This is a genomic window from Bariatricus sp. SGI.019, assembly GCF_050315235.1.
Taxonomy (GTDB): Bacteria; Bacillota; Clostridia; order Lachnospirales; family Lachnospiraceae; genus JAFBIX01.
In genome coordinates this window covers 1-57,671 of sequence record NZ_JBNPOQ010000005.1, presented here as the reverse complement: position 1 = coordinate 57,671, position 57,671 = coordinate 1, and the positions used below count along the sequence as shown (strand labels likewise).

Genomic DNA, 57,671 nt, shown 5'->3' with positions numbered 1-57,671 from the left:
GAGCAGATAATAGCCAAATGGAATAATAATACTAAGTATCAAAGTTGCAATGAGTAATAATTTTACTGTTAATGTCATGATTGATATCCTCCTTATGTTTGGATTATTAATGTTCTTTACTATGATTATTAAACGGTTTGAATTCCCGTCCGTTTCCTTTATAGAACCGGCTGAACATCTCGTAGTATTCCAGACGAAGTACCTGGATTCCAACGACCAGTCCCTCCAGTCCACATACCAGAATATTGCCCAGCACAAATACGATCCAGTTCGTACTTCCCTCAGATGCACCGGACAGCATAAGTACAACTTCCATCATTGCCGCATGACTGACTGCAAATGCGCCGATTCGCACATAAGATATGGTGTTGGAAAAGTAACTCAGCATTGTTTCGAACAATTCAAAAAATGCCTGCACAAAGAACATGACTTTTCCTTCTTCCATCTTCTTATGTCGCTTCTGAACCAGATTGGCAAGAGGTTCTTTGAACACGAACATCAAAATCGGAACTCCCAGGAAGATAACCATCATAATATTTCCCGGAACTTTATGTCCTGTCATATACAAGACGATCGTAAGAACGAGAAAGCCATAGAACACAAGTCCTGCCACTCCGTTATTCGAAAACAGCCCGTTTTCCAGATCATGTGACTTTATAGCGTTAACCACATTGAAGATCATCACCAGCAGATTCAGCGCCATACCAAATGCAATTGCCACAACAAATACGGTATTCAGCTGACCGATAAACGGAAGATTCGTCATTGCTTCCACCGGCCTTAACCAATGTGCTTCAATAATATTCTCAAATCCAAATATACTGCCGAACATATATCCAAAAAATGTCGAGAAAAGACCGGCGATGGATATGATTCCCGCCAGATCGATCTTCTTGATCAGATAGAGCAGACCGCCGATAACAAACAGGCACAGTCCCTGCCCCATATCTCCAAACATGGCACCAAAAATAAATGTATACGTCAGTGCCACGAACATCGTCGGATCCATCTCGTCATGAGCCGGAAGCCCATACATACGGATAAACATCTCAAAAGGCTTAAAGAATCGAGGATTCTTTAACTTCGTCGGAGGATCTCCAAAGAACTTTTCCTTATCCTCTTCTACCACGATGAACACTTTGTCATCGTGTTCTGCTTCTTTTACAAATGCCTCAACATCTTTTTCTCCCATCCAGCCGCAGAGGATATAATAATCTTCTTTATTATCTCCTACATCTGTCCTTGCCGCCATCTTTCGTACATCGAAGTTATTCGATAACTCTTCCAGCCTTCTTCTTGCACCAAGAAGCTGTGACGCATGCTTTGTCATGAGTTCTTCGATTTTAGTATCAATTTCCTTCATCTGTTCTGCAGCATCATTAATTTCTTTCTGGATATCCTGGCATGCCAGTTCCGGTGTCCCAACATAATCCCTGGATAGCGAGATTCTTTCAAAATGAAGAGAATTGAATACCGAGTCCACTTTACTTGCCTCTGCATTCGAGACAAAATAGCAGCCATAGACATAATTCTCATTCCGGACACCTTCCAGGAATATTGCATTCAGATCACTAAACAGATATCTCTCCAGTCTCTTATAATAATCGACTTCAATTCTTCCGAAACGAACCTTCATATACTTATATCTCATGACTTTGTAGAGATCCAGCTCCAGTGGTCTGAACGGCTCCAGTACATTCAGGTTATCCTTTATGCCATCTGCTTTCTTCTTTAAAAGTTCTTTCTTTTCTACCAGTTCCAGATAATTATGATTAATATTCCGAATCAATGTAATCATCTCGTCTTCCGTCATGGAAGCGTCCACATGAACATTTCCATCCGGTATCAAAGCCGCAAACTGTTCTGCCTTTGCTAATGGTTCCTTATACGGATTCACCTCTACAAAAGGCATGAGATTGTCTGTCGTCTTTAATTCAGTAAGGGCGTTCTCAAGCTGCATCTCATATTTTGACAGATATACATCACATACACGGTCAATATCTGTTCTTGGTCCGCTAATGCTCAAAAACTTCATTTTTACAATCATTCAATCACACCTCCTAGGTATCCTAACGTTTCTCTTGAAGATAAGCCGTAACGGATACATTCAAGGGCTGTAGTTAGTTTATATATTTCTTCTTCTTTTAAAAATAAATACGTATTGACCGTTGCTATAGAATATGGATTCTTTCTCCGGTCACTCAGATATAATCGCTTCAGACATTCTTTATAGATATGCTCCAGTTTCTTTCCCTCAAAACCAACAAGTTTCTTTGCATAATAAGTCGTCCCAAGCTGCCGTTCGAATTCTTCCAGTGTAGGTGCCTCGACCAGCATTTTAAATTCCTCAACACTGATTCGATAATGAATCGGAATAGTAAGGGAATAGATATCTGGTGGAAGCATATGATAATACTTCTTAGCACGATAGATCCACTGGATATTCAAAAGATCTATCTTCGTTCCACAGTCCCTGGTATAAAGTTCCAGTTCCTTCCCTTTCAGAAGCCGCTTATTCTTTTTCCACATACTGGAAAAATAATACAGATCCAATGCCAGATCATAATCAAAGAGATTCGCATCCTCTGCATCTCTTAGCTTCTGGAGAGGAGCATAATACTCCGTTCCCCGCAGGTTATCTACCAATTCTACAATATTTCTTGATGTGATCAACTTATCAATGGATATCTGGGAATACTTATCGAAGAATTCTTTCTTATATTCTAGATCAAACGGTTTATCGTAATGATTAAATATGATACGCAGACAATAATTAATCAGATCAATCTCATACCTCTTCCTGTATATCTTCAGGAACTTCTTCTGTTCCATTCCCGCAAACCGGAAAATTCTTGTGTAATCATCAAACAACGACTGATACAGCACTTTTTCCACATTGCCGCGGTGATACAACGAGACATCCATCCGATTAACATAATCTGCATAAGCCGGCTTTTCTTTCAGATAATCTATAGCTTCCGGTACGCTTTTCAGATTCGCAATATTCTCAAAATCTTTTTCTGTAAGGAGCTTTGCCTGCATCGCACGGACCTTTGTAACAATTCCGCTGTATGACATAACATTTCCCATGTTTTACACCTCTATTATATGCTTCAAAATCTCCTGGGCATATGCGCTGTGATTTTTCTCAAATTCTTTTCTCAGATTATCAATCGTCGACTGATTCTTCTCTCTCTGATCCGCCAGAATCCGTTCCATCTCCCTGTCGGCTTCTGCTTTAATCTGATCCAGTTGTACCTGCGTCTCACTTTCCAAATTCTCATCAAACTGGTCTCGCTTCCTCTGAATCTCTTTCTCAATCTCTTTTTTCTGAGCCTCGGCATGCTCCACAATTGCTTCCGCAGTCATCTCTATATCCGCTAATTTTTCAACAACAGATTCCATAGGCGCCTCCATTTTCCTATAATTACACTCATGTTATAATAATACTCTTATTTTTTCAAATTTCCATAGTCAATATTACCAAAAAATTACAGCCTTGTTACTTATTTAACACATTCGTGTAGAATTGACTTTTCTTTGCTCAGGAGATAAACTAAAAGATATGCTAAAACGCTTGAAAATAGGGAGGAATCGCGTATGCGTCTTAGAAATATACCACGTGCAGAAGGTGTATTGAACGACTGTAAAGAAGTTGTTAAAAATGGAACTGATTTTAAAGGAAATTGGCAAAATGTATTTAATAATACCAATCCCATACATATAGAAATCGGAATGGGAAAAGGAAAGTTTCTCCTCTCCCTTGCTCAGTGTAATCCAGATATCAATTACATTGGCATCGAAAGATATTCCAGTGTCCTTCTTCGTGCAGTGGAAAAATTCCAGGAAACGGAAACTGCTCCATCTAATATTCGCTTCATCTGTATGGATGCCGCTGATATCGCAGAAGTATTCGCTCCTGACGAAGTCTCCCGTATATATCTGAATTTCTCAGATCCATGGCCAAAGGCTCGTCATGCCCGCAGACGCCTGACTTCTGCTGAATTCTTTGCACAATATGACCGGATACTCACTCAGGACGGGACTGTTGAATTCAAGACAGATAACAGGCCCCTCTTTGATTTTTCCGTAGAACAACTAAAAGAATCTTCCACATTTGAACTTGCCGCCTGTACCTACGACTTACATAACACACCAGATATGAACCAGGGCAATATTATGACAGAGTATGAAGAAAAGTTCTCTTCCATGGGTGACCCCATCTGCAAATTAATTGCTCACAGGAAATCTTGATAATATCTCTTTGTGCCAAAGTCTTGTACATCTGCATATATTAATATAGAAGAATTTATATCTGGATGTAAGCATATGGGACGCAGACGAAAAAAAGGAATCAAACAAAAGATCTGTGAATTAACTTACCGACAAAAAGGATTACACAACAAATTACTCTGTTTAAGGCACTCTATGGATGAAGTATATCGCATATTGAATCCCAGATGCTAGAAGATGAAAAAAAGAAAGGTTGAATAATATGTTACACTTAACAGCCAAAAATTTTGCGGCTGAGGCGAAACACAGCCAACTCCCGGTTGTTGTCATGTTCTATGCAATATGGTGCGGCAAATGCGCTATGATGAAGCCGGTTGTCGAGGAAATCGAGAAAAAATATGAAGGCCAGATTAAATTCTGCGAAGTAGAAGTTGACGAATCGGCCGTACTCGCCGCCAACTACGAAGCAAATATCGTTCCGACATTCGTATTCTTTCAGAACGGCGAATTGCTTGGAAGTATGCAAGGTGTCATAGACGAAGAGCTATTTGATCAACGTCTACAGAAAATCTTCAGAAATAGTTAATGCATATTTTATTTGCAAAAATAGCGGAATATGGTATATTAGGGTAGAATCATGAAGTCTCCGTGTGGCAGTCGACGAAGCTATAGCCATTTTGCTTGCGTCGGCTGTCGCCGCAAAAGAACAAAAAGGAGGTATGGTGTTTACACCAGACATTATGAAAAAGATAAAACGAACATTACCATTAATCATGGCTGCAGTACTTACCTGCTCCAGCCTGCCTCTGGTAGCTCAGGCTGACAGCTCAAAGGTTGTAACTCTTGGCGCCAATCTTACAGAGGAACAGAAAACCTCCATGTACGAATATTTCGGAACTTCTGCTGATGAAGTGGATACCATCGAAGTAACCAATGCGGATGAAAGAAAATACATGGAAGGAATCGCTTCTGAGGAACAGATTGGAACTCGTACATATAGCTGTTCCTATGTGGAACCAACCAGCAGTGGCGGTGTACAGGTAAAAGTTGCAAACCTGACTTATGTAACCAGTTCTATGATTGCAAGTACATTATTAACTTCCGGTGTTGAGAACTGCAATGTTGTTGCTGCCTCTCCAATCGAAGTATCCGGTACCGGGGCATTGACCGGAATCATGATGGCTTATGAACAGGCAAGCGGTGAAGCCCTGGACGAAGGACAGAAGGAAGCTGCCACTCAGGAACTGATAACTACCGGAGAACTTGCCGATACCATCGGTCAGGAACAGGCAAGCGACCTGATGAACGAAGTAAAAGAAGACGTCATCGATAACAACTTAACAGATGAAGGCGAGATTCAGGATGCAGTCAACAATGCCGCAGATAAATATAACATCACCCTTTCCGAAGGACAGATGGCTCAGATCGTATCCCTGATGCAGACAATCTCTCAATACGATTATGACACAAAAGCATTGAAGAAGACACTGGACAACTTGAACGGAGAAAGCGGCGGATTCTTCTCCAACCTCTGGAGTTCTGTCAAAGGATTCTTTACCGGCGATTCTAACGACGGCGGAATCATCAACGATACTCAGGACGATGTCCTCGGAGCAGATGCCATCATTGACAGTACACTGGATGCAGTTGTCGGCGAAGAAAAAGAAAGCTTCTGGGATAAAATAGTTGGATTCTTCAAAGATCTCTTCGGCGGAGAGGATGAAGATACCAACGAAGATACAGAAGAAGTAGACGAAGACGCTGACACCGACGAAGAAGAAGACAACACCGATGATACAGATATCACAGACGATTCCGATCTCGATGGAAGTGATTCCACAGATGATGCTGCAATCGACGATTCCACCGCAGACGGAACCGATACAGACACCTCCGGTGACACCGGATTAGTCATCGATGATGGCACAACCGATTCCAGCGAGAGTGTTCAGTAGGAATTTTGATGGGTAAGTTTTGTGATTGAGGAGTGCACGACGCAAGGGAGTTGGATCGGTTGGTCTGTATCCGGTATCCTTCGCTGAGAATCCATAACAGAAAAAAGAATTGCAATTTCGTGACCGGACTGATTCACCGAGAAATTTGGATAATTTCTCGATTCAGCAGTCCTTTCGAATTTGGTCTGTAACCAAATTCTCACACGGAATTGCAGTTCTTTTTTCTGTAACGGATTCTAGTGCTTGGATAAACGGATACAGACCAACCGATCCAACTCCCTTGCGCCTGACATTCTCAATCACGGAACGAACTCATCTAGGGGAATTCCTAGCGTGAAGCGTAATGAGGTACGATATTCTTATACTATTCATTATTATTTTGATGGAAATATTGGTTAGTTATTCTGTCAAACTATTGCCAATATCTTTCCCTTTTCGTCATACGCAGGAATCCTCGCAGATGAGGAAGTTTCGGACTTGGGAATGACAGGCGAGAGGATGAATGAGATGGTTGACATTCGTTGGACAAGCGTTAGAAGCCGTTACAGAAAAAGGAACAGACATTTTGCGCGAAGATCTGGCCTCAAGCCAGATCTAAGAAGGCTGCTGAGCCTCGAAATCATCAAGATTTCGGGGTGAATCAGCCTGGTCACAAAATATCTGCTCCTTTTCCTGTTATGGCTTCTCAGCGAAGGACTCCGCAATGCCAACCATCCCATTCATCCTTGCGCCGTACACTCTCAATTACCAACTCACTCATCTAAATTCCCACTTAAAACTCAAATATAGCAACTCCATATGCTGGCAATTTATATTCGAAGGAATATGGTCTTCCATCGCATTCTTCCTTCTTAGCCTTATAAACAAGTGGTCTTTCTTCTCCTTTTCCACCATATTTCGGATCATCACTATTCATGATCAGCTTATACTGTTTCTTTCTCGGTACACCAACACGATAATCTTCTCTCTCCACTGGTGTAAAGTTACATACGAACAGGAGGTTCTTTTTATTTCCTTTGGAATGTCTGATAAAGCTGAAGATACTTCTGTCAGCATCGTCTGCGTTGACCCACTCGAAGCCATCCCAGCTGTCATCCTGCTCATACATTGCTTTATTCTTCTTATACAGATGGAGCAGATCTCTTACCCAGTTTTGCATCTGCAGATGTTCCTCTTCTGCCAGAAGATACCAGTCTAACTCTCGTTCTTCACTCCACTCACGAAGCTGGGCAAATTCCTGTCCCATGAACAGAAGCTTCTTTCCGGCATGTCCCATCATAAAGGCATACCCGACTTTTAGATTCGCATATTTGTCGAACCCAAGGCCCGGCATCTTGTTCAGCATAGAACACTTCAAGTGAACAACTTCATCATGTGATAATACCAGAATAAAGTTCTCGCTATGTGCATAACTCATAGCAAATGTCATCTGATTGTGATTATATTTTCTGAAGTATGGATCCAGTTTCATATATTCTATAAAATCATGCATCCATCCCATATTCCATTTCAGGCTGAAACCAAGGCCATCGTCTTCAACATCTCCGGTAACCTTCGGCCAAGCTGTAGATTCCTCTGCAATCATTAATGCACCTGGATTACGTTTTTTTACAATGGAATTCAGATGTTTGAAGAAATCAATTGCTTCAAGATTCTGATTTCCGCCATATTTATTAGAAATCCACTGACCAGTCTGTTTTCCATAGTCAAGATAAAGCATGGATGCAACCGCATCTACTCGCAGACCATCTACATGGAAATATTCAATCCAGAACAAAGCATTAGAAATCAAAAAGTTACGCACTTCATTTTTTCCATAATCAAAAATCTTGGTTCCCCAATCTGGATGTTCTCCCTTTTTTGGATCTGCATATTCATATGTAGGGGTTCCATCAAAATTAGCCAATCCGTGTATATCTCTCGGGAAATGAGCCGGTACCCAGTCCAGGATAACTCCGATTTTATTCTTATGAAGATAATTAATCATCCACGCGAAATCTTCTGGTGTTCCATAACGAGAAGTCGGTGCAAAGTATCCCGTCACCTGATATCCCCAGGAACCGTCAAACGGATGTTCCGCAATTCCCATCAATTCAACGTGAGTATATCCCATATCTTTTACGTACTTTACAATTTCCTTTGCAAACTCACGATAATTATAGAATCCCGTACCTTCCGTTCCAAGATGCCGCTTCCAGGAACCAATATGTACTTCATAGATAGACATTGGTTCTTTCATATGATTCCACTGTTCACGCTTCTCCATCCAGACAGAATCTGTCCACTTAAGCTGGGAAATATCCGTCACTCTTGATGCTGTACCCGGTCTTAGCTCTGCATAATTCGCATATGGATCAGACTTAAAAACATATTCTCCTGTATATGTCTCCACACAGTACTTATATAAAGCTCCCTCTTCAACACCCGGAATAAAACATGTGTATATTCCCAATGGTTCTTCCCTCTCCATTGGATTAGCTTCCATGCTCCACTCATTGAAATCGCCCACTACAGACACAGAACGCGCATGCGGTGCCCATACTGCAAAATATACGCCCTCTTTTTTCCCTTTTTTCACTCTATGAGCTCCCATTTTTTTGTAAATCTCATAGTGTGTTCCCTGTCCAAAAAGGTACTGGTCCAGTTCGCCGATTTCATATGGTTTTTTCTTTTTCTCTGCCATATAACTATCCCTCACATTCTGTTGCGATATATTATTATTATACTTTAGACCACCATAAAAAGAAAGGGTTTTGGCAAATCTTACTCACCAAAACCCTACTTTTATTCATCTCTTATATTTTGAAATCTTCCTCTTTCAAAATAATTCTGTCAGACTCATCTGTACTTCTTCCAAACACTCTTCTTGCCAAATGCTTTACATTTGCCTTCTGAGAATGTTCAATTGCTTCATCCATGATTTCCTTAACCTCTGCAACAGATACCGCATGATCTTCTCTCTGCATCACATCAATTCTGCTGTATAATGCAAGAATTCCCATTTCATCCAGCTTATAACCATTCTCCTTCGCATATGTCTGTCCAAACGTTACCAATTCATCATTTATAAATACCGGAAGTTCCAGTCTTGAAGTAAACTTCTTCTTAAAATCTGGATTGGCTGTCATCAGACGCTCCAGTGGTTTTCTCTGATCTTCCAGCACAAAAAGAAGTTCTCCTGTCTTCTTTTCCATCAGATAATTTAACTCTTTAATTGTTCTGGAATTCAGTTTGCCTGCCTTTTCGATAATAATTGCACCACCACGAAGCTTCTGAATAATATTCGTCAATTCCTTCTTATTCAATGATTCTCCTGTTACAATCGCTACCTTTCCTTGCTTCAGGTTCCTCTGCTTCTGAATTGCCTTTACAATATCTACTGCAAGTACCGTCTTACCAGAACCTTTACGTCCGATTACCAGAAGGTTTCCTGTCTTTGAGGTTCCTTCTCTCTGTGCTCTCCGGTCATTATCAAGAACTTCCACGATCTGTTCACTCATTCCTCTTACCGGAACAAAATAAGAGAACAATTTTTTCTGTTCTTCGGTAAGTCCAGCTTTTAGACCAATCTCACTAGTTGCGCTCAGATCATAACGTCCGGTCACAACAAATCCTGTATCAAACGGAACTCCACCGCCTTTTGACTTTTTAATTCTTTTCTGAATCTCTTCTTCAGATGGCTCCTCAATTTCAAGAGTCTCTGTTACCGGTTCAGGCTCTGCCTTTTCAAGTTCCTCCTCTTCGAAATCTTCCTCCTCAAAGTCTTCTTCCTCAAGTTCTTCTTCCTCAAGTTCTTCTTCCTCGAAGTCATCTTCCTCAAAGTCTTCCTCGCCGAAATCTTCCTCCTCAAAGTCTTCTTCTCCAAAGTCTTCTTCTTCGAAATCTTCCTCTCCGAAGTCTTCTTCCTCAAAATCTTCCTCTGCAAAGTCTTCTTCTCCGAAATCTTCCCCGAAGTCTTCCTCGTCAAAGTCTTCTTCTTCGAAATCCTCTTCTCCAAAGTCTTCCTCGTCAAAGTCTTCTTCAAACTCCTCTGCAAAGTCTTCTTCGAAATCGCCGATAAAATCTTCTATATCAAAATCTTCTTCCTGATCTTCTACTTCCTCTGTTTCAAAGGTATCTTCCAGCGCATCGGCCTCGAAATTATCTTCTTCTACATCATTCTCCATTTCTTCCATCAATTTTACAATATCATCTGGAATTCTCTGTGTCTTTCCCTGAATGATCGTATCTGCTTCCTCAGCTGCTTTTTTAGCTGCTTCTTCCTCCGCTGCTTTTTTAGCTGCTTCTTCCTCTGCTGCTTTTCTGGCCGCCTCTTCCGCCGCTTTTCTGGCTGCTTCTTCTTCCGCCGCTTTTCTAGCTGCTTCTTCTTCCGCCGCTTTTCTGGCTGCTTCTTCCTCCGCTGCCTTTCTGGCTGCTTCTTCCTCCGCTGCTTTTCTGGCCGCCTCTTCCGCCGCTTTTCTAGCTGCTTCTTCTTCCGCCGCTTTTCTGGCTGCCTCTTCGGCTGCTTTTCTGGCTGCTTCTTCTTCCGCTGCTTTTCTAGCTGCTTCTTCTTCCGCCGCTTTTCTGGCTGCCTCTTCGGCTGCTTTTCTGGCTGCCTCTTCGGCTGCTTTTCTGGCTGCTTCTTCCTCCGCTGCTTTTCTGGCTTCTTCCTCGGCTGCCTTTCTAGCTGCCTCCTCAGCTGCTTTTCTGGCTGCTTCTTCTTCGGCTGCCTTTCTAGCCGCCTCCTCAGCTGCCTTTCTAGCCGCTTCTTCCTCGGCTGCTTTTCGGGCTGCTTCTTCTTCCGCCGCTTTTCGGGCCGCTTCTTCTTCCGCCGCTTTTCGGGCCGCCTCAGCTGCCTTTCTCTCTACTTCTAAGCGTTCTGCTTCTTTTCGACGTTCTGCCGCTTCCCGCTCTTTTCTAATTCTCTCGCGGTCTTCCTGCTTCTTCTTTTCGATTACTTCTGCATTCGCCTTCTGCTTTGCTTCCCACTCCTGAAGGATTTCTTCAATGCGCATCTGTCCAGTAACTCTTAACGCTTCCTCTTTCTCCTTCATTGCTTTCTCTTCTATATTGATTCCACTGGCGATTGCCACTCCCGTTGCAAGTGCTTCTTGCAAAGTTGCACCCTTTACAACTCTCGTAATTGCAGAATGCTTTTCTGGCTTTTCTTCTGGAATCTCTTCTTCCATTACTTCCGGCAATTCTTCTGCGACATCAATTCCATTCTGCTTCAATTCTCTTGCAACGTCCTGAACTTTTTCCTCTTCAGCCGCCTCTGCTTCACGGATAATTTCTGCCATAGGCGTTTTTGCCTGTTCCGGCTTCTTTTCTTCTGTCTTCTCAGACTCTTCTTTCTTTGGTGCGCCTGGGCGAGCATCGTATTTTTCCTTCTGAAGCGGGGTCAATGGCTTATACTTCATCTTCAATTCCATTGCCTGATAGACATACTTTCCTTCGCTAAACCACAGAATCAAGTCATCACATTCTTCCAGACATTCTGCAGTCATTCCCGCCTCATGATATAATTTTGCCAACTCGTATGCCCATTTTTCAACATACTCCGCCTTTTTAAAATCTTCCATGGCATGAATCTGTTCTTCTAATGGTGCTCCCTGTGCTCTCAGAATCTTGTATTTCAAAATATACTGATTTGGATCTTTTGGTGCAAGTTTTACAAATTCTTCATAACAATCTGATGCTTCTTCAAAATCTTCTATCTTTAACGCCAGATTACCGAGCCGGTATACAATCTTTCTGCTTCCCGGAGCGCGATCAAATGCAACAAATAGTATATCTCGGCTCTTCTGGAATTCTCCGTTATATTCATAGATCTCACTTACCATATTCAGCATAGACACATTCTTAACTCTGCGCCAGTCAATGGTATCTGCAATCTCCATAGCTTTCTTATATTGTTTTTTATCCATGTATTCGAGCATCTGCTCTGTCTTTACCCGATATTCATATTTATCCAAATTTCTCACCTCAAATAATTGTCAAAATAGTATATTTACTTACTTATATTTATATAAGTTTATCATATGGTTATAATAATGTCAAAATGTACAAAGAAAATTGTTAAAGATATATTACAAAAGTTACAACTTTATAACCTTATATTTCCATAAAAAAAATAGCCATTAGAACCTTTTGATTATAATGGCTATTTTATATTAAATTTTATCATATACTTTTATATTAATCGGAGGGTTATCTTTTGATTCGATGTTCCCTTTTGCCTTTTTTATTTTATACTTATAACTCAAAGTCCAAGATTACTATACTCTTTTTATTAACGATTATATTCTAATCTTCGATACCATTATTCATATCCCTCAAATCTATATAACCAGATTCCTTAGCTATTTATACCTATAACCGTTCCTATTATAGCCAGTGCCCTTATTATTTGTCTATAATCATATTAAGTTATTTCTTCTATAACATTCCAGTTAATATAGTTTACGAATACATCTGATATATTAGGTAATGTTTCTTTACACATCTTCTAATATCTTTGAACTATTATGTGGTATTATCCTCAATATGTCTGCAAATATAATCTATATTATTTCCGGTTTTTCTTCTCCGACTCTTTTTATTATTATAATTACCGGCTATTCTCTATCCTCTATGGTTAAGGCTTATTCTCTGGGAACTTTCATTTGCCATACCACTAACATATTGACTTGTAAATTCGAAATTGTCCAATGGATTAAGCCTCCTTTAACTTATATTTCCAATTTTGTTATACCTCACCGACATATGAACTATAACTATCTTCATCCATTTCCCTTCTAAAAACATCTCATATAGAATTATTTATATGGGACATCCTTCACTTTTGATTCCCTTTCTCGTCAGGAATTCTTTTGGTTAATTTGGATTTCCTTTGGATTGATTATATAATAGCACTTGAGATTATATTTGTCAACACTATTTTTATATTTTCTTTTTATTAATTTATAATTTTATTCATTTGTATAAATTTTCAGATTTTTATTATTTTTTCGTTATATTTACAAAATTAAGTCGTCTGTTTTCTGGTAGTCCTTCAAACTATAGGATTCTATAATATTGCCCTGTACAACGTACAATGTATCGTCTATGTAGACGCCTCTGACGCTTCGCAGTCCATTCCCGTTGATTTCTTCTTCCATATTGCAGACAAAGCCACTCTCTTCATCGTACGCAAAGAGATAGTATTTTTCTCCTCCCTGTGCATCACCGGAGAATCCAATGATATTACGTCCATAATCAATGAGTACTGCCTTATAATCATAAGAAACGTCTGTACTATATACATTTTCCAGGACATACGTATCTTTCTCTTTGACATCTGCAGGATCCGAGATATCAAACATGGACAGCTTGACACCATCGGTCGTCATAGTCTCTTCATCTACATTCATACCAATTCCAAGCAGCTGATCTTCTCCGTAAAAATGCAGATAATCGGAAAACCCTGGGATTTTCAGCGAACCAATAATCTCTGGATGCTCCGGGTCTGACAGATCAACACTGAACAGAGGATCTGTCTCACGGAACGTTACGAAGTAACCAGTATCTCCCAGAAATCTGGCGGAATATACCCTCTCATCTTCAGCCAGTCCTGTGATGGAACCGACAATTTCCAGTTCTTGATCCAGAATATATACGGAATTCGTCTCACCTTCGGTGGTTACCACTCGCAGATAGCCTTTATATTCATCGATCGAAAATGAATCATTGAGATATCCCTCAAACTGTCCCTGTGCTTCTGCTGTCAGCATTCCATTCTTATAAGATACCTTTCGGACGGTTGTCACATCATTACTTGAATACCTCCATTCGGTCTCATAGAAATAAATATTTTCATTGCTGACATATATATCTCCACCCTTGGAAAATAGTGCTTTACTGTCTGTGACCTCAGAAGGATGTTCAAGATTGACCGCTGTAATCACTTCATACATATATGCCTGAGAGATTTGTGGCAGATAGATATCCTTTTCCTCTATGAGTTTACCATTTACCATCGGTATATAAGTCTCTGGTTCTTCTTTTCTCGCCTGATCCTGCAGAAAGTAATCACTGAACAGATATAGATATCCATCCGACATACGAGATGAATGATAGCTGCCACTTTGAGTAACTGTACCTTGTATCTGTGGCTTTTGTGGATTCTGGATATCATAGGTAATGACCTTGACAGCCTCCGTATTGAGACCACTGTGACTGCACACTGCCACTAATTTCTTCTGTTCTTCTGCCAGATAGAATTCGTAGATATAGTCTTCTTCCACGGATATAGAAGATACTTTTTCCATATTTCCGCCGGCAGTGTCAACAATTGCTATCTCCTGCTCATTATCTTCCAGAATATACAAGTATCTTCCGTCTGTCTTTACTACATCTCCTTCATCGACACCCTCTTGTCTTACATTCGTCTGAGAATAATCGCCAGTTGACGCAGCATAGTCAGAAACTGCACTTTTCGAATCGGCCGCAGATTCATTCGATCCACTTGTCAGAAAATCTCCCCTATCTACAGCATATTCCTCTGTGACGACTCCTCTCTCTTTGGAGAATTCTTCCTGGTACGCTTCAATATAACGATATACCTGTTCATAATCTTCTGCAGTGGCAATGGTCTTACTGTCACTGATAACATTATCCGATGGCGTTGTCACCGTCTGTTGTTCCTGCCGGGAACCTGCCAGTTGCCATACCGCAATTCCTGCCACGATCACCACACACGCAGCCGCCAGGGCACCCATCCGATACACTCGTATTCTTTTCTTCGGTTCCTTTTCTTCCAGCATCCGATGAATCCGATCCGGCCCAAGATTCTCTGGAATCTCAATATTCTCCGTCTGCTTCTGAATCTTATCTAATATCTCCTTTTCTCTTCTATCCATACAGCTGCCTCCCTTGACTTATCTTAATACACATTCCATCTTCTGCAGTGCACGTCGTCTTTTCGACCGCACAGTATTAGAATTTAGGCTCAGCATTTTCCCAATCTCTTTACTGTTATATCCGCCAAAGACCGATAAACCTATAACGATCTGCTCTTCTTCTTCCAATACAAAAAATGCCCTCCTGATATCTACCGACAGACCTATGTCTTTTTCCTCAACGGAGAAAGATTCATATGTATCTTCCCATGAACACAGCGCCTCTTTTGTTGCATTTTTCAATTTCTTCTTGCAGATATTGGACAGAATCGTGAACATCCAACTTTTAAACGCATCGGCATTCCGTAGTTTTCGGACATTCTCGTAGGCAGCAATCACTGCCTCACTGACTGCATCTTCCGCCTCATGCTGGTTCTTCATGATACACAAAGCAAATCGATACAGATCCTTATAGACTGTCTCATACATCTGCGCAAATGTATTCGCATCACACTTCATATCTTTTCCTCCCTGCAAGATATATGGGTACTGGTACATATTAGAGTCAAAAATAGGGGTAACTGTTGCGGGGACGCAGAAAAAACTGCGTCCCCGTGTATGTTTTCTTTTATTTAACCTTTGTAGTAGTTGATCAGGCAGCCTTTTAAGATAATTTCTCTTTCGTTGTCTGTCATATCTCCGAGCTTGAGATCAATTTCTTTCAATCCTTCGCCGACCACGTATGCTTTGATATCGGTTGCTTTTTCTTCGATTGCTTTTCGGATCTCTGGAACGAATATATAATCGCCGTTTTTGAAGCTTAAGTTCTCATGATTCTCTTCTGTAATGAATGGAAGCATACCCCAGTTGATCAGGTTCGAGCGATATCTCTTAGTTGCGTATTCATTCGCAATATTGGCCCAGCCACCAAGCACTTTCTGGCAGGATGCCGCCTGCTCTCTTGCGGAACCGTCTCCTGGTTTTACTGCAAATATGGTACTTCCGATTCCAAGATTACCCTTTCCTGCTTCCGGGTAAGTTTCCTGCACTTTTGCCATGACTGGTTTTAATTCATCCAGTACTTCCAGAGGACACTGTCCGGCTTCGATTGCCTTTTCCGCTTTCTGCACTTCTTTTGCACGTCCAACATATGCCGGATCTTTTCTGGAGAGTGCGAATTCTGCCAGTCCCAACGGATTAGAACGATAAGAGGAAGTCTCACCAGAAGGAATCAACTCATCGGTTGTGGTAACCGGATCATGTATCTCAGATACAACTTTTAACAGCAGATTCTCCGGAAGTGGTGCCATTGCCGGCCAGTCTTTGATGTTTGGACCAAACTTGATCTCAACGGAAGGATCTGCAACTCCCTTACTGTCAAATACACGATTTGCATAGATATTCTTGTCAAAGTGGTAGGTGCGGCCTTTGTATTCCACATCCATCGCCGTAGCAGGTGTCAGGAATCCTTTGTTTGCAGCCGTTGCTGCAATAGAGCGTGCATCCATAAGTGCAACAGATGCAATCTGTCCACTCTGCAGCTTAGAACCTTCACGATTCGGGAAGTTTCTTGTAGAGTGGCGGATAGAGAATGCGTTATTAGCAGGTGTATCTCCTGCGCCGAAGCAAGGTCCGCAGAATGCTGTCTTCACGATCGTTCCTGCCTCCATAAGATCCGCAACTGCTCCATTTTTCACTAATTCCATATAGATTGGGGTACTTGCCGGATATACACTGAAGGTAAATTCATCCGATCCGATATAATGTCCCTTAATGATGTCTGCTGCCGCACAGATATTTTCAAATCCACCACCTGCACATCCTGCGATGATTCCCTGATCTACATATAATTTTCCATCAACGATCTTATTCTGTAAGCTATAATCAACTGCTCCGTCCAGACTTACCAGTGCTTTCTGCTCTACATCATGAAGGATATCCTTCAGGTTCGCATTAACTTCATCAATTGTATATACGTTTGACGGATGGAATGGCATAGCGATCATTGGCTTGATCTCACTCAAGTTCACATAGACCATACCATCGTAGTAGGTCACTGCTCCCGGATTCAGTTCCTTATATTCTTCTACTCTTCCATGAATATCGTAGAATTCCTTAATCTTCTCATCCGTCTTCCAGACAGAGGACAGACAGGTTGTCTCTGTAGTCATAACATCAATTCCAATACGGAAGTCAGCACTCAGCTTCTCAACTCCAGGACCTACGAACTCCATAACTTTGTTATTCACATATCCATTTGCAAATGTTGCACCAATGATTGCCAGTGCGACATCCTGCGGACCAACGCCCTTCATCGGTTCTCCATCCAGATAGATTCCTACGACCTGTGGCATCTTAATATCATAAGTCTTATTCAGCAGCTGTTTTACCAGCTCCGGTCCACCTTCGCCCATTGCCATCGTACCAAGTGCACCATAACGCGTATGACTGTCAGATCCCAGAATCATCTTACCGCCGCCAGCCAGCATCTCTCGTGCGAACTGATGGATAACTGCCTGATGAGGTGGTACATAGATTCCACCGTATTTCTTTGCACAAGTAAGCCCAAACATATGATCATCTTCATTGATCGTTCCGCCCACTGCGCAGAGAGAATTATGGCAGTTCGTCAGGACATAAGGAATCGGGAATTTTTCCAGGCCGGATGCTCTTGCCGTCTGAATGATTCCAACAAATGTAATATCATGAGAGGTTAATTTATCAAATTTAATCTGTAATCTTTCCATATTACCAGAAGTATTATGCTCCTCAAGGATATGGTATGCCATCGTATTCTTCGCAGCCTCAGCCGGTGACAATTCCTGTCCTGTCTTTGCCTTTACTTCTTCTGCATGTTCCACAATCTCAGTGCCGTTTAACAGATAGACTCCATTTTCGTATAATTTCACCATGTACTATCTCCTCCTAATTATTTATGTATTTCATGTGGTCTGCTACCATCATGGCTATCTTAAACGTCAAAGCATCGTCAAATACCCTGACATCTAACCCTGTTTTCTTCTGGATCTTCTCCAGACGGTACACCAGCGTATTGCGATGTACATATAACTGTCTGGCAGTCTCTGATATGTTCAGATTGTTATCAAAAAATGTGTAGACCGTCGTCAGTTCTTCTTCTTCAAATTGATCTGCGACATTTCCCTGGAATACTTCCTCCAGAAACATCTCGCACAGAGATGATGGAAGCTGATGAATCAGCCGTCCAATTCCAAGTTCATTATATGCCAGAATATTCTTATCGGAATAGAATACTCTTCCAACTTCCAATGCCATATCCGCCTCTTTGTATGACTTGGACACGTCTTTCAGCTCTTCGATGATCGTTCCATAAGAAACTCTTACACTTACCATTGCTTCCATATTCAGCGTATCTACCAGCTCTCTGGCAATCTGCGCAAGCTTCTGGTAATCATCCGTCTTCTCCAATGCTCTTACAAGAATTACATGCTTTTCATCCACTGCCGTTACAAAATCCTTTGTGCCCGTAGCGTATAATCCCTTTAACGTCTCAAGAATCAGGTTCTCCCCTTCATTCTTCGCCTCTATCAGGAACACGGTCCTTCGCAGTTCTACCGGGATCTTCATCTTTTTCGCCTGATTATACACATCGACCAACAACAGATTATCCAGAATCAGATTCTGGATAAAACGATTCTTATCCATTCGTTCTTTGTAAGCAAACAGCAGATTCTCCAGTTGGCTGACTCCCATTCTGCCTGCCATTTCCAGCTGTGGAGAATCTCCTTTTAAAACGAATACATAACAAGGATCTTCATCTTCATATGCCAAGAACATTCCTACATCTTCGCTGACTTTCTTCTCGTTCTCCTGTGCCGACTTACAAAACTCTGAGACATCTGCATCAAGACTTATCATTTTTTCATTTGTCATTACAAGGCAGATTCCCTTCATGTCCCACACAGCGCATTCTAATCCGGTAATCCGCTTCACATCCTGTACGGTTTTATGTAATATTTGATTTGATAACAATGGATATCCTCCTATTCTGTAGCATACATGTTTATTTTACCATAGGATAGAAATCATGTCTAATACTTTACTTCAATACAGCAAAGAAGAGGCCAGGCACCCGAAAGTGTCTGACCTCATTGTTATTATTCCTAGTTTGTAATTGTCTGCTCTGTCTCTTTGTCGAATACGTGGATCTTGTCAGCATCAAGAGCAAATTTAACAACATCACCTGTTCTTGCTGTTGTCTTAGGCTCAACTCTTGCTGTCATGCTAGATCCTTCATAATCGAAGTACAAGAATACTTCAGCACCAAGCATCTCGTATACACGAATCTTAGCTTCGATAACTGTATCTGGAGATTTTGCAAGGAATTCCGGCTCATCATGTACATCTTCTGGACGAATACCAAGAACAACTGTCTTTCCATCGTATCCGCCATCGATAAGTTTTTTAGCTTTTGCTGCTGGCAATTTAATCTCAGAAGGTCCTGCGATCAGAGATACTTCGCTGCCATTTACTTTACATACAGCATCTACGAAGTTCATCTGTGGAGATCCGATGAATCCTGCTACGAACAGGTTGCACGGACGATCATACAGTGTCTGTGGTGTATCTACCTGCTGAACGATACCAGCGTTCATAACTACGATTCTTGTACCAAGTGTCATAGCTTCTGTCTGGTCATGTGTTACGTAGATGATTGTTGTACCTAATCTCTGATGCAATTTAGAGATCTCGATACGCATCTGTCCACGAAGTTTTGCATCCAAGTTAGAAAGAGGCTCATCCATAAGGAATACCTTAGGATTACGTACGATAGCACGTCCCATAGCAACACGCTGTCTCTGTCCACCTGACAAAGCCTTTGGCTTACGATCCAACAATGCTTCCAGGTCAAGAATCTTAGCAGCTTCACGAACCATCTTATCAATCTCATCCTTTGGTACTTTTCTTAACTTCAGACCAAATGCCATGTTATCATATACTGTCATATGTGGATACAGAGCGTAGTTCTGGAATACCATTGCGATATCTCTGTCCTTAGGCTCTACATCGTTAACGATCTTGTCCCCAATCTTTAATTCTCCGGAAGAGATCTCTTCCAGACCAGCGATCATACGAAGTGTTGTTGATTTACCACATCCTGAAGGTCCTACGAAGATGATAAATTCTTTATCTTCAATTTCAAGATTGAAATCTTTTACTGCTTCAAATCCGTTTGGATATGTTTTGTTAATGTGTTTTAATGATAAACTTGCCATTTTAATCTTCCTCCTAAATCATTCTGCCATACCGACATTATTTCTTACGCTTTTTTTGCTCTGTTCAAAGTATATAAAAAAAGTTCAACTTCGGCTATGCCCAAGTTGAACAATTTTTTCAGGGTTTTCTATACAAGTTGACGAATGCTTCTTATTACTTGATTATCACTTTACAGCGGCGCATTATAACAGTGCTTTGTAGACGTCCCGCTTCCCGATTCCCCGGTCTTTTGCAACGCGTTTCATGGCCTCTTTTCGATCGATCCCCTGGCTCTCATAATACTCCATGTGTTCTTCGATAGTCATCTCTTCCCAGTGTGCCTGTTCTTCTGCCCGGATCTCGTCGCGGCTCTTTCCTTCTATCACCATCACACATTCGCCTTTTGGCTCATGATTATTATAATATGCAAGTGCTTCTTCCATCGTTGCAGCGAATACCGTCTCATGCTTCTTGGTAAGCTCCCGGCAGATACTGATCTTACGATTGCCAATCGTATCATACAGAAGCTGTAACGTTTTCACCAGACGATGCGGCGCTTCATATAAGACAATCGTCCGCGTCTCTTCCTTCAGCTCATCCAGCACTGCCTGACGTTCCTTTTTATCAGCCGGAAGAAATGCCTCGAATGCAAATCTTCTTGTAGACAATCCAGATATCGTAAGTGCTGTAATACAAGCTGCTGCCCCAGGAATTGCAGTCACCACAATTCCCGCCTCCTGGCACATCTTCACCAGTTCTTCTCCCGGATCTGAGATTCCCGGAGTTCCAGCATCCGTGATCAATGCAATATCTTCTCCGTTCAGCAGATGTTCTACCAGCTTATGTCCCTTTTCTATCTTATTGTACTCATGATAGCTGGTCATCGGCGTTTTGATCTCAAAATGATTCAAAAGCTTGATACTGTTGCGGGTATCCTCTGCTGCGATCAAGTCCACCTCTTTCAGAATCCGGATGCATCGAAATGTCATATCCTCCAGATTGCCGATGGGGGTGGCACACAAGTATAATGTTCCTGGCATTGTTATTTCCTCCTATATATCTCCAGAAGTTCTTCCGTATATTCTCCATCTTTCCGATACACGATAAGTGGCGGCTCCACCTGCATTCGTGGTCTTCCACCCCGCAGTCCTTCCAGAAGTACCATGTTCGGCTCTTTATCAATGTGGGGATAGACCAGCCGCATCCGCTTTGGCTCAATTCCATATGCTGACATCTTGGCAAGTATCTCCGGCAGCCGAAATGGCCGGTGCACCATATAAAACCGCCCTTTCGGCTTTAACAATCTTGCGCTTTCCCTCAAAATATCATCCAGCGTACACAATGCCTCATGCCGTGCAATGTACAATGCTTCATTTTCATTTTTCAGACCGTGCTCTCCGATCATATAAGGAGGGTTGGTCGTAATGACATGAAAGGAAGCTGCCCCAAAGATTCCGGACGCTTCCTTAATATCTCCCGTTACAATATCAATCTTATCTTCCAGCCCATTATGGCTCACACTCCGGCGCGCCATGTCTGCACTTTCTTCTTGAATTTCCAGTCCCGTATAATGTTCTCCCTCATTCTTGGCTTCCAGAAGAATCGGCAGAATTCCTGTGCCTGTTCCCAGGTCTAGTGCAAGTTCTCTCTTCCTGACCTTTGCATAAGACGACAGCAACACCGCATCCATCCCGAAGCAGAATCGTCCGGGACTCTGGATGATCTCATATCCTTTAATCTGAAGATCGTCCAGACGCTCTTCGGGCTTTAAATTATTCATCATCTAATTTGGACACTCCATTCTTTTCTTCCAGTGCCTTCAGTTCCGCCATCTCTTCCTTGGTCAGCTTCACGTCCTTCTTCTTACGTTTTGGCTTGAACCTCAGTTCCGATGCTTTATATTCACGGATCTCTTTCTCATCATTATCCAGTGTTACGATTACCTTGACCAGCTGACGCAGCACATTGACAGACTGTACGTCACCTTTTAACCCTTCCGGTGTTGTCACATGATCACCATTGTTCGGAAGATGGCTGTTCAGCTCTTCGTATGTCTCTTCCTCATTGGTCAGGCAGCACATCAGTCTTCCACATACACCAGATATCTTACTTGGATTCAATGACAGATTCTGTTCCTTTGCCATCTTGATGGATACCGGCGCAAATTCCGTCAGATACGTGTGACAGCACAGTGGACGGCCACAGATTCCGATTCCTCCGCGAATCTTCGTCTCATCCCTCACACCAATCTGCCGTAATTCAATTCTGGTCCGAAATACGCTAGCCAGATCCTTTACCAATTCACGGAAATCAATTCTTCCGTCTGCAGTAAAGTAGAAGAGCACCTTGTTATTGTCAAATGTATATTCCGCATCAATCAGCTTCATTTCCAATCCGTGCTTACGAATCTTCTCCAGACAGATCTCAAAAGCCTCTTTTTCTTTTTCACGATTCTTTTCTTCCCTACGGATGTCGTCTTTGGTCGCTATACGGATCACCGGTTTCAGTGGCTGTGTAACCTGGTTATCTTCTATATCCTTCGGACCACTCACAACAGATCCAAACTCCACACCGCGCGCCGTCTCTACGATTACTTTATCACCCGTCTTGATCTCATATTTCCCCGGTGCAAAGAAATAGATCTTTCCTGCGGGACGGAATCTTACTCCAATCACTCTTGTCATATTATTAATTCTCCTTTATCGTCAGGAACAAAAGCTCCATTACCAGATCGAAGTTTACATTCGCCTTCAATCTGGCTTTGGCCTTCTCAAGGCTCTCCAGAATTAACTGGATACCCTCATAAGAGCTCTTTTTGGCCTGTTCTTTGATATAATTTATCTGATCTTTAAATACGACCTTGTCGATATCTTTGGTCGCTTTATACAGCAAGATATCCCGGTACCATATCATAATGATATCCAGATAATCTGTAATTTCTAACTTATACTTCGTAATCCGGCTGACTGCCTGTACGATCTCACTCAATTCCATCTCGTGAATGTATTTCAGCAGCTGAATTGCCTCATCACGAATCTCATTAAAATGTTCTGAGTTCGCCAGCATGATTGCACGTCCCATGTTGCCCTGGGCAAATGCAGTACAGATCTCTGCTTTATAATCTGGGATCTCCATAGTCTCCATCAAATACTTCTTAATCAAAGTATCTTTGATATAGCGAAGTTTCAGCATGACGCATCTGGAGGTAATGGTCGGAAGCAAAGTCTCTGCATTCTCCGTCAACAGCATGATCACTGCATACTTCGGCGGCTCCTCAATCGTCTTCAGGAGTGCATTCTGCGCCTGTGGCGTCATCATATCTGCATGATCGATAATATATATTTTGTAAGGTCCCTGATAAGGCTTTATCATAATCGTGTTATTGACTTGTTCCCGAATATCATCAACACTGATAGAATTCGGCTTTTCATGTGTCACTCTGATAATATCCGGATGATTGCCGCTCTCTGCCTGCCTGCAGGAATGGCACTCATTACAGGGATCAGGTCCACCCTTCTCACACAAAAGTGTTGTCGCAAAAAGATTCGCCAGCAGCTTCTTCCCAGAGCCTCGTGCTCCATTCATAATATATGCATGAGATACCTGATCTTCTCTTATTGCATTTCCTATATATTTGATAATATCTTTGTGGCCAACCACATCTTTAAAGCTTCCCATATCGTATTTCCCCTATAATCTCTTCTAAGCATTGTGTTCTGTCTTGATTGACGAACCTTCTGGTAATTCCAAGGTTTGCAAGGTTCTCTTCTGAAAAATCTTTGGTATCCGCAAGGAATCTCCTGCACAGTTCCGCGTATCTGGGAACTTCCTGCTCCCTCTCACGCTTCAGGGCACGCATCAGACGCTCCCCGTCTTCTACTTCTATATATATAGGCACCAGATTCGACGCTCCATAATATGTTCTCATCTTATCGTATGATTCCAATGTGCCGATCACCAGATAATTCTCGTGATCCAGATCCACCTGTCCGTCATCGATCGTCGCATACTTCCAGATTCCATGCACGGTATGATATGCCCGCATCTCGATAATCTTGCCTTGGCTCTCATATGCATTTAACGTATCCTCTGACACGAAAAAGTATTCTACACCATTGTGCTCTCCTTCACGAATCGGCCGTGTTGTGTAGAGCGTTATGGTCTTCAGTTCCGGCATTGCCTGCTTCACTTCCTTAAACAGCGTGTCCTTGCCGGAGGAACTCTTTCCCATCATATAATATATCTTACCCATGCATCCATACCTCTATGTACTGCTCTTTTTTCAATCCTTCTATGGTAAAATCCAGATCCTGATACCATTGTAACATATCTGCCGCCTCTTGTGATATCTTTTCTCCCGGTACTACCAACGGACATCCCGGCGGATAGAGATATGCATATTCCATTGCCACATGACCAACGCTTTCCTGCCATGGCAGTGATCTGATCATCCCTTCTTCCGAAAAAAGCTCTACCTCAGCGCCTGAACAGATAATCTGGGCCCTTGGAAGACTGGACTGTACCGGAATCTGGAACACTTCTGAGATTCCATGTTCTCTCATTCGCCGGTCCACCTTCTCATCTATCTCTTCCAGCGCCGCAATCAGGCGATTCATCCCTTCTTCCGTATCTCCAATGGATGTCATCGCCAAGATATAAGTGCCTGCTGCCATCTCCATCTGCAGATGATATTCTTCCAGCAGAATATGCGAAAGCAGCCTGCTGGTAAGGTCCGTATCCTTCACAGATATGATCAGCTTCGACCGGTCAAAATGTTCTGTCTGAATCAGCTTCAGTCTTAGAAGTCCCGATAATCGCATCCGCATATACTCTAACCTCTCCACATAAGGTGCAAAACATTCTTCTGCCTTATGCTCCAACATCTCAACACAAGCGTCTATGCTTGCCATCAACACATAAGACGGACTGCTGGTCTGCAGCATATCCAGATACTTCTTCACCTTTCTTCGATCCACAAGATCTCCGTTCACATGTAAGAGCGCCGTCTGTGTCAATGACGGAAGCGTCTTATGAAGGCTGTGAATGACCAGATCTGCCCCCTTAGTATTGGAGTTCTCTGGGAAATAAGGATGAAAGCCAAAATGCGCTCCATGGGCTTCATCAACAATGATCGGAATGCCTTTTTCATGGACCGCTTCTGCTATTGCTTCCACATCCGATACCACTCCATCATACGTCGGCGATACTATGACCACAGCACGTATCTTGGGATTCTTCTCCAAAGCTGTCCGGACATCTTCTGCGGAAATCTCTGTATTCAACTGAGCCTCTGAATCAAAAGCCGGATATAGATATACCGGATTCAATTCATTCATATCTATCGCATGATACACAGACTTGTGGCAATTTCTTGCCACAAGTATGGTATCTCCCTTCTGAGTCACACCGAATATAGCACTCAGGATTCCCACCGTACTTCCATTGATAAGGAAATGCGTCTCATCCGCATGATAGATTCTTGCCGCACGCTCCTGTGCATCCCTCAGGATACCATCTGCGTGGTGCAGATCATCGAATCCGTCAATCTCGGTGATGTCAATCGAATAAGGAGAAGTATCTCCCAACAGATCCATCTGCCTCTTGTGCCCTGGCATATGGAAACCATAATAATCCGAATGACTATATTCTCTCAATCTGTCATATATTGTACGCATTATAATCTCTGTCTCCAACAGCAGCCTTCCATATCGTAAATGTATTTCAGTGCTGTCAAGCTTTCATCTCTTAAAAGTATATGTTACCATTCTATCAAATCAGAAAGGTTTAATCAAGCCATAAACTCCTCCAGAATCTGGCGTATCAGGACATCCTTCTCCACTTCATCCAACTTGCCTTTCCTTGATTCCTTGTCTCTGGAAGCTGTCTGCATCTGTGATGCTGCCTGAGGAATGCTCTGTGAAGGTGTCTGCACCATTGTCTGTGGTGTTACCTGCGGTGTGATCTGTGAGACTTTCTGTGGCGCTGGCTGAGGTGACGGCTGCGGCATCTCTTCTGGTCTTGGTGTTACAACTCTGGGAGCGGAAGGACTTGATATCTCCTGACCTGCCCCTGAATCTGGCGTCTCATTTTTCTCTTCCGGCATTACGCCAAATTCCATAGATGGCCCCTCCTGTGCCATAACCTTGATCTCCTTCTGATACGACTTCTCATAACGGTGAAGACATACATTTTCCAGATAATCTACCATATAATTCTGCACTGCTTCCAACTGATATCTTTCATCCGTTATCAGATGCACCAGATAGACCAAAATTGCAAGACCCGCTCCTGTTGCTCCTGTTCTCAGCACCATATCTCCCATTCCGTTCATAAGATATTCCAGCAACGCTCCGCCGGCTCCGAGCACCAGACACAGTCCGGCAGTTATATTCTCCATCCTTCTCCATCCATGAAGCTTCATCCCCAGCACCCGGTACTCGTACAGATACTTGTCCACAAATACCCTGACATTCTCCACTTTGTCGCTGACCATACACGCGTGTTCAAACTTGGCGCGCACCAGGCGCATGAGCGGATGGGTGCTTTTGTTCATATTCCCCGCTGCGCGCACCAGACGTTTCAAAGTGACATTGGCGATACATTTACTCACGATCCCTAAGACTGTCAGGATTCCCATAAGCACGAATAATACGTGCCCGTCCAATATGATTTCTAACATAATAAAGCCCTCCTTTGTCTAGCATTATAGCTGAATTTCCAAAGGAGAGCTCAAAAACCGTTCTACAGATTCCGCACCTCCCCGAGGGAGAATCTGTCAGATTCACAGGATTCTTGTACAGGATCCATTCTACAACATTGGCAGCAATTCCTTCATAAGCCTTACGCTGTGGGCAATTGCCTTGCGTTCAAATGCCGGATAATCCATGGTCGCACTGTTGTCGGCTTTGTCCGAAATGGCACGGATTATGACATACGAAACTTTGTTCAGGTAAGCGGCATGAGCGATCCCAGCTCCTTCCATCTCCACGCACAGCGGATGAAAATTCTCCACGATTCTTTCTTTCACTTCCTGCGAAGAGATGAACTGATCTCCGCTTGCGATTCTTCCGGTAAATGTATGGATATCCGGATTCGCCTTTTCATTGGCCCGGACTGCTTTTTGAACCAACGTCTCATCCGCCGGAAATGCCAATGTATCCATTCGCGGCACCTGTCCCACAGGATCACCAAATACCGTGGCATCCATATCATGATGCAGGGCATCTGTAGAGATGACCATATCCCCAATATCGATCTTCGCATCCAGAGATCCCGCAATTCCAGTATTGATCAGTGTATCTGCCTGGAATCTGTCCACCAGAATCTGCGCACAGATTCCTGCATTAACCTTGCCGATCCCACTTCTCACTACCACTACCTCTTTGCCGCATAACGTTCCCTTGCAGAACACCATAGATGCCTGCTCGATCGTCTCCTGTACCTCCATATCATCCTTCAATGCTGCGACTTCTTCTTCCATTGCTCCGATAATTCCTATCATATATCCGACATCCTCCTTAATAAACTTATCCATTGATTCATCTCAGGATATGCCCAAGATGTTCTCTACATCACAATCATACATCTGTGCTATGCTCTATTATAACGGATGGAAAATGGGATTTCAACTTATGACTGATTCATGATCTTTTTATAAAAGATACGGAAAAATTATAGAATTTGCCCGGATTCTTTGCTATAATCCGATATATCGAAACACAAAGGAGGCAAATACGCATGGATTATAGACCACATGGTGTCTGTTCCCAGCTGATCCGAGTAGAACTGGACGGAGACATCATTAAGAATGTAGAATTTGTTGGTGGATGTGCTGGAAATACTACCGGGATCTCCAGCCTGGTAAAAGGCATGAATGTTCACGATGCCATCTCTCGTATGGAAGGCATTACCTGCGGAAGCAAGGCAACATCCTGCCCTGACCAGCTCTCCAAGGCACTTCGCATGGCACTCGCGAATAATAATTAGGATGGGAACGAGATTTCTTATAACATGGGAAAAGGATACGAAGCCTAGCATGTAGCCTCGTATCCTTTCTTTTTTGTTTTTCGTTCTTTTTTTGGCCGGAGAGATTGTGGGAAGCACCGTCTGCGACGACTTTAACCCGTCTCGTGGGTCTTACGGTTTCTCAATGTAAGGTTGAAATTAAATTAATAGTTTTCATTCCTTTAAATCGCACCGCAAACGGCGCTTCCCACAATCTCCCCGACTGGCGCAACATAATTTTTTTAATTGGCTTTTGTTTTTGTTTCTTTGTTTTTTGTTTTTCTGTCAGTTAATAAATTTTTTCCCTCTTGTTCAGATCCCCATCTGAAAGATTCCTAAGGTTCTTCAATGTAGATTCCATCGGTAAAGGAACAGCTCACGTCACTATTTGCTGCATGCTCACATCTTACACGATAGTAGTAACCGCCTTCTACCTGTAAAGAACGATTTGACGCTACTCGGTCCATATTCAAGTTTTCCTTATTCCAACCATCATAATATTCCCAAGCATCATCACCTTCCTGAGCTCTTTCAATAATTACTGCAACTTGTACACTTGCTACAGTATGCGCAGCAATTGTTGTTCCTCCGGCATATAATTCTCCGGGTCCAAGTCGAACACATTTGGAATAACCTGTAAGCAAATCTTCTCCTCTGGTAATCTTCGTATCATAACCAATAGATTCTTCATCATGAGTCAAATACGAACCATCCAAAATTGGATCATCTGAACTCGCTTTGACATTAGTTGTTGAAATTAATAGCATGTTCGTCATTAACAACAATGCAAAGCACACAGACATAATTCTTTTTTTCATCTTCCACCTCCTTTATAGGATTTTACCCTCATATATTTAAACACCTAAATCAGCAAAAACTAACGTAATTATTTATAAAAAAACAAATTATTTATAATTATATCAAACGCTTCCTTTTCCATTGTTCCTACTAAGAAGTACTCAAGTCCATTATACTTAAATTTTGCGGAATATCTTTCTGTATTTGTACTTGGAGTCCTATATTCTTTAATCTCAATTTCACATCCCTCAATATTTTTTTTACTATTATTAACAACTTCATCCTCAACATCAATTCCTAATGAAGCATCTGCATATGAAGCATTAATAAAGTACACTATATTTTCTCCTTTATACTCATAAAATAATTCTGCAATTTGCATTTCTTCATCTAGTTCCATTCGATTAAATTTCATTTTTTCAACTTTCTGGGTTAATTTTACTGGTTCTACACCAAAAACTTCTTTGATTTTTTCATAAGCCTTTTCCTCATTCTCTTCCACTATTGTCATACTATCCTCACCCGAGGTAACCTTCTCAACTTCCCTGTCTCCAACTGCCTGTTTCAGCATCCTCACAATTCTCTCGGGTCCACCAATACTGGTGATTCCTACGGCCATCACCAGTATCAGCACTGCTGCCAGGCCAAAGTACATCTTAAACCGCTTTTTCTTGTGCACCACTTTGGCTTCTGTCTTCTCCTGTTCTTCTTCTGCCATGATCTTTCGTCCCAGTTCCAGAGCTTTTCGGTCTTCTTCCGATAACTGAGCATATATTTTTTCTTTTTTCATCTCTTCGATCTGCTGATCAATCTTCGCACGCAGAGACTCTTTCGTTCCTTCGGGTACTTCTATCGTATCATCCGCCTGGATGTCGTTTTCTTCTTCTTGGGCAAGCCTGTCGTATTCATTTTTTATGATTTGTTCCAGTTGATCCTTACTTTCCTTCATTGTAATACTCCTTGTCAGGTTTTCTTTGAATGATTACAGTGAGTTGCAATGTGAACAGTCCACCCCGCGCATCTGAAAAACGCGTCAGAACTGTCACGATACGTGTTCGAAATCTTTTTCTTTCTCTTGACCAATTCCCACGTAAACGTATAATATAATTATAGCATATATCGTATGAATATTACGTAATATTGAGATTGGGAGGTCATTATGAAACGCATTATCTTAACTGGCGGTGGCACTGCAGGACATGTCACACCGAACATTGCCCTCTTGCCACGGCTGAAAGAATTACAATATGATATCCACTATATCGGTTCTTACAACGGCATCGAAAAAGAACTGATCGAGCAGTTCGGAATTCCATATCATGGAATCTCTTCTGGAAAACTGCGCCGTTATTTCAGTGTTCAGAATTTTACCGATCCGTTCCGTGTGATTAAGGGTCTGGGAGAAGCCAGGAAGCTGGTCAAGATCTTACATCCAGATGTCATCTTCTCCAAGGGCGGCTTTGTCTCCGTTCCTGTCGTACTTGCCGGTAAGAGCCAACATGTACCGACCATTATTCATGAGTCTGATATGACTCCGGGTCTTGCAAATAAGATATCCTTGCCTTCAGCAACAAAGGTATGCTGCAATTTCCCTGAGACGCTGGAACATCTTCCAGAAGGGAAGGCTGTACTGACAGGTTCTCCTATCCGTCAGGAATTATTGTCCGGTGACAAATTCAAGGCAAGAGAATTCTTAGGCTTCACTTCTGACAAGCCGGTGATCATGGTCGTTGGCGGAAGTCTTGGTTCTGTTGCAGTCAATGAAGCTGTCCGCGGCATCCTTCCAGAGCTTTTGAAGGATTTTCAGGTCGTACACCTCTGCGGCAAAGGAAAGATTGATGACTCTTTGAAGAATCTGGATGGATACGCTCAGTTTGAATATATCAAAGATGAGCTCAAGGATCTCTTTGCACTGACAGATATCGTAATATCCCGTGCAGGAGCTAATGCAATCTGCGAACTTCTTGCACTTCACAAACCGAATCTTTTGATTCCGCTTTCTGCAAATGCAAGTCGTGGTGACCAGATTCTCAATGCCCGTTCTTTTGAACGCCAGGGATATAGTGTTGTTCTGGAAGAAGAGGAACTGAATAAACAAGTCCTTCTCGATTCTATTCTTCGCTTATATGAGAATCGTGAATCCTACATAGATGCTATGAAGAATTCACCTCAGCAGAATTCTATCGATACCATTATTGATCTGATTGAAGCTGCAGCAAATAAATAACTTGCCGTCCTATATCATACACAGAAAACAGGTGTCATAATCGGCACCTGTTTTTATGCATTATTCAAGTGGTCATATTCTTCTTCAAAATTCTTTTTAATCCATTGTCTTGCACGATATAACATACTGTGCAGCACTTCTAATGTTACTCCCATATTTTCCGCCACTTCTTTTTGTGGCTTTTCTAATACATAAGTAATTGTAATCGCATCATACCACCTTAGATTCTTTTTATATAATGCCGCAAATATATCTTCTTTCAGCTTCATGAATTCACGTTCTTTCATTTTTCTGAAAAATGTATCTTCTGGGTTTTCACAGGATTCTGATAGTATCTTCTCCTCATCTTCATCCATCTCTTCTACCAGATACTCCCGCGCCATATCTCTTTTGTAGTTCAATGCCATGTATTTCGCTGTCAAAAGCAGCCAAGATCTGGCGGCATTGATATTGATATGATCCATATTCATATATAATTTCAGAAAGACTTTCTGCGTAATCTCTTCTGCAGTATGATGATTTCTAGAGTATTTCATGGCTGCCTTATATACAATATCGTAATTATCGTTGTAAATTACATCGAAGGCAGTCTTTCCTATTGATTCAACTCCCACTTGTTCATCCTTCGCTTCCAAAATTATTTTATCTTAGATAAGATATCCTCTTTATCTTCGTCTGTCAGTTCTCCCATCTTCCAACCAAGACCGACATTATCATCTTTATATCTTGGAATCATATGCAGATGGAAATGGAACACAGTCTGGCCTGCTGCCTCTCCATTATTCTGTACAATATTGTATCCATCGCATCCAAGGATATCTGTGAGCCTGGTAATCATCTTTTTCGCAAGAACCAATACCTTGGCTGCCACCTCATCATCCAACTCATAGAGATTCGCATAATGTTCTTTTGGAAGAATCAAGGCGTGTCCTTTTGCTGCCGGACTTGCGTCCAGGATTACTCGAAAGTCCTCATCCTCATAAAGTGTAGATGTTGGAATCTCTCCATTTGCAAGTTTGCAAAATATGCAATTTTCATCTTTCATATTCTCATCCTTCTTTCCTAAAAATAATAATTGATTATTTTATCCGCCGATGCTAAACTGGTACTTCAGAAAGGGCGGTAATTACTATGTTTTCAGCGACAGACTACGACAAATTACAACAGATTATGAAAGAAAGTCCGGAGAAAAATGAGCTTCTTACCAGACTATTAGAATCTCATCGGATGGAAATCAGCACCATCAGTCACGAAATCCGTAATCCATTGACACTCGTCTATAGTACCTTGCAATTAATCGAGACTCAACATCCTGAAGTAACATCCTTCCGCCACTGGGCAGAGATGCATCAGGATATTGAATATATGAAGCAACTATTGGAAGAGTTATCTTCTTATAACAATGGCGAACGCCTGCATCTGTCATCTGTAGATACTGAGAACTTCTTCCAGACAATATCCTTATCCTTTGCCGCTTCGCTTCTGGATACAGATATTGAATTTACCTCCAGAATCTCTCCTGAACTTCCTGAGACAATGTTAGACCCTACCAAGATCAAGCAGACCATTCTAAATCTCCTGGGCAATGCCAGAGATGCTGTTCTGGCTCGAACAGACAATATGCATCCTTCTATTTCTATGGATGTTGCATTGGAAGACAGCCATATTCTTATCTCCGTCTCTGACACCGGATGCGGAATCTCTTCTGAGGACATGAACTCTATCTTCGAACCTTTTGTTACTCATAAGAGAACCGGCACTGGACTTGGTCTTGCCGTTGCACAGCGAATTGTTCATGCACATCACGGAAGTATATGTGCCACATCAACGGTAGGAATAGGCTCTACTTTTACGATTACGCTTCCAGTACAGCAGGATACTCAGCAGGAATCCTGATAACACTCCGCCAATATGTGCCATATTATCTACACCTGTACTTGTGAATCCATAATACAGGCTAAGAATAATCATAAATATAATTCCTTTGCCTGAGATATCACCGATTCTCCCGCGATTGCGAATCGCTACATATAATAATGCACCGATCAGTCCAAAGATTGCGCCGGAAGCACCTGCAGACACAGCATATTCGCCCGTCTGAATATCCCACCATGCGGACAGGATATTTCCGCCCAATCCACTCAGGATATAGATAAGCAAGAACTTGATCTTTCCAATCTCAATTTCAAGATTCCACCCGATCAGAACCAGCGTCACCATATTGTTCAGCAGATGATCGAATCCAAAATGAAGAAACATGCTGGTGAACAGCCGATAATATTCGCCTTGTGCGATCATCAGTGGGACATACATTGCTCCATGCTTCAACATGAATGCTCCGTCTTCTGTCATTCCCTGAAAGGAAAGCACAAAAAATACAATCACATTGATTGCTGCTATTAAGATTGTACACGGAGCTTTCTTTACATTTTTTCCCATTATCACGCATCACTTTCTGGTAGCTTCTTCCATTTCTTTTGTTAAGTATAGCATAATTTCTTTGAGATAGTAACCAGTAACACTTTATTTCTTTTATTGAATGCTATTATTATGTCATAATAATAGTAGAATATATTTACTGTGTAAATCACAATTCCTCTTCTTCGATATGCAATCCATCCCAATCTCCCCACTTTGGTTTTTTATGACGATTCAGAAAACGTTTCACCGGTGTCCACAAGTTCTCTGTTTCTCTCATAATGGAGCTTCCAAGTTCTTGTTCTGTAATCCAGTCATGCTCTGCTGTATCATACTCTATCATCGCTTTCTCCCTCTCCCCTGTAGATTTTTCTTCCGTTTCCGGGCTGTGAATACACTCTGCCGTGAGCTTCTCCAGACTGTAATTCTCTTCCATCGTTCCTTTGTGTAACAAGAATACTAATCGGACACATTCCGCATCCTGATAGTCTGCCTGCTTTACAAAATATTCTGTCAGCGTGTGCAATGCCTCCCACAGATCCTGCCTTGCCAATGGATAATAGCAGAAAAAGAAGCTTCCTTCTTCGTAAAACAGATATTCTGGATCTAAAAGGATACAATGTATATTCAGAAGATAAGTCTCAACTTCTTTTAATACTGCATTAAGATCTGCGAGAAAGTTTTTAATGTCTTCTGCTCTTATTTTGCTTCTTTCAAACATCGCTTTCATGGATATCTTTCCACTGACGTCATAATCATAGCAACTACATCCGTTAACTCCTCTGCCTCCCATCTTCAATATTCCATTTAGATGGTTGACCTTCAACATCTGCATCTGATAATCTTCCTGATATCGTATCGGTTCTTCTATAGTAATCTTACGTTCCATCTTTCTTACTCCTATCTTTGCTTCATTCTTCTCAGCTTTCGGATATATCGCTCCGGCTCTGTAACCTTTGCACTTTCCATTACGGATATCTTCATATAGTTATGGGAAGCATTCGCTCTGACTATAATCTCTTCCTCTGTCACCGTAACCGTAGTTTGAAAGCTTCCAAACAGAATACATTTATTCTTTGTCCGTTGAAAAAAGAGGGATTCTAACTCTCCCTCTGATATACCATCCTTTTCTCTTGCCTTTGTACTTCCTGCCACTGCAGTTTCATACGCCGCCCCTGCCAGGATGTTCTTATCATGATAATAGAACACCGTCAGGATACACGCCATGATCAAGAACAGAATCATAGGCATGAGAAATGACATTTCTACCGTCATGCTTCCCTGCAATCTCTTTATCCTCATCTCTTTATCCTCATCCCTTCATCCCTCCCGCCAGCACCTGCAGCAGATATCCGATCGCCAGAAATGGAAAGAACGGAATAGATTGTTTCCGGGACATCTTTTTCCTTGCAAGAAAAAACACAGATGCCAGCGAAAGTATGAAGAACGCACCTGCAAGAACTTCCATAAGCTTCCATATTCCAAGAAAAATCCCCAGAATCAATATCGCCCAGCTATCGCCATATCCGATACCTTCACGGGTAACTTTACTGATATATAAGAACACGCCGCCTACGGCTGCACCTCCTGCAATCAGCCAGGGATCCATCTGTCCAATCATAATCTGATAGATGACAGCTGCAAGATTCGTCAATAACAGTATCTCAGCTGGTATTTTACGGAAATAAATATCCGACACCGACAGACATACCAGGATCATCTGACAAACCATCTGACTCAATGTCCACATCTGGAACATGCCCCCTTTCCTACTGCTTCAGATATCGGAACCGCATAGACCGTTCTCTTCAGTCCGCTGCATGACAGCGAACTATGATACCGGTCTCCTGTATCCGTAATATACACACCATCTCCTCCATTCCTCATACAATGTTCGCACGCATAATACTTTCCACCATCTGCATTTCGCATAGAAGATATGTCCGACGTCTGCACCATATGAATCGATAGATCCAGATGTGTACAATGATAATCTTTATGATAGACAAGCCCTGTCTCTGTGATATACACCGTCTCATCATCTTCCGATCCAAATCCTGCTTTTTCATATCCTGTCCATGCCTTGATCCGCATACTTTCCTGATACTTGACAGGGGCTACACCGAATAATGGAATCGGTAAACGTACTTTATAACAAACTTTCAGTTCACCAATTCCTGTTCTGGAAGACATTCTGGACTCAGAGCAATCGATTCCACTACTTCCTCCTTCTACAATACTCCTTTCCAGACGCTCGGCACCGACTGCATGGATAATATTACTTTCCAGACGGGACGGCATCAATACGGTAATCGGATACGCCTCTTTTGCTGCCTGCTTCCCTGCATATTGCAGACCACATCGAATAGATGTCTGGATAACCATAATCTCCATCAGGTACAGAAGACTTACCACCGCCAAAAAGAAGAGAGGCACTGCCATCGCTGCCTCCAATGTGATGCTCCCGGCAACAGAAGGTCTTTTAGAGGCAGATGCAGATGCCCTCCCAGAAAAATGGGAATAGATAGATTGTGAGGGGAGTATTGTTCTATTCATGGTACGAATCCTTCTCCTTTCTTCATATTTTATAAAACCCTTTTTCATGGGAAATTTGCTTGACAACTGAGAGGGCATCTGTATCTGCCTCTACTGGTAACCATAATAAGTCTTATATTGATAAGTAATTCCTCTGCGTAATCTGCTGGTCGTCTTTATCTCCATTCTGCTGACACAAAGATCTGCACGAAAATACGTCTGCCCATACATCTTCTGCATGTTCTGTTCTATGATCCCCAATGCTCTTTCTGCAACGGTCTCTTTGTTCTTCAGGAACAGTATCATTCGCAGATATTCCCGATAATCCAGACCATCTGCTACATCCTGCCCTTCGCTTTTGTCTTCTTCTGTCCCAAGCTTTAATAAACCTGTAAGCTGCAATTGCCAGCTTTCTTTCGACTTTGTCATAGGCACTCGATTGCCACTTAATAATGTTCTAAGATCCATAATCGTTTCTCCATATGACCATGCCAGAAGAATCCCCTGTGCTGCAGCTTCCGTTATTGCCGGAACAGCCAATAAGGAACACAATGTTGCTGCCATCGCCTCTGCCTCCGCCTTCATCTCACTGTCCGTCTGAATGTAGATATAATTAGGGACAAAACGCAATGTCATCAACCGCTTCACTACTGCTTCCAGATTCTCCCGGTCACTGTTCCTCCCGGCAAAGATATATTCCAGTTCATAATCCAGAACTCCGGTATGCTCTGTATTGGTAAACATCGAAAAATGTTCTAACAGGTATTCTCCAAAAAGCAGCGTTGATAACGTTCCCTCTCCATCTTCCACATCCGAAAATGTCCCATACCCCCTGTTCTGTTCCCGTGATGACAGCATAATGCCTTCATCTACTTGCTTTTCCGATATGATCTGCTCCTTTGGGACCACCAGCTCTAATATTGGTGACTGTTTCAGCTGACCAACATAAGTAATGGGATTCTCTTCTTCTGGTAATTCTCCATTACTGTCAGCCAGCAGACCTTCCAGATACTGTTGTTGCTCCTGTTCTTCTTCCATATAAGTATCGGCTCTTTCCTCTTGCTGTTTCCATATGGAAGACAACCCCGTCTTGTCTTTCCATGCATCGATTCCATATTTCTGCTCCATATAGGATGCCACCTGTCTGCAAAAAGAACTACATCCAGAGTCTGTCAGGAACTGTATTCTCTCCATCTGATGTTCCATGCTTCCTGCACCATAGAAATCCATCCGATCCCATAGATTCTGTTCCGCATATTGTCCTGTCTCATAACTGGCATCTAATGCAAAGATATCGTATTCTTCTAATAATTCTTTCTGATATTCCGCAAACACACATTCCATTGCACGATTTACATCCGCTCTTTGGTAGTTTTTTGCCATCTGGATAGATGCACTTTCCATAATGCTGCACACAAAGGTGACCAGAAGAATAAAAATCAAGCTTAAGTACGCAGTCACCTCTGCACGGCAGAATTTACAGTCGTATCTGAATATCATATGTATGATCAGATACCTGAACTTTCGCTGACAATTTTCTGAAAAATATTCTGTACCAGACTGGTTAACTGGGATTTGAATATAATGACCAATCCAATCAAGACAACCAATATCAAGATCACTTCCACCACTCCGATTCCATCTTCTTCCCTTAACTTCTCTCGTATATACCACAATCTCCACATATACATCCTCCTTCCTACTCCTTAAACTATATCTGCAAGGACATAAATGCTGGCACAATTACTATGATCAAAACCACTGCCAGCATTAAGAACATGGGGAACAATAACTTCGTCCCTGCTTCCTCACCCAGTTTTTTTGCCCGCGCTTTCCGCTCTTCAAATGCCTGAATGGATTCTAATTTTAGCATCTGTGTCAGACCTTTCATTCCTTTTCTCAGGTTCTGAGACAATAATGCTCCAAATCTTACGTACACTTGTACATTGCAGCGTCTCCCAAAGTTCTCATAGCTTTCTGCTTCTGTCACACCACTCTCCATCTCGTAACATGTCTTTTTCATTTCTTCGTATGCATAACGCGATCCCCAGATTGGTTTCTGTTGCTCATAATCCTCCACCACCTTTTTCCATGCTCTTTTTACTGTCATCCCCGCCCCGAGAAACAAGGTGATCTTATTCATAATCTCCGGGTAATCCAACATCATCTGCTGTTGTCTCTGCTCCGATTCTTTTGCCTGATTCTGTCTCTGAAGGGCACAGAGTAGACCTCCGATCAACAGCCCCATTAGCATAATCACGACTCCTCGCTGGTCCATCCTTTTATAATAGGTGACAGCTTGTCCTCCTATTCGGGATGGAAGAGATAGTATTTTGTCTTCTCGTTGTCTCTCTTCCTTCTTTTGCAGTACTTCTTTCACCTCTTTCGAATTCTCTTCCTCTTTGGTCAATGCTTCTGGACAGACCTTGACTACACATTGGTACATCGCCTGATCTTTTTCATTCTCTCGATAGGTAAGGACTGCACTCAATTTGACCAGTGTCTCTTCCTTTAATGCCTCTTTTTGTATCTCTCCTTTGACATTCATAACATCATAGCGATCCAGTTCCCAGGAGATATCCACCGGTTCATCCGGCACTTCTGCCAACAAATTCAGATTCTTCTCCACATGATCCAGGCTTTTATTTTCTGCAAGGATCAATGATTCCATTCTGCGGATCACTCTTGCAAATAGTTCCTGTACCTCTTCGGAAGAATAGTTTTGTTCTGATATCTCAAGCTCTACCGGGATTTTCTCCGATTCATTTTCCAACTTCACATCAAAACTTTCGATTTTGCTTCCTTTGCCATAAGAATTTCTTGTTATATGCTCTTCCATCGGTGTCATCGAAGAAAGGTAATCCACAAGAAAAATCAGACCTCCCAATAGCAGAACGCCTCCTGGCACCAATATCTTTAGACTTCGATCCTTATGATCCTTAACCCAAGATAGTATGCGGCCAAATAAATGACCAGACATATTGTCATCACTCCAATCCCCAATATATTTCCGTACAGGCATTCCATAAATTCAGGAAAACTTAACGACATATATCCGATAATTGCATAAGGCACCACCGACATTACCCGGAACTCATATCTTTTTGAAGCTAATATGGTATCTATCTCCCTCTTTACATCAATTTTATCTCCAATCTGATTTGCAGTATTTTGTATAATAGCAATCATATTACCACCACTTTTCTTTGCCGCCACAAATACAGTCACAAAGTTTCTGACATCCTCTGTCGGTGCCCTCTGCGATAGTTCTTCTAATATCTGTTCCATAGGAACATGTACCCGCAGCTGTCTTACAATCATCTGAAGTTCCTTCGATATTCTTGCTTCTTCCGGATAGATCTTCTTTAATTCCTTCTGTGCCTCCCGAAACGCATTTTCCACAGAATAGCCTATATTCATCGCAGAAGACACTGCCAGTATTGCTTCTTTAAATTGTAGCTGGAATTCCTTTTCTTTCTGATACGCCTGTTCTTGTACCAACCTCCAGAAGTTCCATCCACCCACCGGTGCCAGAAGGAAGACAGCCCAGAGGGAACGGTAGAAAAGCCATGCGGTTATCCCTATAATTGCAATAGATTTAATCGTAATCCATGAATATTCTCTCTTTGTGATATCCTGCTGCCAACAATTTTTCGGTATGTGTAATCTCATGGATCTTCCTCCATTCTCCCTGAATCCGTCCTTCTTTTTCACCAGTTTCTTCATATTGGTACAATGTCTGAAGCTGAATCTCTCCTCCTATATAACCAAGTACCTCCGTTACTTCCAATACTTTTCTGCTTTTGTCACGAAGCCTGCCCAGATGCACGATTACATCCACACCAGATGCAATCTGACGCTGGATAGCCGGAAGTGGTAATTCCATTCCCATAAGAACCATGGTCTCTAACCTGCTTAACATATCTTTGGGACTGTTCGCATGTCCGGTACTCAGACTTCCGTCATGCCCTGTATTCATAGCCTGCAGCATATCAATGGCTTCTGCCGAGCGTACTTCCCCCACGATTAACCTGTCAGGTCTCATTCGCAAGGCCGACTTAATCAAGTCCCGGATCGTTACTGCCCCTGATCCTTCGACATTGGCATTCCTAGCCTCCAGCCTCACCAGATTAGGCACATCCTGAATCTGTAATTCAGCATTGTCCTCAATGGTTATGATTCTCTCCGTTTTTGGAATAGATTGCGATAATGCATTTAAGAAAGTGGTCTTCCCTGATCCGGTTCCTCCACTTATGAATATGTTATATCCGGCAGCCACTAATGTGGCAAGAAATGCCGATACTTCTCTACTGATTGATTCCCATGCAATCAATTGCTTCATGGTAATCGCTTCTTTAGAAAACTTACGAATTGTTACAATTGGTCCGTCAATCGCAATGGGCGGCAGAACGATATTCACCCGGGATCCATCCAATAGCCTTGCATCCACAATGGGGGATGCTTCATTAACCAGCCGGTTAGATCCTGCCGCAATCTGCTGAACGACATCCTCTAACTTCTCTCGCGATACAAACCGCTTATCCGACTGATAGATTCTTCCATCTTTTTCAAAAAAGATGTTCTGGGTTCCATTGATCATGATCTCCGTAATATCTTCATCCTCCAGGAATTCCTGGAGAATATTTAATTTGCGGAATGCATTGAATAATTCTCTTCCCAGGAAAGACTTCTCAGCAAGGGAAAGATACTCTTGTGCGGATACTTCCTGCAGCACCCTATAGATTAGCTGCATCAGTTCTTCATCTTCCATCTCCCTTGTCATATCCATCTCTTCCAGAATCCTGGCATGAAGCTGTTCTGCCTGTATCATCTATCTCTTCAGCTCCTTCTTCACTATCTTACGCCGAACATCATCATATCCAAGCAGATGTAGTTCTTCTTCAAACTGTTGTAGCTTTGCTTTTGCCTGTACATCTTCTGCCTTCGGAACCGGGACATAGATCTCTGTACATATTCTCAACAGACCGTAGACTTCTCTAATTCCTTCATCAATATCCAGTATTATCACATCATAGATACTTTGTTCCGTGATCTGTCGAAGTAGATCACACCATTCTTCCAGAGAGACGGCTTTGATATCTTCTGATACTCTGACCGGCAGAAGATAATCTAAGGCTCCCAGATGCTGCACCAGTGTAGTAAGCATAAATCCCAGATTCTTACTCTCCTGCCTGGAATAATAAAGCACATCCGCCAGAGTCTTTTCTTCTTCTGGAAAATATCCTCCGATTCCACCGTAGAGTTCCAGATTCAGATACAATACATTCTCTGATATGGCCATCTCTTTTCCAAGCTCCAGACAATAAGAGGTCTTCCCAATTCGATGGACAGGCGAAAAGATTCCTATGATTTTTGTCCTTCTGGTTTTCACCGTTCGAAGAAAGAATTCTCCAGTCTCATTTTCTTCACTGCATCGATCAATGACTTCTGCCAAAATCGATTCCCCAGATTGATACTTGTACACCTTCACTTCATTAGGACCAACTTCTGTCTGTTCAGATTCTGCAAGAACAAAGACCGTTCCTGCCTGAATCTTACTCCGTTCTTCTCTTGAAAATCTTCCGCCGATCAACATAATATCAATGGAAGTATCCTGCTGAATCGCCCACACCTGCATAAGACTGTTGCACACCTGTACTTGAAAAGCAAGTTCCTTTTTCTTCATCAGAAATGCGGCAAAAGCAGCTGCATACTTCTCTTCCTGGTCGCAGATCACCAGACTTCTGCTACTCACATAATATCCCTCCTCTTACAGTTCTTTTGTCTTACTAACTGTTCCTTGAACATCTGCCGAAATGGCATAGAATAACTTGAATAACACGAATCTATAGAATGAAATCATCAGATACAAGTCACGGGATGTAACTTGTAGGACGATTATAACCTACACCTTCCGCTTTGTCCATCCCGTTTTTAGAACTTCTCAAACTTTGTGCATTATTCACAGAATTTGATAAAAAGTAATTCCATAAAGGAGTGCAACCCCAGGCGTACCAAGGATTCCAGATGTCAATACAGTGACAGGATTTAATCCTACCTGCGCAGGAATTCCCTGAGAGGTCAGAAATTCATTTACAAAAAATATGATTGCGCTTCCCACGATCGCCCGAACAATAAACGGAATCAAAAAATGTGAGTGCTGTTCTGACATACAATTCCTCCCAAACAACTTTTCTATTATTATATATTCGTCCAACACGTATTTTATTCTCATTATTTGTCTATACTAGAAAAAAGAGGATTTCTTATCTGATTACGGAGGTTGATTATGCACTTATTTGAACGTAAGAATACTGCAGAAGAGGATATCTACAAACGACTGTCCTTTGACCCACAAGCCGATACTTTGATGGAAGAGATTGCACAGACACGCCAGGAATTGGAAGATGCTTACAACCATTTTCAGAATGCTTCCGATCCCGATCTCATCGATGCTTACATTTATAGTGGAAATGCTGCGTGGATGCGCTATCGTTTTCTGCTGCGGCAGGCCAAGATCATCTAACATTTAATCTATAGCTCTATCTGGCAGCATCTTCTTCTCAATGCATACAAAAGGAGTGGAAAATGGTATCTTCTCCATTTTCCACTCCTTTTTTTGATAAATATTACAATCGAATCGTAATCTCTCTGTCACTTCTGTGATACTGATGATAATTGACGCCCGCTGCATCAAACATTCTCATAGATGCCTGTACTGCCGTCGAATTCTCATACTTATTGCTGTCGTAGATGACTTCCTTGATTCCACTCTGTATAATCGCCTTCGCACATTCATTACATGGGAATAGCGATACATATAACTTGGCTCCTTCCAGACTTCCTCCGCGATAATTCAGAATCGCATTCAACTCACTGTGAACGGTATATACATATTTCGTATCCAAAGGATCTTCCCCTTCACGATTCCACGGAAATACATCATCTGAACATCCCTTTGGCAATCCATTATATCCCATGGACAGAATCTTATTATCCTGACTTACGATACAGCATCCCACCTGCGTATTGGGATCTTTGGAGCGCATACCTGAGAGCATGGCAACCCCCATAAAATATTCATCCCAGCTAATATAATCTTTTCTTTTATTTCCCATAGCACATTCCTCCTACGCCATCTTATTTTGTTCCGAAAATCCGATCTCCAGCATCTCCAAGTCCCGGAACAATGTATTTGTGATCGTTCAGATGATCATCCAATGCTCCAATATATATATCTACATCCGGATGTTCCTCCTGCATTCTCTTTACACCTTCCGGTGCTGCGATAATACACATGAAGCGGATATATTTTACACCCTTATCCTTCAACATCTGAATCGCTGCAACACTGGAACCGCCTGTTGCCAGCATCGGATCTACTACAAAGACTTCTCTTTCATCGCAATCTGATGGCAATTTACAATAGTATTCCACTGGTTCATATGTCTCAGGATCACGATACAGTCCAATATGTCCTACTTTTGCTGCCGGTATCATACTCAGCATGCCATCTACCATTCCAAGCCCAGCTCTTAAGATTGGTACTACTGCCAGCTTCTTTCCACTTAATTCCTTTCCAACCGTCTCACAGATCGGCGTCTTAATCTTTACATCCTGTAATTTCAGATCCCTCGTAGCTTCATAACACATTAAAGACGCAATCTCTCCTACGATTTCACGGAATTCTTTGGAACCAACTTCTTCTCTGCGGATGTAGCTGATTTTGTGCTGAATCAATGGATGATCCATAATCTGTACCTTAGACATTTTCTTTTCCTCCTCATATGATTTATATGTTACGTGTCACTTTCCATGTGAATGACATGATGTCCTGCTGCCTTCAGGAGGCGATTCATAATCGCTCTTCCGATTCCTGCTGTGGCAAATGCTTCACTATATATATAGTCTACTCCGTCATTGTCAAATTCTCTTAATATTCCATATAAATGACTGGCAATCGTTGCTTCATTCTCTCTGGTGCCGATACTTTTCACATCTCCAGCCATATATTGTCCTATCGTCTCTTCGGTGCCAATAATACCTACTTTGCAGCCGGCTTCCATCTTCTCTTTTGTCAGACGGTTAATCTCCTCAACCACTTTCTGAATTGGTCCTTCTACAATGGTAAGCTCCGCCTTCGGTGCATAATGACGATACTTCATCCCCGGAGCCTTTGGAGCCTTCTTACTGTCTGGATTAATCAGAGTCTTGTCCACAGATACTTCGCCAATTAATTCTTCCAGCATCTCTCTGGTAATCGCTCCTGGCCGAAGAATCATTGGAGGTGTGACAGTCATGTCCAAAATCGTCGATTCAACACCAATATCTACCATTCCTCCATCTACAATCATATCAATCTTTCCGTTCATGTCCTCTTCCACATGCTGCGCAGTTGTAGGACTTGGCCGCCCGGAAGTATTGGCGCTCGGAGCTGCAATATAACCTCCTCCGGCCTCAATAACTTCTCTTGCAATCTCATGACTCGGCATGCGCACTGCTACCGTATCCAGTCCTCCGGTTGTTCCAAGGGGGACAACCTCACTTTTATCAAATATCATAGTCAACGGCCCTGGCCAATATGCATCGGCAATCACTTTCGCCGCAGCTGGAATCGATGTCGTAATCTTATCCAAAGCTTCCATATTTGCAATATGCACGATCAAAGGATTATCAGATGGCCGCCCTTTCGCTGCATAGATCTTTTTCGCTGCATCCTCATTCAATGCATCAGCTCCCAGCCCATATACCGTCTCCGTCGGAAATGCCACCAGACCGCCTTCTTTTATGATCCGGCCGGCTTCTGCTATAATATCTGTATCTTTTTGATTTTTATCAATTTTTTTTATAATTGTCTGCACGTTATTCCTCGTTTTCTATGTCTATATACTTCTACTGCTTTCCTGAACAGTATACTACACTCTAGTCGGTAAGACAAGTTTCGATTCCCTGTACAATTGCCTGTGCAAGCTGTTGTTGATACTCTTCATTTACAAGTTTTTCTGCTTCTTCAGGATTACTCAGGAAACCGCATTCCACAATAATGGTCGGTACCTCCGTTCTTTTTAACAGATAATAAGTAGAATCGGCTTTTGCCTGTCTGTGATTCTCTTCATCTACTTCCAATAATGCTTTCTGCATTATTTTCGCTGCTTCCTCCCCTTCCTGAGAATGCGTATAATAGAATACTTGTGCCCCATGGATACTCTCGTCCTGATAACTGTTCTGATGGATACTGACAGTGAGTCGTGGCGCTGTATCGTTGATCAGCTGAACCCTCGCCTTCATATCCTGCACTTTTTGATTTGTTGCACCTGCTTCTGCCAATGTGGAATCATCTTCTCTGGTCATGACTACTTTGATCTTCTTTTCCTCCAGTAATGTTTTCACTTTTTTCGCAATCTGAAGATTAATCTCTTTCTCTTTCGCTCCATTTACGCCAATTTTACCGGGGTCATTTCCTCCATGCCCTGAATCAATTACCACAATATCTTCTTGCTGTTCAACCTTTTCACTGGATACATATTGCTCCAATCTTCTACTGGCGGCAATCAATCCAACCAACAACAACAGTAATAAGACAAATTCAACTTTTCTATACAAAAAAATACCTCCCGACAGTCTCTATATCTAACTATATGACTTCAAGAGGTATTTTAATCTTATTTAATTGACATATTTCAAGATCAGATTCCAGACTTCTGAACTTTCCTGTCCCAAAGCCCATGCAGCTGTTCCTGCAAGCTTATTATCTTTCATGAGTTTCAATTTTGGTTCAATAGACTGTTCATCCTCTAGCCAGATCTCATAAGTTGTGTTTTCTACTGTCCAGGTTGCATAATTCTGCTGTGTCTCTTCGTCCCAGGTAATCTCTGCACCAGCTTCTGCTACCTTTGCCTGAGCGCTGGCCATATCCAGAGCCTGACTGGTGACATTCATCGTATATTCAGCCTGATCTGTTCCTTCCTGTTCTTTCAACTCTTCGTCTGTCTTCGGAGTTTCTTCCCACAATCTTGTAAAGAATGGAATTCCACTGATAATCTTTTCTGCCGGAACTTCTTTTAATGTCTCTTCTATTCCTTCTTTTACAAAATTATATGAGGATACAGATCCAGCCTCCGGTGAGCCGGAAAAATGTTCATCATAACCCATGATTACAACATAATCTGCTACAATTCCCTGCTCTTTACGGTCATACTGCATATTATAGCCTTTTGGAACATAATTATCCACAGACAATACGATTCCATTCTGCCTACATCTTACAGACAGTTCACGGATAAACTGAATATAATGTTCTCCGCATTCTTCTGAAATCTTCTCAAAATCCACATTAATTCCATCAATTCCCACTCGCAACGCTTCAGATATTAACTGATTGATCAGATTCTCACGCTTAGAAGTATAACTTAGGACTTCATACGACTCTTCATAAGAGCTGATTCCTCCATCAAAATCACGCACCGCTGCCCACACTTCTATGTTGGATTGATGTGCATAATTAACATAATCTGCGGATGCAATGGAATCAAGATTACCGTCCGTATCCGATACATGGAACCATGTCGGCGCAATTGTCGTCAGACCCTTACTCTCTGCAATTCGCTGCAGCACGGTGCTGTTCGCATCACTGTTGGTCACGTTGTGCCATGCCATGTTTATCGTATAATCCTTGGTTATGCTACTGAACTCCTGCTCTTCAAAATCTCGGGAAATCGTTTTCGTCTCCTCTTTCTTCAGGGCATTATTCTTCACATATCCGATAAATCCATCTTTGGTACGGACTTTCTTCCAGTTCTCTTCACTTTCAATGATGGTAACTTCATCCTTTTTATTGAGTTCTGTTAATACCGGGCTCTTTACACCACCTTGATAACGGACCTGGGTGTCTCGTTTCACAGTTGCCACTGTCGTCTCTCCCCAGTCACTGATTATCATTACCCGGCTTGGATCATCATATAACTCATACTCAATATTCGTATATTGTTGTACAAAATCTAATGCGATATAAGCTGTGCTTCCTTCAGTTTTCAGAATGACGTAGTCTTCACTTTTCTTTTCTTTGGAAACGCTATAATCCTTGCTGCCTACTTCCACGGTGACCATATCGTTCGGAAGTGTATACAAGAGAACATTTTCATTAGGATCCCAGTAAAACCGGCTGTTGATATAATTTCTTACAACGTCATACTGGACATAAACTTTTCCGTCTGATACCATGCCATGAGGTTCTGCCACCTGATTATCAACAGTAATCGCTACTTGCCCTTCCTGTTCTATCCCATAATATTTATTCAAATCATATTTTTCCTTCGTCGGGCTGTATCTTTTCCATACAAATGCTGCTATAACTGCCAATACTGCTAATATGATTACTAAAGACATCTTGATGATAAGATTCCTTCTTCTTCTCCGCTTTGACTGTTTTCTTCTGGCCGGTGATTTTTTAATTCCTGGTCTGCCTGACTGGGGTCTTCTGGATTCCTGAACCCGCCGTCTTCTGACATTGTCTCTTTGAGGCTGCCGTCTCCTGGGCTCCTGGCCTCCTGATGCTACACGGCTTCTTCTTTCTCTATCTTCCATACTGTACCTCCTATTAGCCTCTATTATAGCAAAATCAGTGACCCACGTCATTATTTATTTCGACAATTATTTTGCGGGGTATTCGCATTTTACATGATTAATTATTTTTCAATACTGTCGAACCACAATTCCTTAATATCGCCTTTGTCGTTCAGCACATAGTCTCTCATATAAGCAATATCTTCCCGTATCATATGTGCCTGTACAATCTGCATAGGACTTGCCGGTATCCCATTCATTCTAAGATCGACTTTCCTTTTTTCATAACCGGTTAATTCTTTAAACATTCGTTGTAAGTCAACTTCATCCCCCAATTTCTACCCTCCTTTTTATACCAGATGATAACTACGGCTGCGACTGCATATAATATAAAAGGAGATGCCGTGATACAATTCTTTTACATGTCACAGCTATTTAACATAGAAGATAGCTCTGGTCATAGGTCTATATCTCATTGTTCCATGGTAATTTGCCGAAACGGCTGTTTTATGATTGATACTGATTGATTTCTGATGTTTATAGATTCAATGATTCATATGTTTAGAAATGAATTAGAAATAAAATTTGGAAATTCTCCCACCTTTGTTCTAAGAACGTAGTCATCCGGGAAAACTATCTTCTAGTATCGTCATTATATCCGATTCAATTTTTAAACGCAAGCACTTTTTGATTTTATACTTATTTTATTGAACATCTGACATTTTCTATGCTATACTACATTAAAAGGAAGTGATAATATGAAGATTGAAAAACTCAACGACAATCAGATCCGCTGCACTTTGACGCGTGCCGATCTCGCTGCCCGCCATCTTCAGTTAAGCGAACTGGCCTATGGAACCGAAAAAGCTAAATCACTTTTCCGCGATATGATGCAACAAGCAGCCTATGAATTTGGTTTTGAAGCAGATGATATTCCTCTTATGATCGAGGCTATTCCTGCTTCTTCTGATTCTATCGTGCTGATAATTACTAAAGTCGAGGATCCTGAAGAACTCGATACCCGTTTTTCAAAATTTGCACCTTCATCCATCAGCGAATGGGATGCAAAGAAAAAAGATATTTCAAATAAACTGGAAGGTGCAGATACCCTGTTAGATTTACTCGGTAAAATGAAGGAAAAGTTCGGCAGCGCCACTGCGTCAGATACAGATGAAAGTACGGCACCGTCAGAAACTGCAGACACGCACACATCTGAATTGCGGTTATTTTCATTTGCAACAATGGAAGGTGTCCTGAAAGCAGCTCATCTGCTTGACACCATGTACTCTGGTTCTAACACTCTGTATAAAGATCCAGGCGAGAATATATATATTCTTGCCCTGTCACAGTCAGAACACACGACCAGAGATTTCAACCGCATCTGCAATATGCTTTCAGAATATGGAACTTTGGAAGTTTCCTCCGGTGCTACTTTGGCATTTCTGGAAGAGCATTGCGAGATTCTTGTATCTGCCAATGCAGTACAGGAACTATCAAAAATCTGATCATGATAAAAAGAAGCTTTGGAATATCCCTAAGCTTCTTTTTTCATATGCTATATTATGCATTAATTGTTGTGTTGAGTTTCTCAACTAATAAATCAGGATCAATTCCATGTCCCATAGCACCCATCTCGATGGATTCCATCTGTGAATGTGGACATCCGATACATCCCATTCCTGCTTCTACAAGAACGTCAACGATCTTTGGGCATTTCTCATAGTACTGCTCAAGCAGCTCGGCAAATGTCATATCCTTTGTAACCTGTGCCATCATGACACCTCCTTTTCTCTTCAGTGTTTCCATTATAGTCGGTTTTTATCATTGTGTAAACATTTTCAACGAATTTCTTTCTAATATTTGACTTCTTGGATGTCAATATTTTTTTCGTTTTTTTTCGACAAAACATCATTTTTATTATAAGTACACAAAACATCCGTTCTTTTATTTACCCTGAGTAATCCCCAAAATTCTTTGCTTTTTATGTGGATAATGTGGATAATTTTTAAGAAACATCGTTTTTTCCACCTTTTTTGGCTATTTCGATGTGGAAAACTTGGATAAGTCCGTTTTCCATTTTTTTACATTTTTTTACATTTTTGTCTATTTTGTACACTGTCATGACAAACATTTTACATATATAAAAATCCCAGGAATAATCCCAGGATTTTTTGCTTTTTCTTAATATTCTGTATATTCTAAATTAATCTTCTGATTGTTACAATATTTGTGTAAGTGGCCGGCAGAATTCCGATTCCTTTTGCACTGTTGATTGCATTCACAATCTGACCGTTACCCATATAGATTCCTACATGTCCGTCATATAAGATAATATCGCCGGGAATTGCCTGATCATAACTGACAGCAGTTCCCACATGTTCCATATCCCATGTTGTACGAGGCAGACTGATTCCAAAATGTGCAAATACTGACTGGACAAATCCAGAACAATCCGCACCATTCGTCAGGCTTGTACCACCCCACACATAAGGATTTCCAATAAACTGACATGCATAATCAACAATTGCCTGTCCCATTCCCGCCTTCGCGGCAGCCTCTTCCTGAGCTCTCGCAGCAGCTTCTTCTGCTTCTTTTGCAAGTCTTGCTTCCTCCTCTTCTCTGGATTCCGCATAAGTAAATACGTCCTCAGGATTCTCTGTCCCGGAATTCTGTATCATATCCTGAGCCTTTTGTTCTGCATTATTTCCTATAATAATGTAGTCAGAATATACATAGCCTGTTACCGTACCTGATTGAACCTTCGTCCACTCTCCGACCGGTCCGATAATCTTAGCTGCATAATCAGGATATAACTTGCCGACCCACTCACTGTCCGTTGTCGGTTCACTTCTTATATATAGAAACGACTGGACATTGGCAAACGCCATATCTAAATACTCACCCTTCTCTGTCGGCACAAGATAATCATCTACTTCGATTTCTTTATCTGCCAGATAGCAATTACTTAGCACTTCTTCAATTCCCACTTGCGGTAATACGTTATCAGTTGCTGTATCTTCAGCATGCACCGTAGCAGGAAATGCTGTAATAGCTCCCGTTATTGTAACTAAGAACAATCCTTTTTTAAGAATAGAATCCATAAACTCCCTCCTTTATGTTTTCTTATCTTTTGTAAATATTACAGAATTGTTACATATGTTACGCAATAATTATATCATCCACAAAAGTTATGTCAAGGCTATTTATCAATATTTTCTTCGTCATATTATACGATGATTTCTTAATAAAATACATTTTTTACCAATTATTTTATTACAAATTGTTACATTTTAAATTTATTCGTTGACAAATGAAATACATTCATATATACTGATTATAATAACGATTATCATTATTGAAAGGAGCGTAAAAATGGCAAACTTAAAATACAGCCGGCAGCGGGCATCTATCAAAGAATATTTGTCACATACCATGGAACATCCAACTGCTGATACTGTATACATGCATGTAAAGGAAGAATTTCCCAATATTAGCCTTGGCACTGTATACCGCAATTTAAATCTGTTAGCTGATATGGGCGAAGCCATTAAGATCCCCACTCCTGACGGAGGCGATCGATTCGATGGGCGGACCGAACCTCATTATCATGTTGTATGCCAATCTTGTGGCAACGTTTTTGATCTAGAATTAGATGAAGCACATATTCATTCCATTAATGAACTTGCCAACCAACATTTTGCTGGCACAATCGATTCACATACAATGCTGTTCTACGGAATTTGCGGGGAATGTGAGAAACGAAAAAAGGAAAAAAACTTAAAATAACGATTGACATTTATCAATAACTATGGTAAATTAATATCAGTAATAATTACTAATATTAAAAATAATAAAATTTAAATAAGAAAGGGAGATAATTATCATGAAAAAATTTGTATGTACAGTATGTGGTTATGTTTACGAAGGAGAAGCAGCTCCAGAGAAATGTCCAGTATGTGGCGTTCCAGCTGAGAAGTTCAAAGAGCAGACAGGCGAAAGAGAATGGGCTGCAGAGCACGTTGTTGGTGTAGCTAAAGGCGTAAGCGAAGATATCCTTGCTGATTTAAGAGCTAACTTTGAAGGAGAATGCTCTGAAGTTGGTATGTATCTTGCAATGGCTAGAGTTGCTCACAGAGAAGGATATCCAGAGATCGGTCTTTACTGGGAAAAAGCTGCTTACGAAGAAGCTGAGCATGCTGCTAAATTCGCAGAGTTGCTTGGTGAAGTTGTAACTGACAGCACAAAGAAGAACCTTGAAATGAGAGTTGACGCTGAGAATGGTGCAACAGCTGGTAAATTTGATCTTGCTAAGAGAGCAAAAGCTGCTAACCTTGACGCTATCCATGATACAGTACACGAGATGGCTAGAGACGAAGCTCGTCACGGCAAAGCATTCGAAGGTCTGTTAAAGAGATACTTTGGCTAAGATATAACATTTACTACAGAAACTCATTATAAATGAATAAACCCTACGCTTCGAAGAGTCTACTCGGTTATGCGTAGGGTTTTTTTCCAAAAATAATTAATTCATAAAGGAGATTATCATATGTCTAAGTACGCTGGAACTAAAACAGAGAAAAATCTTATGGATGCATTTGCCGGTGAATCAGAAGCACGTAACAAATATACATTCTATGCTTCTGCTGCTAAGAAAGCTGGATTCGTTCAGATGGCAAATATCTTTGAAGAAACTGCAAATCAGGAAAAAGAACATGCAAAAATGTGGTTCAAAGAATTCCATGGAATTGGTGATGTAGCTGAGAACCTCGCAGACGCTGCTGCAGGAGAAAATTATGAATGGACTGATATGTATAAACGTATGGCTGCAGAGGCAAGAGAAGAAGGATTCGATGCACTGGCTGCCAAATTCGAACTTGTTGCAGAAGTAGAAGCTGCACATGAGAAACGTTACAACAAGCTTCTTGAAAGCTACAAATCAGGCACAACCTTCAAAGGTGATGCTCCTCTTGGATGGAAATGTGGAAACTGCGGATATATTTACATTGGAGAAGAAGCTCCGGAAGTATGCCCTGTATGTGCTCATCCAAAGGCTTATTTTGAAAGAAAAGTAGAAAATTACTAAAATAAACTGGAGATAGTGGAAAATCATTTCCGCTATCTCCTTTTTTATTGTCATTTTAAATAATATCTGCCGGATCTATCTTGCGTTGCTTTAGTTTTAAGTATACAACTTCCCGGAATAATGCATATACAACTGAAACAATAGGAATAAATATGAGCATTCCTACTACCCCCATAAGACTGCCGCCAATACTGACTGCCGCTAACACCCAGATGGAAGGAAGACCAACAGAACTTCCAACCACATGAGGATAGATCAGATTTCCTTCGATCTGCTGCAATATCAAAAACAATATAATGAATATGAGTGCTTTGATTGGATCTACCATAAATATAAGAAATGCACCTACAATACACCCTATAAACGCTCCAAAAATAGGGATTAATGCAGAAAAGGCAATCACAATTCCTACAAGCAGAGCATATGGCAACCGTAAGATTGACATCGTAATCACAAACATACATCCCAAAATAATTGCTTCCACACATTGTCCCGTCAGAAAGCTGGAAAATGTATTATAAGTCAATGATAGCACTTCTAAAGTTGCTTCTGCTCTTCCTTTTCTCACAAAGGCAAATAACACTTTCTTAGCCTGAATGCTTAATTTTTCCTTCTGTAATAAAATATAGATTGCAAAAACAAAGGCAATAAAGAATGTTGCTATTCCGCTTACTATACTTTTTGCCGCCATAATCGTAGAATCCAGGACACTGCCAGCTCCATTTTTCAAAAAATTGATTCCTGCATTCATAATCTTATTCCAATCAAATTCCAGATGATTTACCCAATTCATAATTTCCTTATTATCATGGAATAAAGTCTCTGCCCATTTCTGAATTTTCGGAATAAACGCCTGTATACTATTTCCCAGATTGGCAAAAGTATTTCCCAATTGAGGGATCAATACAAACATAACCAACACAATAATTCCAATCACACAAAATAATACAATCAGCATACTTAACGGACGTGCAAGCTTCTTTATAACCTTTCTCTTTTCAATCTTATCCTCTGGAAAGAGATGCCTTTGTATAAAATTCATCGGAACATTAAGTACAAATGCAATTGCTCCACCAAGAACAAATGGAAAAATCACATGAAAAATAAATGCCAAAACACTTATGACGACATCATATTTCCAAAAACATGCTATAATAATTGCCGCAAATATAATCAACCCTCTGATCTTCTTAACTGCTTCATCACTTATATTCATACTTTCTCCTTTTTATCTTCGAATCCATTTTAACAACTGAATAACAGGAAGATTCAACAATGCCAAACCATATACTATCAGAAGTTGATAAATATCCAGACTTACCACTTTGAATAATCCTTGTAATCCAGGTATCGTCAATACCCCAGTAATTAATATCAGCCCAATTAAAAATGCTCCTATCAGATAAATATTATTGAAAAATCGTTTTGTGAAGATAACAGGTCTTCCTGACTTACAGTTAAATCCGTGCACTAACCGACTGGTACACAGAGTTCCAAATGCCATTGTGCATGCTAACGCGGTACTGATTCTATATCCTATTAAAAATCCAATGATAGTCATGATTCCTATACATAGACCTTCTGTTCCTATACTGGTAAGATAATTTTTTGTCAAAATGGATTCGTTCATTGGTCTTGGTTTTTGCTTCATCACTTCTTCTGTATGAGGCTCTAATCCCAATGCGATCGCCGGTAAACTATCTGTAAGAAGATTAATGAACAAAAGATGCACAGGTTCAAATGGCACTGGAAGTCCAGCCAGTGATGCATATAATACTGTCAAGATACCCGCAAAGTTTCCAGACAATAAAAATTGAATGGAATTCTTGATATTCTGATATATATTTCGACCGTTCTCAACAGCTTTCACAATTGTAGCAAAATTATCATCTGTTAATATCATAGCTGCAGCATCTTTTGAAACTTCACTTCCTGTAATTCCCATTGCAACACCAATATTAGCCTGCTTTAATGCCGGTGCATCATTTACGCCATCTCCTGTCATGGCAACAATATTTCCCTTTTCCTGCCATGCCCGAACAATTCGGATTTTATGTTCTGGTGATACTCTGGCATACACAGAAATTCCTTCCACAAAATCCTGAAGCTCCTCATCTGACATATCTTCGATAACTGCTCCCTCACATGCTTCTGCATCATCTTTTAATATTCCGATTCTTTTCGCAATTGCCGCTGCCGTGATCTTATGATCACCAGTAATCATAATCGGCTTGATTCCCGCTTTTATACATTCTTCAACAGCTGCTTTTGATTCTTCTCTCGGAGGATCCATCATCGCTATTAATCCCAGAAATGTCAGCTCATTTTCATCTTCTAATGTCAATTCCTGTTCCATATCTAGTTCTTTATAGGCAAATGCAAGGACTCTCAATCCATCTCTGGAAAACTCCAGATTCTGTAATTCAATTCGCATTCTATCTTCTTCAGATATATCTCTTACAGTATCGCCAATTCTAATATGGTTCATACGGTCAACTAAAACATCTACCGCACCTTTTACAATCATAACTGGCTTATCAGCAAATCTATGCTCTGTAGACATTAACTTTCTATCACTGTCAAATGGAATCTCAGCTATACGCGGATAGCTTTCTCTCACTTTTAGGGCATCTATTCCCAAATTATTTCCAAGATTAATCAGAGCTGTCTCTGTTGGATCTCCAATCTCCTGACCATCTGTATTAGTAGAATCATTACATAAAATGCTATATTGAAGAAGCATCTCCTGATTCTCATGATTCAAATCAATCTTATCTGCAGAGATTCTCTTTTCATCTACATAATAATCTTCAACTGTCATTTTATTCTGAGTCAAAGTACCCGTCTTATCTGAACAAATAACAGAGACACTCCCAAGCCCTTCTACAGCCTGTAGTTTTCTGATTATAGCATGCTCTTTTGCCATCTTTTGTGTTCCAAAAGATAATACGATCGTTACAATAGAACTCAAGGCTTCTGGAATCGCTGCTACCGCAAGTGCCACTGCAAATAGAAATGCATCAACTACAGATCCGCCTCTCATGACATTTAGCCCAAATAATATTGCACAAAATACCAGAATAATAATAGATAATTTTCTTCCGAAATCATCCAGATTTATCTGAAGTGGCGTTCTCTTCTCTGAAGTCGTTTTTAATAAACGTGCAATCTTACCTACTTCCGTCTCCATGCCAATCTCTGTAACTTCATAGGTCGCTCTTCCATAAGTAGCAAAACTTCCGGAGAAAACTTTATTCGTCTGGTCTCCAAGTGCTGCTCCTTCTGGAACTTCATCCAATGACTTTTCAACCGAAAGACTCTCCCCTGTCAATGCGCTCTCATCAACTTTCAGACTTGCGCATTCTAAAAGCTTCCCATCTGCCGGAATACAATCTCCTGCTTCAATAATTACTTCATCCCCCACAGTAACTTCTCTGGATGGAATCTGTATCAACACACCATCTCTGATAACTTTTGCTTCCGGTGCTGACAGCTTTTTAAGACTATTTAAAGATTGCTCTGCTTTTACTGTCTGCACGGTTCCAAGAATGGCATTTATTGTGATTACAACAAAAATAACGATTGCACTTTCTGCATCTCCCAGGAATCCTGACACAATTGCTGCTATAATTAAAATAATTACCAAAAAATCTTTGAATTGCTCCAGAAAGATTTGAAAAACACTCTTTTTCTTCCCTTCCACCAATTCATTAAATCCATATTTCTTTTGATTCTGTCTTGCCTGTTCATTTGTTAACATCATTCAACCTCACTTTCTCGCAATAGAAGAAAAAAGACTCCTATTGCATAAATTAATACTTATGCAATAAAAGTCTCACCATTTCATTACGATACGGATGATTATTCATCGTATTGACGACATCGCAAACGCCGACATATTAATCAACGCCAGTTACTCCCTTTTATTATGAATCAATATACTTGAAAATATACTAATTGTCAAGTAAAAAAAACTCTTTAAAGATACATTCCTTAAAGAGTTTAACTGAGCGTGCGGGGATTCGAACCCCGGACAACTTGATTAAAAGTCAAGTGCTCTACCACCTGAGCTACACGCCCTTATAATATTTAGTAAATAAAATGCCCAGAGCCGGAATCGAACCAGCGACACGAGGATTTTCAGTCCTCTGCTCTACCGACTGAGCTATCTGGGCGAATGCACATTGCTGTGCGAGTTGCGGGGGCAGGATTTGAACCTACGACCTTCGGGTTATGAGCCCGACGAGCTTCCAGACTGCTCCACCCCGCGATATGAAATTAATGTCTTTTTCAAGACTAAGCCGATGATCGGACTCGAACCGATAACCTGCTGATTACAAATCAGCTGCTCTGCCAATTGAGCCACATCGGCACAAGCCTGATGGCTATAGATGAAAAATTATCACCTAGTGGATGGAGAAGGATTCGAACCGTTTTGGTTTCAGCAAACAGTTGATTCTTTCAACATCTAATGGATGGAGAAGGATTCGAACCTTCGAAGGCGTCGCCAACAGATTTACAGTCTGCCCCCTTTGGCCACTCGGGAATCCATCCAAATTTGTTTAAGTGGGACCAATAGGGCTCGAACCTATGACCCTCTGCTTGTAAGGCAGATGCTCTCCCAGCTGAGCTATGATCCCATATTAAATTTTAATGTCGTATCATTCGATACGGACGACCCAGAAGAGACTCGAACTCTCGACCTCCGCCGTGACAGGGCGGCGCTCTAACCAACTGAGCCACTGGGCCTTGCTAAAGGTATG

Annotated in this window: 56 protein-coding genes and 7 tRNA genes (1 of these 63 running past the window's edge); 11 read left to right on the top strand and 52 right to left on the bottom strand. The window is 41.4% G+C overall.

The genetic code is table 11. The features are described 5' to 3' along the window. The 4 genes in view from ACQRD1_RS04330 to ACQRD1_RS04315 are tightly spaced (at most 28 nt apart) and all read right to left on the bottom strand, a layout consistent with a single transcriptional unit that may run on beyond the window. Positions 1-78 carry the beginning of an ATP synthase subunit C gene (locus ACQRD1_RS04330; RefSeq protein ID WP_235232005.1) on the bottom strand. It extends 357 nt beyond the left edge of the window, so 78 of the gene's 435 nt are visible here — the first part of the coding sequence; the start codon lies at positions 76-78; its stop codon lies beyond the left edge, outside the window. Positions 79-106: 28 nt separating this feature from the next. After that, the gene (locus tag ACQRD1_RS04325; protein WP_235232006.1) at positions 107-2,047 is read right to left on the bottom strand and encodes a V-type ATP synthase subunit I; all 1,941 of its coding nucleotides are present in this window, start codon (positions 2,045-2,047) and stop codon (positions 107-109) included. After that, positions 2,044-3,090: a V0D/AC39 family V-type ATPase subunit gene (locus tag ACQRD1_RS04320; RefSeq protein ID WP_427786939.1), complete on the bottom strand. Its 1,047-nt coding sequence runs from the start codon at positions 3,088-3,090 to the stop codon at positions 2,044-2,046. The genes ACQRD1_RS04325 and ACQRD1_RS04320 overlap by 4 nt, the downstream gene beginning before the upstream one ends. Positions 3,091-3,093: 3 nt before the next feature. Further along, the gene (locus ACQRD1_RS04315; RefSeq protein ID WP_235232008.1) at positions 3,094-3,405 is read right to left on the bottom strand and encodes a hypothetical protein; all 312 of its coding nucleotides are present in this window, start codon (positions 3,403-3,405) and stop codon (positions 3,094-3,096) included. A gap of 195 nt (positions 3,406-3,600) precedes the next feature. On the opposite strand from ACQRD1_RS04315, the gene trmB reads away from it, so the two are divergent. From trmB to ACQRD1_RS04300, 3 genes are all read left to right on the top strand, one after another. Next, positions 3,601-4,254: a tRNA (guanosine(46)-N7)-methyltransferase TrmB gene (trmB, locus tag ACQRD1_RS04310; protein ID WP_427786938.1), complete on the top strand. Its 654-nt coding sequence runs from the start codon at positions 3,601-3,603 to the stop codon at positions 4,252-4,254. Between the two features lie 241 nt (positions 4,255-4,495). Next, positions 4,496-4,819, top strand: coding sequence for a thioredoxin family protein (locus ACQRD1_RS04305; RefSeq protein WP_427786937.1), 324 nt, complete (start codon positions 4,496-4,498; stop codon positions 4,817-4,819). Positions 4,820-4,883: 64 nt separating this feature from the next. Further along, positions 4,884-6,188, top strand: a complete 1,305-nt coding sequence (locus ACQRD1_RS04300) for a DUF1002 domain-containing protein (protein ID WP_235232011.1) — start codon at positions 4,884-4,886, stop codon at positions 6,186-6,188. A 772-nt stretch (positions 6,189-6,960) separates the two neighbouring features. On the opposite strand, the gene glgB is transcribed toward ACQRD1_RS04300, so the two are convergent. From glgB to ACQRD1_RS04225, 15 genes are all read right to left on the bottom strand, one after another. After that, a complete protein-coding gene (gene glgB, locus ACQRD1_RS04295) occupies positions 6,961-8,871 on the bottom strand; it encodes a 1,4-alpha-glucan branching protein GlgB (RefSeq protein WP_235232012.1) in 1,911 nt (636 codons plus the stop codon). Positions 8,872-8,983: 112 nt separating this feature from the next. Continuing rightward, entirely contained in the window at positions 8,984-12,106 is a 3,123-nt protein-coding gene (locus tag ACQRD1_RS04290) for a hypothetical protein (RefSeq protein ID WP_427786968.1), read from the bottom strand. A gap of 1,080 nt (positions 12,107-13,186) precedes the next feature. Beyond that, positions 13,187-15,067: a beta-propeller domain-containing protein gene (locus tag ACQRD1_RS04285; protein WP_235233650.1), complete on the bottom strand. Its 1,881-nt coding sequence runs from the start codon at positions 15,065-15,067 to the stop codon at positions 13,187-13,189. Positions 15,068-15,085: 18 nt separating this feature from the next. Next, positions 15,086-15,565 carry an RNA polymerase sigma factor gene (locus ACQRD1_RS04280; protein ID WP_235233647.1) on the bottom strand — a complete coding sequence of 160 codons (480 nt, stop codon included), beginning with the start codon at positions 15,563-15,565 and terminating at the stop codon, positions 15,086-15,088. 113 nt (positions 15,566-15,678) lie between these two features. Further along, positions 15,679-17,958, bottom strand: a complete 2,280-nt coding sequence (locus tag ACQRD1_RS04275) for a hydratase (RefSeq protein WP_235233645.1) — start codon at positions 17,956-17,958, stop codon at positions 15,679-15,681. Between the two features lie 13 nt (positions 17,959-17,971). Continuing rightward, positions 17,972-19,057 carry a PucR family transcriptional regulator gene (locus tag ACQRD1_RS04270; protein ID WP_235233638.1) on the bottom strand — a complete coding sequence of 362 codons (1,086 nt, stop codon included), beginning with the start codon at positions 19,055-19,057 and terminating at the stop codon, positions 17,972-17,974. Positions 19,058-19,188: 131 nt separating this feature from the next. Continuing rightward, positions 19,189-20,301 (bottom strand): ABC transporter ATP-binding protein, encoded by a 1,113-nt coding sequence (locus ACQRD1_RS04265; protein WP_235233636.1) that lies wholly within the window; start codon positions 20,299-20,301, stop codon positions 19,189-19,191. 183 nt (positions 20,302-20,484) lie between these two features. After that, a complete protein-coding gene (gene rsmI / locus ACQRD1_RS04260; RefSeq protein ID WP_235233634.1) occupies positions 20,485-21,321 on the bottom strand; it encodes a 16S rRNA (cytidine(1402)-2'-O)-methyltransferase in 837 nt (278 codons plus the stop codon). A 2-nt stretch (positions 21,322-21,323) separates the two neighbouring features. Further along, positions 21,324-22,064 carry a tRNA1(Val) (adenine(37)-N6)-methyltransferase gene (locus ACQRD1_RS04255; protein ID WP_235233632.1) on the bottom strand — a complete coding sequence of 247 codons (741 nt, stop codon included), beginning with the start codon at positions 22,062-22,064 and terminating at the stop codon, positions 21,324-21,326. Continuing rightward, a complete protein-coding gene (locus ACQRD1_RS04250) occupies positions 22,054-22,965 on the bottom strand; it encodes a PSP1 domain-containing protein (protein ID WP_235233629.1) in 912 nt (303 codons plus the stop codon). The genes ACQRD1_RS04255 and ACQRD1_RS04250 overlap by 11 nt, the downstream gene beginning before the upstream one ends. Positions 22,966-22,969: 4 nt before the next feature. Next, positions 22,970-23,959, bottom strand: coding sequence for a DNA polymerase III subunit delta' (gene holB / locus ACQRD1_RS04245; protein WP_235233628.1), 990 nt, complete (start codon positions 23,957-23,959; stop codon positions 22,970-22,972). After that, positions 23,946-24,533: a guanylate kinase gene (locus ACQRD1_RS04240; protein ID WP_235233627.1), complete on the bottom strand. Its 588-nt coding sequence runs from the start codon at positions 24,531-24,533 to the stop codon at positions 23,946-23,948. The genes holB and ACQRD1_RS04240 overlap by 14 nt, the downstream gene beginning before the upstream one ends. Continuing rightward, a complete protein-coding gene (locus ACQRD1_RS04235; protein ID WP_235233625.1) occupies positions 24,526-25,956 on the bottom strand; it encodes an aminotransferase class I/II-fold pyridoxal phosphate-dependent enzyme in 1,431 nt (476 codons plus the stop codon). The genes ACQRD1_RS04240 and ACQRD1_RS04235 overlap by 8 nt, the downstream gene beginning before the upstream one ends. Before the next feature lie 113 nt (positions 25,957-26,069). After that, positions 26,070-26,960, bottom strand: coding sequence for a hypothetical protein (locus ACQRD1_RS04230; protein WP_427786936.1), 891 nt, complete (start codon positions 26,958-26,960; stop codon positions 26,070-26,072). A gap of 129 nt (positions 26,961-27,089) precedes the next feature. Next, on the bottom strand, positions 27,090-27,782 hold the full coding sequence (locus ACQRD1_RS04225) for a 5'-methylthioadenosine/adenosylhomocysteine nucleosidase (RefSeq protein ID WP_235233623.1): 693 nt from the start codon (positions 27,780-27,782) through the stop codon (positions 27,090-27,092). A gap of 236 nt (positions 27,783-28,018) precedes the next feature. Here ACQRD1_RS04225 and ACQRD1_RS04220 point away from each other — a divergent pair, with 236 nt between their 5' ends. Then, the gene (locus ACQRD1_RS04220) at positions 28,019-28,267 is read left to right on the top strand and encodes a TIGR03905 family TSCPD domain-containing protein (RefSeq protein WP_235233622.1); all 249 of its coding nucleotides are present in this window, start codon (positions 28,019-28,021) and stop codon (positions 28,265-28,267) included. 353 nt (positions 28,268-28,620) lie between these two features. On the opposite strand, the gene ACQRD1_RS04215 is transcribed toward ACQRD1_RS04220, so the two are convergent. Continuing rightward, a complete protein-coding gene (locus ACQRD1_RS04215) occupies positions 28,621-29,103 on the bottom strand; it encodes a DUF6147 family protein (protein ID WP_235233621.1) in 483 nt (160 codons plus the stop codon). A gap of 68 nt (positions 29,104-29,171) precedes the next feature. Further along, complete coding sequence (locus ACQRD1_RS04210) at positions 29,172-30,032, bottom strand: DUF4367 domain-containing protein (protein ID WP_235233620.1); 861 nt, start codon at positions 30,030-30,032, stop codon at positions 29,172-29,174. A gap of 210 nt (positions 30,033-30,242) precedes the next feature. Between ACQRD1_RS04210 and ACQRD1_RS04205 the strand changes: the two genes are divergently transcribed. After that, a complete protein-coding gene (locus ACQRD1_RS04205) occupies positions 30,243-31,310 on the top strand; it encodes an undecaprenyldiphospho-muramoylpentapeptide beta-N-acetylglucosaminyltransferase (RefSeq protein ID WP_235233619.1) in 1,068 nt (355 codons plus the stop codon). A 53-nt stretch (positions 31,311-31,363) separates the two neighbouring features. On the opposite strand, the gene ACQRD1_RS04200 is transcribed toward ACQRD1_RS04205, so the two are convergent. Next, complete coding sequence (locus ACQRD1_RS04200; protein ID WP_268826590.1) at positions 31,364-31,945, bottom strand: sigma-70 family RNA polymerase sigma factor; 582 nt, start codon at positions 31,943-31,945, stop codon at positions 31,364-31,366. Between the two features lie 2 nt (positions 31,946-31,947). Then, the gene (locus ACQRD1_RS04195; protein WP_235233616.1) at positions 31,948-32,355 is read right to left on the bottom strand and encodes an HIT family protein; all 408 of its coding nucleotides are present in this window, start codon (positions 32,353-32,355) and stop codon (positions 31,948-31,950) included. 86 nt (positions 32,356-32,441) lie between these two features. On the opposite strand from ACQRD1_RS04195, the gene ACQRD1_RS04190 reads away from it, so the two are divergent. After that, a complete protein-coding gene (locus ACQRD1_RS04190) occupies positions 32,442-33,206 on the top strand; it encodes a sensor histidine kinase (protein WP_235233614.1) in 765 nt (254 codons plus the stop codon). Here the strand turns inward: ACQRD1_RS04190 and ACQRD1_RS04185 are convergent. From ACQRD1_RS04185 to ACQRD1_RS04130, 12 genes are all read right to left on the bottom strand, one after another. Next, positions 33,135-33,749 (bottom strand): rhomboid family intramembrane serine protease, encoded by a 615-nt coding sequence (locus ACQRD1_RS04185; protein WP_235233613.1) that lies wholly within the window; start codon positions 33,747-33,749, stop codon positions 33,135-33,137. The genes ACQRD1_RS04190 and ACQRD1_RS04185 overlap by 72 nt on opposite strands. Positions 33,750-33,897: 148 nt before the next feature. After that, positions 33,898-34,617 (bottom strand): DUF6382 domain-containing protein, encoded by a 720-nt coding sequence (locus ACQRD1_RS04180; protein ID WP_235233612.1) that lies wholly within the window; start codon positions 34,615-34,617, stop codon positions 33,898-33,900. An 11-nt stretch (positions 34,618-34,628) separates the two neighbouring features. After that, the gene (locus ACQRD1_RS04175; protein WP_235233611.1) at positions 34,629-35,030 is read right to left on the bottom strand and encodes a TadE family protein; all 402 of its coding nucleotides are present in this window, start codon (positions 35,028-35,030) and stop codon (positions 34,629-34,631) included. A 10-nt stretch (positions 35,031-35,040) separates the two neighbouring features. After that, positions 35,041-35,478 (bottom strand): prepilin peptidase, encoded by a 438-nt coding sequence (locus ACQRD1_RS04170; protein WP_235233609.1) that lies wholly within the window; start codon positions 35,476-35,478, stop codon positions 35,041-35,043. Next, positions 35,466-36,284 (bottom strand): pilus assembly protein, encoded by an 819-nt coding sequence (locus ACQRD1_RS04165; protein WP_235233608.1) that lies wholly within the window; start codon positions 36,282-36,284, stop codon positions 35,466-35,468. The genes ACQRD1_RS04170 and ACQRD1_RS04165 overlap by 13 nt, the downstream gene beginning before the upstream one ends. Positions 36,285-36,374: 90 nt before the next feature. Next, positions 36,375-37,667, bottom strand: a complete 1,293-nt coding sequence (locus ACQRD1_RS04160; protein ID WP_235233651.1) for a DUF5702 domain-containing protein — start codon at positions 37,665-37,667, stop codon at positions 36,375-36,377. 104 nt (positions 37,668-37,771) lie between these two features. Further along, entirely contained in the window at positions 37,772-37,948 is a 177-nt protein-coding gene (locus ACQRD1_RS04155; RefSeq protein ID WP_235233607.1) for a Flp1 family type IVb pilin, read from the bottom strand. A 26-nt stretch (positions 37,949-37,974) separates the two neighbouring features. Further along, a complete protein-coding gene (locus tag ACQRD1_RS04150) occupies positions 37,975-39,150 on the bottom strand; it encodes a type II secretion system F family protein (RefSeq protein WP_235233606.1) in 1,176 nt (391 codons plus the stop codon). A 29-nt stretch (positions 39,151-39,179) separates the two neighbouring features. Beyond that, positions 39,180-39,935 (bottom strand): type II secretion system F family protein, encoded by a 756-nt coding sequence (locus tag ACQRD1_RS04145; protein WP_235233605.1) that lies wholly within the window; start codon positions 39,933-39,935, stop codon positions 39,180-39,182. Further along, positions 39,862-41,094, bottom strand: coding sequence for a CpaF family protein (locus ACQRD1_RS04140; RefSeq protein WP_235233603.1), 1,233 nt, complete (start codon positions 41,092-41,094; stop codon positions 39,862-39,864). The genes ACQRD1_RS04145 and ACQRD1_RS04140 overlap by 74 nt, the downstream gene beginning before the upstream one ends. Continuing rightward, positions 41,095-42,018 carry a hypothetical protein gene (locus ACQRD1_RS04135; protein ID WP_235233602.1) on the bottom strand — a complete coding sequence of 308 codons (924 nt, stop codon included), beginning with the start codon at positions 42,016-42,018 and terminating at the stop codon, positions 41,095-41,097. Between the two features lie 207 nt (positions 42,019-42,225). Further along, positions 42,226-42,435, bottom strand: coding sequence for a pro-sigmaK processing inhibitor BofA family protein (locus ACQRD1_RS04130; protein ID WP_235233601.1), 210 nt, complete (start codon positions 42,433-42,435; stop codon positions 42,226-42,228). Positions 42,436-42,552: 117 nt separating this feature from the next. Here ACQRD1_RS04130 and ACQRD1_RS04125 point away from each other — a divergent pair, with 117 nt between their 5' ends. Continuing rightward, complete coding sequence (locus ACQRD1_RS04125) at positions 42,553-42,789, top strand: YaaL family protein (RefSeq protein WP_235233600.1); 237 nt, start codon at positions 42,553-42,555, stop codon at positions 42,787-42,789. Positions 42,790-42,892: 103 nt separating this feature from the next. Here the strand turns inward: ACQRD1_RS04125 and ACQRD1_RS04120 are convergent, their stop codons facing one another. The 6 genes from ACQRD1_RS04120 to ACQRD1_RS04095 all read right to left on the bottom strand — a co-directional run bounded on the left by ACQRD1_RS04120 (position 42,893) and on the right by ACQRD1_RS04095 (position 48,160). Then, positions 42,893-43,381 carry a deoxycytidylate deaminase gene (locus ACQRD1_RS04120; RefSeq protein ID WP_235233599.1) on the bottom strand — a complete coding sequence of 163 codons (489 nt, stop codon included), beginning with the start codon at positions 43,379-43,381 and terminating at the stop codon, positions 42,893-42,895. Between the two features lie 22 nt (positions 43,382-43,403). After that, positions 43,404-44,033 carry a uracil phosphoribosyltransferase gene (upp, locus tag ACQRD1_RS04115; RefSeq protein WP_235233598.1) on the bottom strand — a complete coding sequence of 210 codons (630 nt, stop codon included), beginning with the start codon at positions 44,031-44,033 and terminating at the stop codon, positions 43,404-43,406. A gap of 29 nt (positions 44,034-44,062) precedes the next feature. Beyond that, complete coding sequence (locus tag ACQRD1_RS04110; RefSeq protein ID WP_235233597.1) at positions 44,063-45,124, bottom strand: L-threonylcarbamoyladenylate synthase; 1,062 nt, start codon at positions 45,122-45,124, stop codon at positions 44,063-44,065. Positions 45,125-45,185: 61 nt separating this feature from the next. After that, entirely contained in the window at positions 45,186-45,866 is a 681-nt protein-coding gene (locus ACQRD1_RS04105) for an N-acetylmuramoyl-L-alanine amidase family protein (protein WP_235233594.1), read from the bottom strand. A gap of 63 nt (positions 45,867-45,929) precedes the next feature. After that, positions 45,930-47,846 carry a glycosyl hydrolase family 18 protein gene (locus tag ACQRD1_RS04100; protein ID WP_235233593.1) on the bottom strand — a complete coding sequence of 639 codons (1,917 nt, stop codon included), beginning with the start codon at positions 47,844-47,846 and terminating at the stop codon, positions 45,930-45,932. A gap of 101 nt (positions 47,847-47,947) precedes the next feature. After that, a complete protein-coding gene (locus tag ACQRD1_RS04095) occupies positions 47,948-48,160 on the bottom strand; it encodes a hypothetical protein (protein ID WP_235233592.1) in 213 nt (70 codons plus the stop codon). 423 nt (positions 48,161-48,583) lie between these two features. On the opposite strand from ACQRD1_RS04095, the gene ACQRD1_RS04090 reads away from it, so the two are divergent. Then, the gene (locus ACQRD1_RS04090; RefSeq protein WP_235233591.1) at positions 48,584-49,330 is read left to right on the top strand and encodes an adaptor protein MecA; all 747 of its coding nucleotides are present in this window, start codon (positions 48,584-48,586) and stop codon (positions 49,328-49,330) included. 55 nt (positions 49,331-49,385) lie between these two features. Here ACQRD1_RS04090 and ACQRD1_RS04085 read toward each other — a convergent pair whose 3' ends face one another. Together ACQRD1_RS04085 and ACQRD1_RS04080 are read right to left on the bottom strand one after the other, a co-directional pair. Continuing rightward, a complete protein-coding gene (locus ACQRD1_RS04085) occupies positions 49,386-49,598 on the bottom strand; it encodes a DUF1858 domain-containing protein (protein ID WP_427786935.1) in 213 nt (70 codons plus the stop codon). 425 nt (positions 49,599-50,023) lie between these two features. Next, complete coding sequence (locus ACQRD1_RS04080; RefSeq protein WP_235233589.1) at positions 50,024-50,926, bottom strand: C40 family peptidase; 903 nt, start codon at positions 50,924-50,926, stop codon at positions 50,024-50,026. 271 nt (positions 50,927-51,197) lie between these two features. Between ACQRD1_RS04080 and ACQRD1_RS04075 the strand changes: the two genes are divergently transcribed. The 3 genes from ACQRD1_RS04075 (at position 51,198) to rbr (ending at position 52,908) form a co-directional block, all read left to right on the top strand. Next, on the top strand, positions 51,198-51,611 hold the full coding sequence (locus ACQRD1_RS04075) for a Fur family transcriptional regulator (RefSeq protein ID WP_235234225.1): 414 nt from the start codon (positions 51,198-51,200) through the stop codon (positions 51,609-51,611). 97 nt (positions 51,612-51,708) lie between these two features. After that, positions 51,709-52,251, top strand: coding sequence for an NADH peroxidase (locus ACQRD1_RS04070; protein WP_235234222.1), 543 nt, complete (start codon positions 51,709-51,711; stop codon positions 52,249-52,251). Between the two features lie 120 nt (positions 52,252-52,371). Continuing rightward, positions 52,372-52,908, top strand: a complete 537-nt coding sequence (rbr, locus tag ACQRD1_RS04065; protein ID WP_235234223.1) for a rubrerythrin — start codon at positions 52,372-52,374, stop codon at positions 52,906-52,908. 55 nt (positions 52,909-52,963) lie between these two features. On the opposite strand, the gene ACQRD1_RS04060 is transcribed toward rbr, so the two are convergent. The 9 genes from ACQRD1_RS04060 to ACQRD1_RS04020 all read right to left on the bottom strand — a co-directional run bounded on the left by ACQRD1_RS04060 (position 52,964) and on the right by ACQRD1_RS04020 (position 57,657). Next, positions 52,964-54,124 carry an AI-2E family transporter gene (locus ACQRD1_RS04060; RefSeq protein WP_235234224.1) on the bottom strand — a complete coding sequence of 387 codons (1,161 nt, stop codon included), beginning with the start codon at positions 54,122-54,124 and terminating at the stop codon, positions 52,964-52,966. Between the two features lie 12 nt (positions 54,125-54,136). Then, positions 54,137-56,668 carry a cation-translocating P-type ATPase gene (locus ACQRD1_RS04055; RefSeq protein ID WP_427786967.1) on the bottom strand — a complete coding sequence of 844 codons (2,532 nt, stop codon included), beginning with the start codon at positions 56,666-56,668 and terminating at the stop codon, positions 54,137-54,139. Positions 56,669-56,915: 247 nt separating this feature from the next. After that, a tRNA-Lys gene (locus ACQRD1_RS04050) sits at positions 56,916-56,988 on the bottom strand. Between the two features lie 22 nt (positions 56,989-57,010). Then, positions 57,011-57,083: transfer RNA gene (locus ACQRD1_RS04045), tRNA-Phe, on the bottom strand. A gap of 21 nt (positions 57,084-57,104) precedes the next feature. Continuing rightward, a tRNA-Met gene (locus tag ACQRD1_RS04040) sits at positions 57,105-57,178 on the bottom strand. Between the two features lie 29 nt (positions 57,179-57,207). Further along, a tRNA-Thr gene (locus ACQRD1_RS04035) sits at positions 57,208-57,280 on the bottom strand. Between the two features lie 100 nt (positions 57,281-57,380). Next, positions 57,381-57,462, bottom strand: a tRNA-Tyr gene (locus ACQRD1_RS04030). A gap of 13 nt (positions 57,463-57,475) precedes the next feature. After that, a tRNA-Val gene (locus ACQRD1_RS04025) sits at positions 57,476-57,548 on the bottom strand. Positions 57,549-57,583: 35 nt separating this feature from the next. Beyond that, positions 57,584-57,657 (bottom strand) — tRNA-Asp (locus ACQRD1_RS04020). Positions 57,658-57,671 lie beyond the last annotated feature (14 nt).

What these genes read in the sequence shown, in the direction of transcription:
- ACQRD1_RS04285 (WP_235233650.1), bottom strand. Translation starts at nt 15,067, where the DNA reads ATGGATAGAAGAGAAAAGGAGATATTAGATAAGATTCAGAAGCAGACG.
- ACQRD1_RS04305 (WP_427786937.1), top strand. Translation starts at nt 4,496, where the DNA reads ATGTTACACTTAACAGCCAAAAATTTTGCGGCTGAGGCGAAACACAGC.
- ACQRD1_RS04070 (WP_235234222.1), top strand. Translation starts at nt 51,709, where the DNA reads ATGAAAAAATTTGTATGTACAGTATGTGGTTATGTTTACGAAGGAGAA.
- ACQRD1_RS04215 (WP_235233621.1), bottom strand. Translation starts at nt 29,103, where the DNA reads ATGAAAAAAAGAATTATGTCTGTGTGCTTTGCATTGTTGTTAATGACG.
- ACQRD1_RS04325 (WP_235232006.1), bottom strand. Translation starts at nt 2,047, where the DNA reads ATGATTGTAAAAATGAAGTTTTTGAGCATTAGCGGACCAAGAACAGAT.
- ACQRD1_RS04140 (WP_235233603.1), bottom strand. Translation starts at nt 41,094, where the DNA reads ATGATACAGGCAGAACAGCTTCATGCCAGGATTCTGGAAGAGATGGAT.
- holB (WP_235233628.1), bottom strand. Translation starts at nt 23,959, where the DNA reads ATGGGAAGCTTTAAAGATGTGGTTGGCCACAAAGATATTATCAAATAT.
- ACQRD1_RS04195 (WP_235233616.1), bottom strand. Translation starts at nt 32,355, where the DNA reads ATGAAAGATGAAAATTGCATATTTTGCAAACTTGCAAATGGAGAGATT.
- ACQRD1_RS04185 (WP_235233613.1), bottom strand. Translation starts at nt 33,749, where the DNA reads ATGGGAAAAAATGTAAAGAAAGCTCCGTGTACAATCTTAATAGCAGCA.
- ACQRD1_RS04210 (WP_235233620.1), bottom strand. Translation starts at nt 30,032, where the DNA reads ATGAAGGAAAGTAAGGATCAACTGGAACAAATCATAAAAAATGAATAC.
- rsmI (WP_235233634.1), bottom strand. Translation starts at nt 21,321, where the DNA reads ATGCCAGGAACATTATACTTGTGTGCCACCCCCATCGGCAATCTGGAG.
- ACQRD1_RS04080 (WP_235233589.1), bottom strand. Translation starts at nt 50,926, where the DNA reads ATGGATTCTATTCTTAAAAAAGGATTGTTCTTAGTTACAATAACGGGA.
- ACQRD1_RS04165 (WP_235233608.1), bottom strand. Translation starts at nt 36,284, where the DNA reads ATGAATAGAACAATACTCCCCTCACAATCTATCTATTCCCATTTTTCT.
- ACQRD1_RS04315 (WP_235232008.1), bottom strand. Translation starts at nt 3,405, where the DNA reads ATGGAATCTGTTGTTGAAAAATTAGCGGATATAGAGATGACTGCGGAA.
- ACQRD1_RS04170 (WP_235233609.1), bottom strand. Translation starts at nt 35,478, where the DNA reads ATGTGGACATTGAGTCAGATGGTTTGTCAGATGATCCTGGTATGTCTG.
- upp (WP_235233598.1), bottom strand. Translation starts at nt 44,033, where the DNA reads ATGTCTAAGGTACAGATTATGGATCATCCATTGATTCAGCACAAAATC.
- ACQRD1_RS04100 (WP_235233593.1), bottom strand. Translation starts at nt 47,846, where the DNA reads ATGGAAGATAGAGAAAGAAGAAGCCGTGTAGCATCAGGAGGCCAGGAG.
- rbr (WP_235234223.1), top strand. Translation starts at nt 52,372, where the DNA reads ATGTCTAAGTACGCTGGAACTAAAACAGAGAAAAATCTTATGGATGCA.
- ACQRD1_RS04120 (WP_235233599.1), bottom strand. Translation starts at nt 43,381, where the DNA reads ATGGGAAATAAAAGAAAAGATTATATTAGCTGGGATGAATATTTTATG.
- ACQRD1_RS04090 (WP_235233591.1), top strand. Translation starts at nt 48,584, where the DNA reads ATGAAGATTGAAAAACTCAACGACAATCAGATCCGCTGCACTTTGACG.
- ACQRD1_RS04205 (WP_235233619.1), top strand. Translation starts at nt 30,243, where the DNA reads ATGAAACGCATTATCTTAACTGGCGGTGGCACTGCAGGACATGTCACA.
- ACQRD1_RS04160 (WP_235233651.1), bottom strand. Translation starts at nt 37,667, where the DNA reads ATGGAAAGTGCATCTATCCAGATGGCAAAAAACTACCAAAGAGCGGAT.
- ACQRD1_RS04190 (WP_235233614.1), top strand. Translation starts at nt 32,442, where the DNA reads ATGTTTTCAGCGACAGACTACGACAAATTACAACAGATTATGAAAGAA.
- ACQRD1_RS04175 (WP_235233611.1), bottom strand. Translation starts at nt 35,030, where the DNA reads ATGAGGATAAAGAGATTGCAGGGAAGCATGACGGTAGAAATGTCATTT.
- ACQRD1_RS04085 (WP_427786935.1), bottom strand. Translation starts at nt 49,598, where the DNA reads ATGGCACAGGTTACAAAGGATATGACATTTGCCGAGCTGCTTGAGCAG.
- ACQRD1_RS04235 (WP_235233625.1), bottom strand. Translation starts at nt 25,956, where the DNA reads ATGCGTACAATATATGACAGATTGAGAGAATATAGTCATTCGGATTAT.
- glgB (WP_235232012.1), bottom strand. Translation starts at nt 8,871, where the DNA reads ATGGCAGAGAAAAAGAAAAAACCATATGAAATCGGCGAACTGGACCAG.
- ACQRD1_RS04280 (WP_235233647.1), bottom strand. Translation starts at nt 15,565, where the DNA reads ATGAAGTGTGATGCGAATACATTTGCGCAGATGTATGAGACAGTCTAT.
- ACQRD1_RS04255 (WP_235233632.1), bottom strand. Translation starts at nt 22,064, where the DNA reads ATGATGAATAATTTAAAGCCCGAAGAGCGTCTGGACGATCTTCAGATT.
- ACQRD1_RS04320 (WP_427786939.1), bottom strand. Translation starts at nt 3,090, where the DNA reads ATGGGAAATGTTATGTCATACAGCGGAATTGTTACAAAGGTCCGTGCG.
- ACQRD1_RS04220 (WP_235233622.1), top strand. Translation starts at nt 28,019, where the DNA reads ATGGATTATAGACCACATGGTGTCTGTTCCCAGCTGATCCGAGTAGAA.
- ACQRD1_RS04250 (WP_235233629.1), bottom strand. Translation starts at nt 22,965, where the DNA reads ATGACAAGAGTGATTGGAGTAAGATTCCGTCCCGCAGGAAAGATCTAT.
- trmB (WP_427786938.1), top strand. Translation starts at nt 3,601, where the DNA reads ATGCGTCTTAGAAATATACCACGTGCAGAAGGTGTATTGAACGACTGT.
- ACQRD1_RS04060 (WP_235234224.1), bottom strand. Translation starts at nt 54,124, where the DNA reads ATGAATATAAGTGATGAAGCAGTTAAGAAGATCAGAGGGTTGATTATA.
- ACQRD1_RS04075 (WP_235234225.1), top strand. Translation starts at nt 51,198, where the DNA reads ATGGCAAACTTAAAATACAGCCGGCAGCGGGCATCTATCAAAGAATAT.
- ACQRD1_RS04125 (WP_235233600.1), top strand. Translation starts at nt 42,553, where the DNA reads ATGCACTTATTTGAACGTAAGAATACTGCAGAAGAGGATATCTACAAA.
- ACQRD1_RS04265 (WP_235233636.1), bottom strand. Translation starts at nt 20,301, where the DNA reads ATGGCAAGTTTATCATTAAAACACATTAACAAAACATATCCAAACGGA.
- ACQRD1_RS04290 (WP_427786968.1), bottom strand. Translation starts at nt 12,106, where the DNA reads ATGCTCGAATACATGGATAAAAAACAATATAAGAAAGCTATGGAGATT.
- ACQRD1_RS04230 (WP_427786936.1), bottom strand. Translation starts at nt 26,960, where the DNA reads ATGTTAGAAATCATATTGGACGGGCACGTATTATTCGTGCTTATGGGA.
- ACQRD1_RS04240 (WP_235233627.1), bottom strand. Translation starts at nt 24,533, where the DNA reads ATGGGTAAGATATATTATATGATGGGAAAGAGTTCCTCCGGCAAGGAC.
- ACQRD1_RS04130 (WP_235233601.1), bottom strand. Translation starts at nt 42,435, where the DNA reads ATGTCAGAACAGCACTCACATTTTTTGATTCCGTTTATTGTTCGGGCG.
- ACQRD1_RS04155 (WP_235233607.1), bottom strand. Translation starts at nt 37,948, where the DNA reads ATGTGGAGATTGTGGTATATACGAGAGAAGTTAAGGGAAGAAGATGGA.
- ACQRD1_RS04055 (WP_427786967.1), bottom strand. Translation starts at nt 56,668, where the DNA reads ATGTTAACAAATGAACAGGCAAGACAGAATCAAAAGAAATATGGATTT.
- ACQRD1_RS04180 (WP_235233612.1), bottom strand. Translation starts at nt 34,617, where the DNA reads ATGGAACGTAAGATTACTATAGAAGAACCGATACGATATCAGGAAGAT.
- ACQRD1_RS04225 (WP_235233623.1), bottom strand. Translation starts at nt 27,782, where the DNA reads ATGATAGGAATTATCGGAGCAATGGAAGAAGAAGTCGCAGCATTGAAG.
- ACQRD1_RS04275 (WP_235233645.1), bottom strand. Translation starts at nt 17,958, where the DNA reads ATGGTGAAATTATACGAAAATGGAGTCTATCTGTTAAACGGCACTGAG.
- ACQRD1_RS04145 (WP_235233605.1), bottom strand. Translation starts at nt 39,935, where the DNA reads ATGAGATTACACATACCGAAAAATTGTTGGCAGCAGGATATCACAAAG.